The sequence below is a fragment of the Variovorax sucrosi genome, from assembly GCF_051216635.1.
Taxonomy (GTDB): domain Bacteria; phylum Pseudomonadota; class Gammaproteobacteria; order Burkholderiales; family Burkholderiaceae_C; genus Variovorax.
In genome coordinates this window covers 166,701-223,075 of sequence record NZ_JBPJZU010000002.1, presented here as the reverse complement: position 1 = coordinate 223,075, position 56,375 = coordinate 166,701, and the positions used below count along the sequence as shown (strand labels likewise).

Genomic DNA, 56,375 nt, shown 5'->3' with positions numbered 1-56,375 from the left:
CTGCTGTAGCGCTTGAGCGCCACGACGCTCTTGTCACCACGTGCGGCATCGTCGGCAGCGCCACGGGTGAAGTAGCCAAACCAGTTTTCCTCACCGGTCAGGAACGTGCCCCACGGCGTCTTGCCGGTGCCGCAATTGTTCAAGGTGCCGCGCGTGCGCGTGCCATCGGTCGAGTACTTGGTGACCAGCAGCGCGTTGCCACGTGCAGGACCAGCGATTTCGACATCGCTCAGAGCGGTCAGACGGTGGTTCAGGGTGGAGCCCGGCACGGTCGCCCACTTGCCGGCAGTCTTCACCACCTCGACGATGGAGATGCCGTGGATGGCAACTTCCTTGTCGACTTCAGCCGCGGGACGCGGCAAGGTGTTCGTGCCGCCGTTGGCATGCAGGAAGAACGAGGCCAGCGACTCGTTCGTAGTCGCTTCGTGATTGACCGCGAGCACGCCGCGGTCGGTCGCAGTGAGAGAGGCCTTACCGCTAGCGTCCAGACCGAACCATTCCATGCCGTCGTGGTGGTCGCCGGCGCGAGTTTCAAAGGACGTGTCGGTACCGTCGTTCTTGAATGCGGGCGTAGCTGTGGTGAGTGGATCGCCCAATGCGTAGAGGACGCTGAAGGTATAGCCAGCCGGCACGCTCACCACGTCGGCAAGGCTCTTCGGAACAGCTTGGAAGCCCAGGAGTTTTTCAGGTGCTGGAGCCGGTGGAGCTGGCGGAGGCGCGGGCGCTGGAGGCGGGACATCGTCATCGTTTCCGCCGCCGCAGGCGACGAGTGCCATGCTTCCGAGCAAGGCGGTGCCGGCAGTGCCAACGCCGCCGCGTAGCAGGCCGCGCCGGCTCAGGCGGGCCGTCAGGACGCTGTCAAAGGTCGGATTGGGGGATGTGTTCGAGTTCTCGTCGTTGAAGTCAACGGTCGAGATGTCGCGGGTCTTCGTCATGCATCGATCTTTCTAGATTCGTGGAAGTGAAGAATCTAGAGAGGCTGGATGACGATTTGGTGAAATGAGGCGGAAGTACTTAAAGCCACTACGTGCTTCTAACGGGAAAGGAGATGCGGCAAACCGGACGCTAGGTGCGGTGGAAATACCGAAGGTGGAGACGCGCGCGCAGGCGTGCGTCAGAAAGCCGAGTGTGGCTTTGCTTAGATCAGGCGCAGTTCGCCCGAGGCCTCAGGCGCTTTTGGGAGGGCGCCGGCGCCCGGCCAGGTACGGTGCCGCCCACCAGGCCTCCTCGCGGACGACCTCCAGCGGCCTTGGTGAAGGTTCAAGGCCGAGCGACGAGTTGCCGTGACTCAGTGCTCGTGGCGGTGATGTGCATCTGGCACATGGGGATGGGCATGCCGGATCGGCTCATGGACATGCGGGTGACTGTGCGAGCCGGTCGGCAGTTCACTGTGCGTGTGATCATGATGACCATCGTCATGCGTGTGAGCATGTTCATGGCCCAAGCGCTCGTGGTCATGCGTATGCCCATGCGACTCAGCCAGGTGCAGCGTCACGCCCAGGATCATCAGCGCACCGCCGGCTGCCATCAGCCACGTCCCACTGCGATCCCCCAGAGCAATCGCAAAGGCTGCACCGATGAACGGTGCAAAAGCGAACACCGAGCCCGTTCGTGCCGCTCCGAAGGCGCGCTGCGCCAGCAAGTAGAAGCGCAGGCTCAGCCCATAGCCGCTGGCCCCCACCGCGAGCAGCATGGCGACCGTGCTCCAGGCCGGCATAGGTTCCTTGAGGAGCACCGCCAGGACTGCGGTGGCGGCGGCTCCGATCGCTGCCTTGCCCAAAACAACCTGACCCGGATCGCGCTCGGCCAAGGCACGAGAAAGTGTGTTGTCGGCGCCCCAGGCAGCCGTCGCCACCAGAACGGCCAGCATGCCCCAGAGTTGCGTGCCGCCGGTTCGACCTTGATCGAGCACCAGTGCCACGCCGCCAGCGAGCAGGAGCAGCATGGCCGCCCAGACGCGGCCATCCATGGTTTCCTTGTAGAGCATGCGAGCGAGCAATGCCGTGAAGAGCGCCTCCAGCGTGAGCATCAGCGACGCGCTCGTGCCACTCGTGTGCTGCAGGCCCCAGGCCAGGGCCACGGGGCCGAGCACGGCACCGAAGGCCGCCATCAGGAGCACCCTTGGGATGTCGCCGCGGACCATTCGGGCCTCGCGCTCCACACCGCGGCACGATGCCACGCCGACGGCCGCCGCGCCCGCATAGAGCAAGGCGGCCGTCGTGAAGGCGCCAAGGCCGCGTCCGAAGTGTTGGACCAGCGGCGTGCTGACCCCGAACAGCGCTGCAGCCAGAAGTGCCAGAACGCCTCCGCGGAGGGCTGGCAGGGGTAGATGCAACGCGCTCATGAGGTCACTTCACGGTGAAGCGCACGGTGGTGGTCTTGCGGCCTTCCGTCAGGATGGCGACGACCTTGGCACCTTTGCCCAGCGAGACGCCCTTGGCTTCCAGCTTGTTGCCACCCGCCGCCTTGAGTTCGGCCTCGGATTTGTTCGCCCCGTTCAGCACGGTGAGCTTGCCGCTCATCTGCTTGGCGTCGTAGGCATCGTCATGGTCAACGACATAGATGACGGCACCGTCGGGGATGGCGACCAACTCGAACGACATGTCGTTGGCGCTCTGCACGACGCCGCCGTGTGATGCGGGCGCGGCGCCGTGCCCGAATGCGGAGGTCGCACCCAAGGTGGACAGGGACAGCAGGACTGCGCCCGTGAGCGCCTTGGCAGAAAAGATCTTTGTCATGGTTTTCCTTTGTTCAGTCGCGCGCTTTCAAGAGCAGGCAGCGCGCGAAGCCTGTGTGATCTTGGATGTCGGGGCTCGTTCAGTACGCCTCCTGCAGCTTCGATGGCAGGGCGCCGGCCGGTTCGTCCGCATGGAGAAGCCGTTCGGTGGCCTGCCGACCAAAAAGCCAGAACACAACCGGCGTGAGCAGCGTATCCAAAAGGGTCGAGCTGATCAGACCGCCGAAGATGACCACCGCGACCGGATGAAGTATTTCCTTGCCCGGCGCATCGGCAGCCAGCAGCAGCGGCGTCAGCGCGAATGCAGCCACCAGGGCGGTCATCAGCACAGGCGTGAGCCGCTCCAGCGAGCCGCGCACGATCATGGCCTGGCCGAAGGTCTCGCCCTCGAACTTGCACAGATTGATGTAGTGGCTGACCTTGAGGATGCCGTTGCGCGTCGAGATGCCGGCCAGGGTGATGAATCCGACCATTGACGCCACCGACAGGCTCACGTCTGCAATCCACATTGCCACCACGCTGCCGATCAGCGCGAGCGGGATATTGGCCATGATGATCGCAGCCAGCACGCTCGACTTGTAGCGCGCGTAGAGCACCAGAAAGATCAGACCCAGCGACACCAGGGACAGGCCAACGATCAGATTCATCGCCTGCTCCTGCGCCTGGAATTGGCCTTCGAGGCTGATGAAGGTGCCCGCCGGCAGGTTCGTCTTGGCGATGACCGCCCGGATGTCGCCGATGACGCGGCCCATGTCCGACCCATCGGTGTTTGCGTAGACCACGATGCGCCGCCGCCCGTTCTCGCGACCGATCTGGTTGGGGCCATCGGTCTCCTGCACGGTGGCAAAGCTCGACACGGGCAAGCGTCCTGCCGGCGTGTCGATCAGTGTGGCAGCCAAATCCTGTGGGCTGCGACGGTTATCGGGCAGGCGCAGCACCAACTCGTAGCGACGCAGGCCGTCGACGATGTCCGCACCGTGCGCGCCGTCGGTCAGCGCCTGTAGTACGCGCACTGCCTCGCCGGGTGAAAGTCCGGTCTGCGCGAGCCGGCGCTGATCGATGCGCACCGTGATCTGCGGGATCAGCACCTGCTTCTCGACGGTCAGGTCAACCAAGCCGGGTATCCCAGCAAGCCCCTGGCGCATCTGCTCACCCAGACCGCGCAGCGTGTCGGTGTCCTCGCCAAAGATCTTGAGCGCGATCTGTGCGCGAACGCCCGACAAAAGATGGTCTAGCCGGTGCGAAATCGGCTGGCCGATCGCGACCTGTGCGGGCAGCACGGACAGGCGCGCACGGATGTCGGCCGTGATGGTCTCCCGATCGCGCGCCGAGCGCTTTAGGTCGACGTCGATCTCGGCGGAGTGCACGCCTTCGGCATGCTCGTCGAGTTCGGCACGTCCTGTGCGCCGGCCGACCTGCGTGACCTCGGGCACTTCCGCGATCAGCGTCTCGGCCAGCGCCCCCATGCGGTTCGCCTCAGCGAGCGCGGTGCCCGGGTTGAACACCATCCCCAAGACCAGCGAACCTTCGTTGAAGGCCGGCAGGAAAGCGCGCGGGAAGAACGGCACGCTGGCGGCGGCTGCCGCGACCGCCAGGACGGCCAGCGCGATGAGCAGCTTCGCCCGCGAAAAGGACCAGCCCAGCACCTTCTCGTCCCAGCGCTTGAGCCGCGCCACCAGCGGGCTGTCGCCATGGTCGAGCCGCTTCATGCGGGGAAGAAGATAGTGGCAGAGCACTGGCGTGACCGTCATCGATACCAGCATCGACGCCAGGATGGAGACGATGTAGGCGATCCCCAGCGGCGAGAACAGGCGCCCCTCAATGCCCGGCAGAGCGAACAGCGGGATGAAGACAAGCACGACGATCGCCGTGGCGTACACGATGCCAGAGCGCACCTCGACGCTGGCCTGGCGTACCACCTCCAGCGTCGGCAACGGATTCTCAGCGGTTCGGTTTTGCTTGAGTCGTCGCACGATGTTCTCGACATCGACGACCGCGTCGTCCACCAGCTCGCCGATGGCAATGGCCAGACCGCCCAGCGTCATCACGTTGATCGACTGGCCCAGGAGCTTGAACATCAGCGCCGTCACCGCGAGCGAAAGCGGGATGGCCACCAGGGAGATCAGGGTCGTGCGCGCCGAGAGCAGGAAGGCGAAGAGGACGATAGCGACCATGATCGCGCCATCGCGCAGCGCCTCGCTCACATTGCCGATCGAGGCTTCGATGAAATCGGCTTGGCGGAACAGCACCTTCGGCGGCGCCAGACCGGCCGGCAGTCCTTGCTTGAGCTCCGAGAGTGCCGTTTCGATCGCACGCGTGAGTTGGACCGTGTCCGCGTCGGGCTGCTTCTGCACGCTGACGATCACGGCCGGCGCGCCGTTGTAGCCCGCGTCACCGCGCTTCATCGCCGCAGCGAAGCGCACGTTGGCCACCTGATCCAGCAGCACCGCACGCCCGTCCTTCCACGCCACGGCGATGCCCTGGAGGTCCTCGACGCGGTTGGTGCGCCCCAGGTGTCGGATCAGGAACTCGCGACTGTTGAGGTCGATGAAGCCACCACCCGCGTTGCTGGCGAAGCCGCGCAGCGCCTGCTCCACCTGCGTGAGCGACACGCCGAACTGCGCCATGCGGGCGGTGTCCGGCTCCACGCGCAGTTGCCGCACGTCACCGCCGATGGGGATGACCTGCGACACACCACCGATCGACAGCAAGCGGGGCCGCAACACGAAGTCCGCGTACTCGCGTGCCTGCATTGGGTCGGCGGATGTCTTGCCGTCGCCTGTGGAGAGTGGCAAGGCGATCAGCATCACCTCGCCCATGATGGACGACACCGGCCCCATCACCGGCGTGATGCCCGCCGGAAGCTGGGGGCCGATGACGGTCAGTCGCTCGGCCACGAGTTGCCGGTTGCGGTAGATATCCGTGCCCCAATCGAACTCGGCGTAGACGATGGAGAGGCCGACGCCGGAGGTCGACCGCACCCGTGTCACGCCCGGCATGCCGTTGAGTGCCGTCTCTAGCGGGAAGGTGACGAGTTGCTCGACCTCTTCGGGCGCCATGCCACCCGCCTCGGTCAGCACCGTGATCAACGGCTTGTTGAGGTCGGGGAACACATCCACCGGGGCACGCCAGGCGGTGACGGCGCCATAGACCAACAACAGTGCGGCAATTGCCAGCACGAAGAGCCGGTTGTGCAGGCTGCTTCTAACGATCCAATTGAACATCGCGTGGCTCCGTTCAGCGGATCTGGGCGATCAGGGATGCGCCCTGAACGACCACGCGGTTGTCCGCGCCGAGGCCTTGCGTGACCACGACGGTGGCCGCATCGAGCGCGCGGAACTGCACGGGCTGCGGGATGTAGCGCTCCGCACCGGACTTGATCCAGACGATCGGCTCGTTCGCACTGTTACGCACAACGGCCTGCGCCGGCAGCACATAGCCCTTCGTTCTTTCCTTGAGCGCGGCGACCAGGATTACCGGCTGGCCGATGGCAAGCGGCAGTGCACCGCCAGCCGATCCCGCCCGGACCTTGAAGGTTAGCGGCAAGACGCCGTCGCGCAGACTGCGTGCCGCGCCGACGAGTTCGAGTCTCGCGCCAGCGACCTCTTGCAGATGGGCCCCAGCCAGCTTGGCCGGCAGCGCCGGGTCGGCGGTTGTGGCCTCGACCAGGACGCGTCCTGGATCGACGACCTCGTACAGCACATCGCGTGCCTCGACGACCTGCCCAGCCACAGCGCTGGCCTTCGCGATCACGCCGGAGACGGGTGCAACGAGCGGTTCGCGCGCGCCTAGGCTGGCGCCAATGCTGCGCTCGCGCGCCGTGAGGCTTTGCAGTTCGGCGCGGGCCGCATCGATGTCCTTGCGCGGCACCGTGCCTTCGAGGGACTGGAGTCGCTGTACGCGCTGGGCTGCGAGTTCGCGGTTACTGCGAAGTTCCGCGAGCTGGGACTGCTGGTTTGCCTGCGCATACGGGTCGGCGCGGTAGACCACGTAGGCCAGCACTTCGCCGCGCCGCACGGCCTGCCCGGCCAGGGGGAGTCCCCGCGGACCTGGTTCGATGCGGCCTCCAGACATAGCTTGCACCTGCCCGCCCGCGTTCGGGTCCATCACGATGCGTCCAGACAGTTCGACCGTGGCGGCAGCGTCGCTCTCCGGAGTGATCAGGGTGCGGATACCCATGCGTCGCTGGGCCAACATGGGCACCTGAACGCTGCCGTCGGGTAGGCGAGCGAGGCCCGATGCATTCACGCTAGTGGGCGCATCCAGATGTTCGCCATTGGGGCCATGGGCGCCGGGTGCGCCGAGGACGGGCATGGACGCACCGGTGCCGAGCATCAGGACGATGGAGAGAAGGCTCGGCGCTTTCATCGTGCACCTCCCGTCACCGCGGCTTGGCGTCCTGCAGGGCGTCGGCCGAGAATCCAGGCCAGTGCCGCGAGCGCGGCCAGGGCTATGGCCAGCCAGGCCGTGAGCGACAGTCCGTGGCCGTGCCCGGCACCCTCGTCGTGCGCATGCCCATGTGCGTCGACCTGTGCATTGCCTGTCTTCAACGTGCCATCGAGCAGGTCGCTGTCGGCGCCGGCAAGGACCGTGATGACCACGGCGTGCTCGCCGGGCGCTTTCATCGCCTTGAGGAAGGCGGCATCGTCGACCGCGTAGTCACCCAGATCGGCATGAAACTTGGCCTGTGCTTTCAGGCCGCCCGCTTCCACCTCGACCTTCGCGTCGAGCACCGGCTCATTGGTCTCGAACCGGTTGATGAGCATCGACAGCTCGTCGTCGCGCAAGGTCGCGACCATCTCGAAGGTTTCCGACTTTGCTTCGAACCGGGGGGCGGTGCTGCCGGATCCTGCAACCGGTGCGGGGCCGTCGAGATGTTCGCCGTTGGGGCCATACGCTCCCGGTGCGGCGAGACTGGCGGTGCCAGCCATCATGAGCAGAGGAAGGAGCACGCGCACCAGGCGTTGCCATGAGAAGAGATGTGTCATGGAGAAATTCCGGAAGCTTGTTGGAGTTGAGCGTGTGCCAGGCCGAGTGCGGCCTGCTGGCGGGCGAGCGCGGCATCGGCCTGGGCGGCAGCATTCACCGCGCGCAGCAGGTCGGGCAGCGGCGTTTCGCCGGCCTTGAACGACGTGCCGATGAGTTGCGCGCGTTCGCGCAGGAGAGCGGTGCGTTCGCGCGCCCCCAGCAGTTGCTCGGCGCCGCGCTGCACGGCACTACGGGCCGCCTGCAGGTCCGCTTGTAGCTGGTCGCGCAAGCGCCGCTCGTTGGCGTCGGCGATGTCCAGATCGCCGATTGCGGCCGCCTGCAACGGCGCGTTGCGTCCGTCGGTGCCAAAGGGAATGCGAATGCCCACGCCGATCCCACGCTGGGTGCCTTCGCCGAATCCGGGCGCTTCTTCGCGGTACTTCACCGACAGCTCTGGTGCATCGCGCCGAGAGATGTTGACGGCATCGAGCCGTCGGCGTGCACGTTCGACCGCCTGGGTGGCCAAGCGCAGCTCTGGATGCGTGCTGATGTCCGTCGACAAGACATCGGGCAGGTGAGGTGTCTCGGGCAGTCGCATGACGGGCGCCACCTCGAAGCCGGTCAGCGACCGCCATTGCAGGCGCAGCGCCGCCAGGCGTTGTGCCGTCTCGCTCTCTGCCGCTTCGGCCTCCAATAGCTCGGCGCGTGCTGCCAGGGTGTCTGAGCGCGCGAGATCGCCCGCGCCGACACGCCGCCGTACATCGTCGGCGATTCCCTGCAGATATCGCTTCTGTGTACCGAACGCTTGCAATTCGGCATCGACCGCGGAGAGCTTCCAGGCGGCCTCGCGCACCTGGCCGCCCAGGCGCAGGCGCATGGCCGCGACGTTAAGGTCGGCCAGCTTCAGTTCGGCGTCCGCTGCGGCCAGGCGTGCGTCGCGCTGACCGGGCAGCCACAGTGGCCAGGCGATGCCGACCTCGGTTTCGCGACGCCCTGCATTCGAGTGCGCGCGGTCGTTGAGGTGCGTTATTTCGAAGGCGGGCGGACCCGCCGACAGGCTGCTTGCAGCGACCTGGTCGGCGCGAGCACGCGCAGTCTGGGCATCGGTCTCCCGAGCAGACACGGCACGCTGCCAAGCGGCTTCAACCGCCTGGACGAGGGTGATGTTGGCGGCTGGCGCCGCGTGGGGAATGGGGGGGCCTGGCTGCGCATTGGCAGGTAGGGCGATCCCCATGGCCGTGATGCCTGCGAGCATGCAGGACACGAACGATGGAACGGGCTTCACTGGACTCCTGACGGACCTGGAGACAGCCTGCACGGCGCGTAACCGCACGCAGGGGCGCACGGGCGAAAGCCATGGAAGGTGTCAGCATGAAAACGACCCGCCCGCGCGGACGCGGGGCGAGCAACGGCGTTTTCAGGCGGTCAGTCGAGGAGGCCGTCGAAGGCCGTCAGGCGTTGGGGCAGGCAAGGCTGCGTTGGTGCGAGTGTCGGGTCGCAGGACGCTGGCCGGAGCGAAACTGAACGATGCGGTCGTCCACACGGCAATCGAACTGAGGCATGCATCGGCGATAACGTGCTGGAGCGACTCGTCCGAGTCGTCCTGTGTCACCGACCCATCGTCATGGTGATGGTGGTTTTCTTCCTGCCAGTGCAGCAGTGCATGCGCTGCCTCGTCCGTGCTGCCGAAGGCCGTGGCCTGCCCGGCTATGGCAATCACCTGCCAGAAGGCAGAGATCATGAGAAGAACGAGGACCAGCCCGCGGCGCATCTCGTGAGTCTAGCCGAGCGATTTGACCGCAGAGCTTTTGCCCTGTGGGCGCAAGGGAATCGACGCCAAAGTGAGGCTGAGAGAGCCAAGAGCCGGAAGCCGCAAGGACCAAAGGGCAGGGCAATGATCTGAACTGCGAGACGGCACGATTTCTCCTCTCGAACCAAATGAGTGGCTGCTCTTAGGAGGTTTCAACAGCCCCTGTGGGCCAAAGAGCCGTAGTTTTTTGCGGCTTGAGGGGTTTGCCGCGGCGCATGGAAGGCCAGCGCCAGGTAAGTCCCTGCTCGATCAGAAATCTCCCTAACGGCGAGCACCCCCCCGTTCCAGCTCGATGACTAGGAAGTGCTGCTGGCAGGCTGACTCTGAGCATGGGCTATGTATCTGGCCGCGAGTAAAAGGAGGGCCCCCGCCTGTGAGCGGCCGTTGCCTCCCATGGTGGCGACGCAAGTGCAACGTGGCGCAGCCCATAGCGAACGGCACGCGGCAGAGCCCGCAGCCATGCGGGTCACGGTGCCTGCACGGCACACGCGAGCATCCTCGCGGTGCCGCGCCAAACCCGCGTGCAGACTGGCTTTCAGCGACACGGCGTGCCGTGCCTTTTATCTGGCCCAATGCCTCCGCCCCCCGCATCTGCTCCCGGCTCCGGCTTCCATACTGCCCATGCGCCAGCCGCGCACGGGGTGCGCAGCGCAGCCTGGAAGGCCGCGCGGGTGCAGCAGGCGCTGCACGCTGGCGCCGGGCTCCCTGCAGGTCGGAGTGCGGGCGAAACACCGTTACGGCCGTAGTTCGGCGGCATGGTGGGCACACGGTTGGACGCAGCATCGACGCGCGAACGGTGCAGGCTCGGGGCCTACGTGGACGCATGGTCGGCGACCGCTCGGATGTGGGCGCATCGCAGCAAGGGCATGCCGTCGGAGGAGCCAATGGGCACCACTTCATGGCTTGCTCCATGTCCACAGCGGAATCGCGATGCCGAGCACCGCAGATGCGTCGACAGGACCGAAGTAGCGGCTGTCGAACGACGCCGGATTCGTGTCGCTGAGCAGGAACGGTTCGTTCTTGGCGAGGCTGCGACATTGGGTCCAGACCGGTAACCAGCGATGTGCGCCATCGTGCAACCGAGCAGTCGCTACGGCTGCGCCGTCGATGCGCACAACCTGTTCTCGAACGCACACCGACTGCGGCGCCACCGCGCCGATACGCTTGAGGATTGGCACGCCTTCGGGCAGGTAGCCGCGCTGGGCCGCGAAGGCGGCCACGTCGGCGGAAAGCCGAGCGAGAACGATGCTGCCAACGTGTAGCGAGTCGGGTGCAACATCGGGAGTATTGCGGTACCAGCCGCGCGCGACGCTGTCGCTCGGGTTATAGACGATGCGTGTTCGAGGCTGGCAAATGGCAGGTGCGACGAGTGCCATCAGAGCGATGCCCGCGCAGACCAGCAACGCATTGCGGTGCCTATGCGGTGTCATCGCAGTGCCTCGCGCGCAAGATGCGCTGCATGGCGTTCGGCCGTGTACGCCGGCAACGGCTGCCGTGCAGCCAGTCGGTTGCCGGCTGTGCGCCAGTAAGTGGCCGCGGCATCGCAAGGCTCGATGCCCGTAGCCTCGATAGCGTCGATCGCTTCGAGCACCGCCTTGACCTGCGGCTCGCCATCGGCGCGCAGCAGGATGCGCGCGCCGGGCGACACGCCGGCCACGCGCTGCATGCCGTCGAACGGCATCGGCGCCTGCAGCACCATGAGCTGCCACAGCGCAGTGCCGTAGTCGTTGCCAATCCATTCGATGCGGCAGCAGACCGAGCCAGGCGCGAGCACCGCGATGCGACGCCAGCGGTCCAGCTTGATCTCGCGCACTGGCCCGCCGAAGCGGAAGTAGACGTTCACCCGATGCTCGACGAAGGCGGGCGAGACCTTCATGTGGATCGGCTGCGGCGCCAGGGCCGACAGCGGCCACGGTTGCGTTGAAGCCGACGTGTGGCTTGCATTCGGCGTGCTCATGCCTTGCCCTCCGCAAACTCTCGCTCCAGCAACTCGCGCAGCATGTCGGCCGCCGTGATGCCGCGTCCGAACGCGATCACCTTGATGCGCCCACGTAGCGCGGGTGTCACATCGATGGTGAGCCGCGCGGTGAACACCTCACCCTTCGCCGGCTCGACGGCTCGACCGCCCGCGTTCTCCCGATGCACCCAGGCCGTCGCAGGATCGGCTGCCGGCCTGCGCCCGATGGGCGCGCGGCGCGGCGTCTTCGATGGGATCGGCTCCGTCATCTCAACACCTCCACAACCGCTTGCACGAGCGCCGCGATCTCGCGCGCAGCCGCGCACTGCGGCGCCACTTCGCTCACCAGCCGGCCAGCGGCGACGCTGGCTGGAGGGAACCAGAGCGCGCATCGCGCCATCGGCAGGATGCACAAGCCGATCACGCGCAGCCTGTTCGGCGGACTTCCGGGGCGCCAAGTGCAACGCGGCGGGGTGGGCCGCAGGTCGACCCCTGGAGTCAAGACACGCGCGCAGCGCGCACGATGAAGAGAAACAAAAAGAGGGCCGAAGCCCTCGCTGCCTACATCAGTCCCTTCTCCGCCATCGACAGGACCGAGTCGCCCGCCACGATCAGGTGATCTAACACCCGCACGTCGACCAGCGCCGCCGCCGACTTCAATGTCTGCGTCAGATGTTCGTCCGCTCGCGACGGCTCCGGCGACCCGCTGGGATGGTTGTGTACCAGTAGCAGAGCGCTTAAATTCCGGCTCAGCGCATCCTTGATCACCTCCCTCGGATACACCGATGTCTGGCTCAACGTACCCCGGAACATCTCCACGTAGTCGAGCACCCGATGCTGTGCGTCCAGGTGCACCACCGCGAAGATCTCATGCGGCAGATTCCCCAGCCGAGTCCGCAGGAAGTCCTTGACCACCGCCGGCGACGTCAGCACGTCGCTGCCACGCATTCGACCCGCCAACACCCGCTGCGCGGCCTGCAGCACCTCGTCGGAATCGGCCGGACGGTACTCGCCCGCGACATCACGAACGAGCAGTGAAGAGGCAGCAGAGGAAACAGCAACGAAGGAATCGAGAGAAGAGAACAGATCGTGCGACATGGCGAACTCCAGTGATCGGGCGGGATTGCCCGAGACCGGAACTGGCACGCCGCAGCGCAGCTGTCACAGGTTAGCAGACGGCCGGCAGGACGCCAGCGTGCGCAGCACGCGCAGACCTTGACCGCGAGAACGGTGTGCAAGGATGAAGGGAACAGCAAGCCAGCCCCCACGCCACAGCGCGCGCCCGCATTTCACTGGCAAGCGCAGCGCGCAGTGGCATCGCCGCGAAGGCATCAGCGATGGGAGCCGAAGGGGCGAGATGCTGCAGGTGGCTCGATGCGCAGCACGTACAGCGCGGCCCGGCTCGCCGGGAGATGCCCGGCGCTATGCAAATCGACGAAGCCCCATCTCACGTCAGCGAGTCAACCATTGACATTGACTACTGCGCTTGGCGGGGTTCGATCTCCGCCCGTGGCGCCAGTCCGAGGCGGGTCCGTGAGTCGCCGTGACGCGCAAGGCTATTGAGCGGCAGATTCGGACCTTGGCAGGATCACTCTCACGTGGTCCTCGGTCGCTTCGAAGCTGGGTTCTTCGCCGCTGGCTTCCCGCACCAGCGGGACGATCTTGTTACGCACTCCCATGCCGCGCGCATCCACATATCCGTAGTCGCGCAATACTCCGACGATAGTTGTGTTGCGGGGCGAGCGTTGTCCCGCGAGCATCTTCTCGACGGTCATCGAATTCTGCAGCGCGCCCGGGCTGAGGACTTCGAGCCGATTCGAGTAGGCGACGATCTCGACTTCGAGCGTGCGGGTCCAATCGCGGTGCGCCAGCGCGTTGACGACCGCCTCTCGCAAGGCCTCGGGCGGGTAGTGCCAGATGCGCTCCCGGCGCAAGCCATCGCCCAGGTTCTCGCCCTCTGTGCTGACGAGAGGCTGGCCTTGCAGCCTGTCCATCAGGTCTTCGATTAGGCCGCGTTCGATCAGCTCGCGCGAGCTGCCATTCTGGCGTGCGAAGCGGCCAACAAGGGGGCCATCAAGGATCGTGTCGTCAAGCGCCTGGTAACTCTTGTCGATACCGCTGAACGCCATCCACCGGATGCCAGCTTGGCGCAGGAAGCGGCGCGGTGTGCGACCGAATAGCACCAGGCCGGCGATGGTGCAAACAGGCGCCGCGCCATGGATGTCGGTCATGAAGCCCAAGCCCATCATGCGATTCAGCCACGCATCCTCCGTCGCCGGCACCTCACGGTCGCCAGCGTAGCTCAGCAGATAGTCTTGCAGGCGTTCGCGGTCCAAGGCATCAAAAGCGGCTCCGGAGACGGGCATCGTTTCGCTGTGCAGCAAGCCTCCCGTTGCGAACAGTCGCGCTTGCTGGTCGCGGTCGGCAAATCGCACGGTGCTTCCGACGCGGATATAGATGTCTTCGCGGCCGTTGTGGCGAAGGACGTACGGCTTGCTGGTTCCCATCGTGACCGAGACCACCGCGACGCGTTTGCCGTCATCGAGCGCAACGACTTCGTAGAACGGCAGCAGCATGGGATGCACGTGCCCAAGGATGGCATTCATCACCCAGGTCTCGAGGTCCTCGCGCTGGATGCCGGAAATTGTGCCGTCGTCCTCGACGCCGAGCAGGACCATGCCGCCGCGCAGGTTGGCCATCGCGACGATTTCCCTGGCGAGCGCTTCGGCGCGGATGTCATCGCGTTTGAACTCGACGCCCGAGTTTTCGCCGTTCGCAATGATTTCCAGCAACTCAGTCTTAAGCATCAATCTTTTCTCTCTCTAGAACCCGTACTTTTCCTTGCGCTGGGAGAACGCCTCCCGGCCGCCTTCCAGGATTTCGGCGACGCGCTCACGGATCGCCGGCACGTCGATGGAGCCCTGTGCCTCGGCAGGCATTTGTGCATGGGAGCCATCGGACGAGAAGATACCGATCCACTCGGCATCGCCGAACACCGGGATGTTTGCGTTATGGGTGGCGAACAGGAACTGCCGTTCGGTTTTCGCACCCCGCAACTGGGTCACGATCCGTTCGGCGATAAAGGCATTGTCCAGATTGTCCTCGGGCTGGTCCATGATGAGCGGGTCGTCGTTCTCCAGCAGCAGCAGGTGCAGGATCGCCGTGCACTGCTGCCCCGTCGAAAGCTGATCCAATGGCTTGAAGAGTTCACCCTCGTGCGCGATGTTCAATTCGATCAGAATCCGGTCTTGAAGGTCGATTTCTTCGAGTTCAAGCACCAAGCTGCGGTCGAGGCGGGCCAGGGCCTCGACCACTGAGGGCTGCATCCCCCAGTCCCATGTCAGCGTCTTGATGGCGCTTTCCCCGTCACGAATCGCCTTGACCAATGCGGGCACGGTCAGGTCATCGCCGGATTGATCGATCCAGGCAAGCTTCTTTTCTCCGAGGCCGGGAACCTGAAGCAAAAACTCTTTCAGTGCCTTGCGCTGCGCCCCGACCTTCAGATTCAGCCTCAGCTTGCCGTCGAGCTTGTGATTGAGTTTCTTGGCTGCCTTGCGCAAATCGTCCGTGCGCTGGTCCCGCAGTTGAGAGAACTCGTCTAGCAGGTTGCGCCGTTGGCTCTCCAGTTCATGCAACAACTTGTCGATGGTGCTCACGCGCGCTTCGCTGGGGCGGATGGTTTCGATGTCGCGTAGCAGTTCTTGGTAGGCTCGGCCCACGTCGCGGCCCGGCTTGCCGGCGAAAGCGGGCAAGCTTGCGAAGACCTTCTCAAGGGCCACTGATTCGGCATCGAGCTTGATCTTCAGCTCGACTTGCTGTGCATTGGTCGCCGTCGCTGTTGCACCATGCAGCTTGCGCAGCCCCGCGAGTTGGGTAATGACTTTCTCGCTGAGCGCATCCAGGGCGGCGCGCATGCTGATCAAGATGTTGGCATGTGGTAGCCCGTCGAGCGCCTTATCGCTGAGGAACGCGGTATCGGGAAGGCTCTCGTCGAGCGAGGCCAATCCCTCGGCCACGCGGGTGAGTTCTTCGCTGACGCGCTTGGCGAGTTGCTTCTCGCGTTCCAATTGAGGCACCAAAGCCAGCTTGTCTTCAAGGCCCAGCGACTTGAACTGCTGCACCTGTTCGGTCAGCTTGGGCAGCCGTGCAACCTGAGCCTGCAACTCATCTCTCTGGCGCGCGGCGGTCAGCAGCTTGCTGCGGTTGTCGGTCAGTCGCTTGGCAACGGCGCCGAGTTCGCTAGTAAGGGTGCTGCCGCTCGGCAGGAAGCGATTCAGGATGGCTGTCTGGCTGGCGGGATCGCGGGCCAGTTCGAAGATTTCGTTCTGGCCGTAAATTTCGATACGCGGCATCAGATCGCGCGGCTGCAGGGTCGAAACCTGTCCCGAGTCGTCTTTAACGACAGGAGGTTCGCCATAGCGGCGCGACACCGAATAGTGCCGGCCGTTCTGCGCGCGCGAAATCACCGCGAGTTCGATGCGACCGCCGGCACCCAGGTTTGCCTTGACGATTTCATCGTGCTGCCGCCGCGCGGAGACCGCGCGCGGCGGCACGTCGAGCACGTAGCGCAGGCATTCGACCAGCGTCGACTTGCCGGTCCCGCGTCCGCCGATCACTGCATTTAAATGTGCCGACAGCTCGATGCCGATGCCGTCGAGGTAGCCGCCATGAAAGTGCAGATTTTCCACGCGTGAGTAGTGCGCTTCCGGCGGCAATCCGAGACGAATGCGCGAATCCGGGTCCTTGAATGCGGTAAGGAAGCTCTCGAAGCTCGGCCGCGTCATCTTGATCCAGCAACTCGCGCACGGATCGGCCAGGTCTTCGGGCTTGGCCACGTCCTTGGCGTTCAGCAGCGCGATGTGGTGCGCACGGTGATAGTTCGGGTCCTTGTTGACGACGATTTGCTTGTAGTTCTGCGGCAGGTCCTTGAGCGGTCCGGGAATCTGGCCAGCCTTGACCAGCGTCTCGTTCTTCCAGATGTGGGCAAGCCCGCCGCCGTCCTGGTTAAGGCGCAGCAGGCCGCTGGCGCCGGTCATGTGCGCCGCGTACCAGAAACCGCCGAGATCGAAAATGATCTGCGCGAGGTCGAGACAGGTCTTGCTGGAAGGCTGCACAGTATCTTGGGAATCCGTGAGAGACAGCTTGCCCAGATAGCGATTCAAGTGGTCCTTGGTCGTGCCTTCGGGAAAGAGGCAGACCATGTGGATCTTCTCGCTGGAGGCAATCTCAAAACCCGGAAAAACGATGATGCCGTGCGGTTCAAGGAACTGGCGCAGGCCATCCACTGCATCGACGCTGCCATGGTCCGCAACGCCAACCACCTTGATCCCAAGGGTCAGGCACCGGTCGAGCACCTGTTGGTTGTAGCTGGCTTCGTCCAGTCCATGCTCGGCGCCGCGATATTTGGATTGGTATCCGGACGGGTTGACCTGTAGGGCACACCGCCAGAAACGTGCGACGGTGTAGCTGGGCTCGAGAATGGGTTCGCTTTTCATGCGCGTCCCTTACGTTGGGCACTGTCTGCCACGGGAATTTCAGGGCCTTGCCGCAGCAGCTTGTCGACCGCTTTGCGCACCAGCCATGCCACGCTCACGTCTTCCCGCGTGGCGATCGTCTGCAGGGCGTCGAGCTGCCGCTTGGGCAACGTCACGGTCACGCGTTTGATTTCAGTGTCGACAGAACGGGTCATGGGTCAATCAGCAGCGACTTGCATCAAGTTGCTTCATCTTACTGCGTTTGCTTTTCGGGGGCTCTACCGAGAGTGCTCGGACACTGAAGGTGTCACCCGTGAATCAGGGCACGACGCCGCGCGCTCCGTCGGCCTAACAGGGGAGAGCATGTCGTGGAACTCGGTGACGGCGTCGCGGAAGTGAAGAAAAAGCGGCTTGCGAGTCTCTACGGCCATTGACAGCTGCTACTCGAAGGCAATGCACTGCGCTTGGGGAGTCGAAAGTTGCGGTTGCCGGCCCATTCTGGCTGCTGACCGAGATGGATTCCGATGACACGACCGCGCCTCTGGTTCTTGAGACCTGGGCCTGGGGATGCGCGAGCTGGGCGGGGTCAGCCTCGCAGTTGGCGTCCGTACGCGGGCAGTTGGGGCTGCCCGTCGAGCGTGCTCTGCATTTTCGCGCGGAGAGCGCCTGAGCGCTTGTGCGCAATATACGGCTGGCGGGCAGATCTTGTTTGATTCAGCCTTTGGCCGGCGCAGAACGCCCAAGGGCGCTGCGGCAGCTGTGTCAGTGACTCTGGCCTCATGCTGAGCATGACATCACGATGTTTTTTCAGCTGAGCCTGATTCTCGACCCGCTTCCCATTGATCAATCAATTTTCCCAAGCTGCTGTGGAGGGTCTTTAGGCTGACACCGACCAAGTCCTGCAGCTGACCCTCGTTCTTAAGATCGGCGAAAACCGCTTCAACAGGGTCAGGTTCTCTTGTAACTGACAGCGCTGCGCCACCATCATCGAGCATTTCCCATCCCACCTTGCTGCGGGGCGTACGGTTAACAAAAGGCTGCCATTCTTTGAATGCGTCCAGCAACGCCAACTCGCTGGGGTCGAGATGCGCCGCAGCCTCCGCAGTGAGCTCCTTGACTTGTTTGAGTTGAGTCAGCGCAAGGCCTGCGAGCGTAGCCCTGCTCATCGCATCGAACATCTCGCGTAGATGAGTCTCGTCAGGTCGCCTTCTTGAAAAGTGTGCCCATGGGTTCGCCTCCGGCTGAAGTCGTCTCAGTATGTCCAGGGCCTCGCGGCATCCTGAAAGTGGATCGATGGGTTCCGGGAGTGCGGCGCGATGCGACCACAGCTTCAGAATCAAGTTGACCGCATCGCGCTCCAGCTTGGCCTTCTTGGCGCCGGCTGCGAGCTCCGCAGCCTGAATCGTCTCGGCCAGATGATGTGCCATCCAGCGTTGAAGCAACTCTCCCCGTGTGTCTAGCCGCAGCTCATCGACGATCGCCGAGCCAAGTGCCAAGGTGTACTTCGGCAAGACTGAGCTCGTCATCTCCGGTAAGCCGGTAGATGCGGTCGAACTGCGCCCGGGATTCTTCTTTCTCGATAGCGAACTGCCGGTCTGATTTTTCACTTCGATCCACCTCCACTTCCACAATCAAATCGAACCCTACATCATTCAGGAACTGGCCGAGTTGCCGACGATGCGCAAGAAGCCGATGCCCTTCAGAGCTAAAGCCGGTGCTATACCTGTCGTCAGGTGGTTCCGCACCCCAGGACTCAAACAGGAACATGGGTGCCTGGTCTGCTGCATCTGACCGGGACCAGCGCATAAAGCTTCCAATCTCCCGAACCAGTGAGCAGTGCTGCGTGACGATGCGTCCAGGACGCATGGGAATGTAAGCGACCGTGCCTTTGAACTCGTCCTTGCTGTCCAAACCTCGGTCCGCTTGAACTGGATGCAGCCAGCCAGTTAGCCTGAAGGACCCACTGCTTTCCTCTGCATCCCCGTCCTCTTCGGCGGGAAGCCTATAGTCCCAAGCACTCTCCATGGTCTGAAGCGCGCGGATCAATGCAGGGGCCGTGCGGTGGTCAGCCAAAGCGCTTGATACCTCGATCGACTCCTCCTGCTTCTCCAAGCGACGTGTTACCCGCGCATAGACCACCGCATACTCGGCCCGATCATCCGGAAAAATCTCCTGCCGATGCTGACCTTCATCGACGGACTCGACCCACCCGCGTGCATCGCCGAGACTGAAGTACCAGTTTTGGGGGACCAGCGGCGTGGGGCAGACTAGGTCGATGGACCAGAGTGGAGGTTCGGCAGGGCGGTGGGCGCGGATGCGTTCGTGAAGGCTGCCCCAACCGCCGTCAGTTAGGTCGGGCTTTGGCTGCGGCTCCGTCTTGTGCAGTTCGCCGGCTGCGCACCACATGGCATGCCATTCGAGGTAAGTGCTGAAGCGCTCGACGGTCGGAAGTGAGCCATGGCTATGATTGGTCAGGTTGTAGTTGTATCGCTCCAACGACTTGCGCCGCGGCTCGCGATCCCAGCGGTTGGTATCCTCGTCTGCGCCCCACATGTCAACAATCCAACGATCGGCCTCCGCACAAAAGCTCTCGAGGTCGACATTGGAGAAGCCGCTGACGATGTTGCTGTACCAGTAGGGCTTCGTATCCATTTCATCGAAGTGAAAGCGGGTCGTGCGCTCGGCCGATACTCGACCGCGTGTCAGTCCACGCCGCCTGCTGTGAACTGCCTGTTTGGCATGAGGGACGCTGGACTTATTGACGCGTTCCAGCATCGCCCGCGCATCGGCCCGCTGGGGCATCCAGCCTGCAGTGATCAGCGCCAGGCACGCATCGCGCGCAACAGCCCGCACCAGCATGTGTGGAAGTTCCTCACTTAGCGCGATGCCGAGGAGCACGTCGCCAGCCTGGAGAGCTACTTCGGGTCGTTCGTGAGCGATGCGCTCCCAAGCAAGGACAAACCACAGACGGGCAGCAAGCCAGTAGAAGGGGAGTTCGACCGAACGAAATGCTGGCACTTGGCGTGCTTCATACATGGACGCCAGATTTAGAAGCGCGGCGACGCAGCCGGTCGCGGCGAGCCTGCGCGCAGCATGGGCCGCTCTCCAGCGCACACGGAGGTCTGGATCGCCAAGACATGCGAAGACCATTCCAGCCGCCGCCGTGTCCACATCTGTAGGGTAGACCGAGTCTGCTGGCAGCGTTACCCGATCAGCAACCGTGAGCCGGTCCACAAGCCGGCTCGCATACCACTGAGCAAGGTTTGCAGCGTCCCTAGCGCTGAGGTGCTGCGCAAGCATGCCGACGAGATGGTGGACACGCTCGGCGCTGAGGCGACTGACGTTGGCTCCGATGCCGGCAAGCATGAGGTCGGTAATCTCGGTCGGCTGCAGGTCTACCAGAGTCAGAACGGTCTCGAATCGATCGTCATCGCAGCCATGCGGCTTGGCATAGTGAACCAAGCTCGACCGGATGCGCTCGGGGAGATAGGACTTGCACCACTGAGCTACAGCAGGCGACGTCGCCTTCCATTCTTGGGCAGCGTCCACCAGAGCCCAGGAGGTGTCGTGCGAATTCCGGTCGGCCGTGAGCAGCCTGAGCGCATCCAGGTGCTTGATGCGGTCTCTGAGCGGTACTGCATGCCGAGCCTGCCGCAACAGACTTCGGACGCTGTCATAGCGCTTCTGAACCCGACGCTCGTTCAGCCTTGCATCGAGCGATCTGTGAAGCATGTCGGCATCAGTTACCTCCAGCAAGGTCCAGGGGCGGTCGACGAAGGTCTCCTGAGGTTTCGTCGACACATAGTCCGTGCTATTCCTGTCGCTATGCGGCTTGGGCATGCTTTCTACGAAAGCCTCCTGTGCCAGCAGAGCTGAACACCACTGCCCCGACAGGCCGGCTTGCTGGACCAACTGGCTGAGCTTGGGGTTGCGATCCCGTCGATGCCGAATCAAAGCGTCGAGGGCCGCCGCTTCGGCCAGCACCGTGGCTTCGTCCGATTCGGCGGCGATTGCCAGGGCCACGGCCTCGTTGACCGTATCTCCATCTGAGCTGGTAAGCAGAGCCAGCGAAGAAGCGTGTGCAGGCGGGAGCCAGCCTTGGGCCAAGCCTGCCTGCAGCAGGTCGGGCAAGGTACTTCGAAGCTCTACGACGTTCTCGTCGTCCCACCTGGTGACGTCCGCGAGCGCCCGTGGACCGTCCAGCCGTGCCAACGCCGACATCGCAGCGGACCATGGAAATCCATCGTATCCGTCCAATCGCAGGCTGGCATCAGCAACCACGATCGTGGCATTGCGCGACAGTTCCGCCTGAGCTGAGAACTGACCTGCCCCCCGGGTGATGAGCTTTTCAAGTAGCTCGATCTGCGACATGGCTTCGCGGTCTATATGTGCGGCGACCTGGACGGCGTTATTGAAGACAGCGTTCGCATCGTGTGGACTGATCGGACGTAGAAGCTTGGCCAGTTCCACCATGTTCGCGCATTTTTCGGAGGCGCCTGCGCGTCGCCGGAGTACGCTTTCAGCCGCGCGGACGAGTTCAGCTGCGAGCGCGGGGTGCAGTTCGGCGCACAACGACTGTCGCGCGACGAGTTCTTCCGAGGGCGAGAGACCGGAGTCCACCCACGACCAGTGCAGTGCATCTGAACTTTGTTTGGCGAGCGCAGGAGGAAGCCCCACCGCAACAAGATCCATGAGGCTGATCGCAGCTGCGACTTTCAGGTCTCGGCCTTGCTGAGAATGTCTGCGACGGTATTCACTCTCGCTTGCCTTGCTCGCGGACGCGGTGAGCTCTGCAGCCAGCACTGGCATCGGAGCCTCGCCCACGATTGCCCGTGCTCGCGCACGGTACACCGCAAAGACAAGGCCGACCAACTCTTTCAGGTCAGCGTCGTGTTCCTGCTCATGCTGGCGAGTGCCTCGCCGTGCGTACGCCGGGTCCGCCGGCTCGGCGGGCCTTGGTATGAAGAAGTCTTCAGGCGATGGCTCATGACCACTTCGAATGCGTTGTAAAGTGAAACTGCGCAGCAGCGTGTCTAGCCTTTCTGGCTCATAGCCGCTGCGCCGCTCGATGCGTCGCAGGTCGGGGGCGTTTAGTTCTTCCAGCAAGTGATCAGCGGCGGGGCAGGGTACCTTGCGGGCGATCAAGATCTCCGCGGCGGCGACAGCGGCACGCAGCAGTGCCCCGTGCCGGGACTCCGTGGAATGCCGCTGCTCGAAATACTTGCGAATGGCAGGAAGTCTCCGGCACACAACGGCAAGCCCGTCGGAAAGTGCTGAGTCAGGAACCATACGGCCGGCATTTGCCAGGGGAACCGAGCACAACAGCTTGCCAATCGGACCAAGGGCATCGCTGGCACACAGCGCTTCCACAGAATCGGCATATCCTGCGTTGATCAGCTTGGTCGGCAATCGAAGTCCAACAGCGAGTGCAATGGTCGTTGAAGGGCGCCAAGAGTCCAGCACCTCCAATGCTGAATCGACACCGCGCGTCAGCAGTGCCGATTCGACCAAGCAACCAATGTGCTCATACTCGATGGGCCAGGCATTTGTCCCATTTGGATTGCCGGCCTGGTGAGCACGTCTGGCATCCAGCCAGGCGCCCAGCATGCGCCTGCTCTCGCGGACCAAGGCGGCGTTTCCGCCTTGAGCATGAAACGCCATGCGATGGAACAGGAATGGCCCATGCCGATCCATCTGCTTCGGATCCGACAGCAGGAGCCGCCCGACGGTCTCGAAGGCGAAGGCCGCTGCCATCTCGGGATTGGCCAGCAACAAATCTCGAAGAGCTGCTTCCGTTTTCATGCCTTCGGCGCCACGGAGGACGAACTGCAGAGCGCGAGGCACATCGCTGATCGTGCGACACACCTGAATCGCCAATCTGAGTCTCGCGATTTCCGCTTCGCGCCGTATCACGGGGTCGGCGATGATCGCAGGCGACGGCTCGCGGTCCACGAGTTCGATCAGCTCGATGTGGCGATCGGTTGCAACCAGTGCTTGGGCGACATGCATCGCCGCATACGGGTTGACTGCGCATTGAGCCAGCATCCAGGACGCGGCAGCTTTTCGCGCTGCTGCCATCTCCACCGCATTGCGGCGCAAGAATTCCTCGAAGTCCTCGTCGGCGAAGCTTAGCAGGGCATCGCGCAGTTTGACGCCCGGCGCCATATCAGAGCAGATGTCGAGCACCTGGTTCGGCAGCAGGCTGGCGACGTGTGCCAGTGCGTCAACCGGTATTGGCCGCGGCATCGTGATCAATCCAGCGCAAAGACGTTCAACGTCGCCGCGGCCAGACTTCCTGGTTGCAGCGTCCAGACGGGTGCCGAAAACATCATCCAGGTTCTTGCCCGTTGGCCGCAAGCGGTTCAATACGGCCTCAGGATTCCCTTCGAGCTGGTCCAGCGCATAAGACTGCACGCGCGGGACACCACCCGATAAATCGTGAAAGTCAGAGATCCATTGTTCGGAAGCATGGGTCCGCCGGAGCACGAACTCCGTCGTCTGGGCCAGATCGAAGGGGAGCAGTTCGATGTGCTTGTAGCTGGGCGGCAAGTCGAGCTGCGACAGACGGCCCGTGCGTGCGCTGACAATGAAGCGAACGTTTTCCGGGATCGTCTCGATGCGAACGAAGTCCAGCACGAAGGCACGCTCCGCAGGCTCACGACCTTCGGCAGCAATGATGGCGTTGTCCGCAGCATCAATAGCCACCACAAGCAGGGCTCCGGGTTGCCGTGCACGCAGTGTGGCTGCAGCATGTTCTAGCCTCCGCACGAACAGACGCGGCAAGTCATCGCCGCCTGAACGTGCCAACAACAACGGCAGTCCAAGCTGGATGGCGGTCTGGTTGATGAGTTGCATGTAGGCATCGGTCGCGCGATGTCGAAACGCGCTGGGATCCTGGTAGGTGCCGCCTCCGTAGCAGTCGAAGACGACCATGGCTGACCCGTCGGGAAGGAGTGCACGGATCTCCTGCAGTACCGTGGTCTTGCCGATCCCCCCTTGGCCATGCAATGCAATGAGCTGAACATCCTCGGACATTGCCTGCATTGCCAGCTCGGCGGACTGGCGCTTGATGGGGCGGTCGACCTGCACCAATGCAGCAGGGCAGGGCAGCAGAACGTCGGAAGAATATGCTCCATAGTGGAGGAAAACCGCACGGCGCGTGATCACCTGACCCGCATGTTCGGGCCGCATCCGAGCGTTGACGTACTCCCGCAGACGGAGCACACCATGCAGTACATCACTTTCACTCCATCTTGAAATCTCGGCCAGGACGCGCTCCTCAGCAGCAAACCGGGAGCCGGCACCTGTCTCGAAATGCAATGCAGCCCAGAAGGCTGCCTGGTCTTGAAGCGGTAGGGCCACAGCTTTGGCTAGGCGTTCCTCATCCGAGCCGCTCGGCCAAGGCTCACCAATAGCTGCCTGAGCGAGCCGGTTGACGCATTCCACGAGCTGGACGGCAGCGGATTGATTGCTGACCAGCTTGACTTCTATGGGCGCTTGTGACGGAGCCCGAGAGCGCATCGCACTCCACGCCCTGGCGAGCTTTCCAAGGACCGACTGCCCCGGCTTCGAGGCATAGCTGAATCGGGCAATCGTCCAAAGGGTTGTCGGTGCCGCTGCGGAATATTTGAGCTGCTCAATCACGACCCGGGTCGCTTGCTCGCAATGCTCGCTACCGAAGTACAGGGCGCAGTCGACAGCATCCCATGTTCCGCTTGGTGCCCCGGCTTCGTCTTCAGCAGCAACACCCTCAAGAGTGATGGCCTGCAGGTCGTCCTCACCGGAAAGCAGGCGGATGGCGTGCCTCGCGGCCCAAAGTTCGTGGAAGTCGTCACCCGCGTTCGACGCCCGTGCGCCTAGGAACTCTGAGGTCATCGTGATTTGAAACCTGTCTTTTTGAATGCCGTACTGATCTACACGCAAGAAAATCTAAAGAGCTTAAGCGGGCGCAGCTTGCGTCGAAGTCCCGTGGACGTGCTCGGCTACCTGGGAGATGGCCGGTCGCGCTTCGTGCTGAGCCTCGAGCCCCCGCACCCTGCGGCCCCGGCGTGCCTGATCCGGGGCTGCGCACTTCGCTTGCCGTGCGGGTTGCCCGTGTTCCTTCTGGCGATGGTAGTCATGCTGTCAGCGGTCCTAGGTAGGTAGGCCGGGCCCTGAACGTTTGGATCAAGCTGTTCCGACTGAGAGAACGTATTGCAGCGCGTCCTCGGGAGTGGACACGACGGTGCAGTCGTACAGCCTGTCCAAGGCAAGGTCGCTACGGGTCAAAGCGCTGCAGAGAGGGTGTTCGGTGAAGAACGCGTCGCAGTAGCCGACGGCGGCGGCCGCGTGTTGGTAGTCGAAGAAGTCATTTGCCTTGAACCTCTGCCCTTTGTTCCAACGCACCGCGGCATGCATGCAGGTGGTTATGTGGAGCGTTCGCAGGGTGGCTTTTCCGCGCTCGGTTTTCATGGCCGCGACCAGCAATCCGAGGCAGTGCCGTTCGATCTTCTTGTATTCGTCGGTGTCCTTCGTTGGCCGTGGCCCCAGGGAGGGCGGGGCCATGTCGCACAGTATGTCGGTGGCACGGCCAGCATAGAGGTCCAGCACACCGATGAGTTCGTGGTCATAGGTCTGCTTGAAGCTCTTGAGTTCTGCAGCGTGTTCTTCGATGCCCTGGGTCAGGGTGCGTGCCAGCCGCTCATGGTGACCAGGGTCCGCGGTGGACATGGCATCGCCGATAAGTCGCTCCATCTCGACCAGAGGGATGGTCCACATGTGGTCGAAGAAGGCTTTCTCAATTGCCCGGCCGGTGTGTTCGTCGAACATGCCGACTGGCGGGGTGTTGTGCCCCAGCACGTTGCTGAGCTTGGTCCAGACGAGCTGATCCAGCGGGAAAACCTGTTCTGGGGTGCGTGCGGCGTGCAACAGGTGCGCAATCTCGGTACCAATTCGAAGATCGGAAGGAACGATGGTGACGCCGAGGCTCAGTTCATCGATCAGTTCTGCGGTCTTCCGGCGCGTGGTTGGGTCGGATTGTTTGAAGACTTCCAGAAAACAGCTGTCGGAAATCGGGCAAAACACGTGGCCGTCGGAAACGGTCTGTCGAAGTGCGATCAAGAGGTCACCGTATGGATGCGCTGCGTGGCCGGCGGCCTCGGCGCTTCTCAGCCCAATCCAGAACTTGAGGTCAAGGTAGATCGACCGACGATCATGAAAACTGGTCGCCAGTTCGATCTGCTTGTCGCGGGCATGGCGCCTGATGTCTATCTCGGGTGAAGCACGGTGAGCCTCGATAGAGCCTGCAATCACAGAAGCATCGGGACGGGCGGGAGCCGCACTGCTTGAGGGGGCGTTGCTCATCGTTGGGCAATCTTCACGAGTCATTCCGTCCTATTGGCGAGGCATCACGATGAGTGCCGTGGCCGCGATGCAGTTGAGGGTAGCCCAGAATCCTGCGAAGGCGGCGGCTCGACACAGCGTCCCACCGTCCTGCCACGCTGCAGGGCCACTCTGTGCGGGTTTCCGGCCCTCGGAAACCATGGAGCGGGTCAGATATGCGACACGATGGGCTCTGCGGGGGCAACGGATAGTCGCATGCCGACCGCATGCAGTACGGCAAGCAACGTCCTTAACGTCGGATTGCCAGTCGGCGAAAGTGCCCGATAGAGCGCTTCACGGGTGATGCCTGCTTCCTGGGCGACCATTGCCAGTCCGCCATGGGCTTCGGCGACGTCGCGCAGCGCGAGCAAGCCGACCGCGCGGTGCTCCGGGTTGTCCAGCTCTTCCAGCGCGGCTTTCAGGTACTCGACCGCAAAGCCTCGATCGGCCCGTAGTTCTGAGATGGTGGCCGCGCTATGGGAGACCGAGGCGGCATGTTTGCGATGGCTCATGTATTTCTCCGTTTCCAGTCCAGCCAATATTCCTTGGCCCGTTGGATGTCCGCGTCCTGCGAGCGCTTGTCGCCGCCACACAGCAGGATGACCAGCGCCGCGCCGTGTTGGCCGATGTAAACGCGGTAGCCGGGGCCGATGTCCTCGCGCAGTTCCAGGACACCTTCGCCGACCGGCTTGATGTCGCCGAAGATGCTCAGAGACACCCGTCGGAAACGAATTTCCAGTTTGGCCCGAGCCCGCGCGTCCCGCAGTCCCGCCAACCAGTCGGTCAGCGGCACCGTACCGTCCACACGTTGGTAGCGCCAGACTTCAGTCATGGCTTTGGGTGCCATTGTAACTTATAAATTACAATCATCACGGCAGCCAATGTCATGACGCAAGCTCGACCGGCGCATCGGTCGTGCGCTTGCTGCCGAGCGGGACTGCGCGCGCGCTGTCCTTGCGATGCCGAAACGGCCTGTAGACCGCGACCGCGCTTTTTGGCTCCTGTGTCGCCGGAGGTGGAGGCGGAACGTCAGGGGCTGGCGATGGCCGGGCTTCAATCACGACCTTGCGCCGGCTCGCCACCAGTTCGGCGGCTGCGCGAACGGGATCGTCCTCGGTGTGCACGTATCGCATGAACATAGTGACCGTCTTGTGCGCAGTCAGGGCCATCCCGACCTTTACCGGGACGCCTGAGTTGGCGATCTCCGTCGCCGCGCGATGCCTGATGCCATGAGTTCCCACATGGGGGACGCCGGCACGACTTAGGATGCGTCGCCACGCTTGGTAGTAGGAGTTCGCGGTTAGCGACTTCTTGGGATCGAGGATTGATGGACATACGAAGGGGGAGTCTTCGTAGCGCGCTGTGGTTGACAAAAGCCGGCGCGCCTCCTCACTCATGGGTTTGGACATGTCGCCGGTCTTGCTATCCGGCCAGACCACACGTTTGTTGGTGAAGTCGATCCAGTCCCATTCGAGCGACACGATCTCCGAGCGTCGTGCGGCGAACTCGAACTGCAGCCGGATCGCCAAGGTTAGCGTCGGATGTTCCAGCTGCTCGGCTTCAGCCTTCTGAAGATAGGCGAACAGCTGAGCCATTTGCGTATCGGTGATGAGGCGTGTCTTTCCTTTCTCTGGGTATTTCGGAACGTGCCGGCAGGGATTGGAGCCATCGAGCCGGTAGCCCCAGAGTTCGGCGAGGTTGAACATCTTGCGAATGCAACCGAGTACCCGATTGGCCTGGATGGGTGAGTTCTCCTTGCGCTTCATCAGCGCCGTCACATCCAGCCGGGTGACGTCCGCCACCTTCATATTGCCGAAGGCCGGAATGATCGTACGGTCGATTTGATGCTGGTAGGAGCGCTGAGTGCTCGGCTTGTTGCGGGTTTTGGAGTGATCCTCCATAAACCGGGTGCACAGTTGCGCAACGGTAGGTGCTTTGCGCGCCTCCGCCTTCCGGCCTCCCGGATCGCCGCCTCGGCGGACTTCGGCAAGCCAATCTTGTGCGAGCGTGCGGGCTTGCTCGACGGTCAACTCACCGAACAGCCCAAGCGACGGCTTGCGGCGCTCGCCAGCGTTGGTGCGATACTGAATCATGAAAACTTTCCGGCCGCTGGGGGTTACCTTGCACAGGAAGCCCGGAACCAGCGTGTCGCGCAGTTCCACGTCGGTAGATTGAGGTTGCGCCGCATCGATCACCTTTTTCGTCAGCTTCATCTTGGCCATGATTGCTCCTTGGAATGACCCGATTTCCAGGAGCCAAGCAGGAGCCAAGCGAAAGCGAACCGGGTCGATCTGCATCAAACGCCCGGGGTATCATCAAGCCCAGATGCCCCTATGAAAACCTGCCTCAGGGGGCTTGATCTAAGCCTGGAGTGCCTCGGTGCACGGTCGATTCTTAAGCTTAAAATCCGCCGCTTCCTGCATAAGGGGCATACCGGTTCGACCCCGGTTCCGGGCACCACACCATGACAAGGGAGCAAGACATGCCTCGCTATAACGCTCCATTCGAGATCCATGTGCACGGTGACGTGCCGCTGCGCTCGGACGTGACCTTCGCGCAGATCCAGGAGGCACTCCAGCCCCTGTGGAAATACGCTGGCGCCAAGTCGCTGGCCGACGGCGCGACCAGCGCCTACGAGGAAGAACCCGGCATTCGCTTCGAGCAGAAGGAGCACATGCTGCAGATGTGCTGGACGGTTCCCGGCGACGAGGACTTTCGCCAGGAACTCGACGAGATGTGCATGGCGCTGAACGAGCTCGCCGAGCAGGGCGCAGCCATCGAAGTCACCTTCTACGACACCGATTACGACGAGGACGAGGGTGAAGGCGACGACGAGTCGCGCGACGACTTCATCATGCTCTTCGTCGGCCCCAACCCCGCGGCCATCATGCAGGTGCAGCGCGACCTGCTGGTCGAAGACGTCGTGAACTTGATGGAGCGCCACTTCGACGGCGCCGAACTCGGCGGCGTGGTTGCCGAGATCGACAAGCTCTTCGGCGACCGCTTCGATGCGTTGGTGAACTCGCTGGAGATCGGCAAGCGTCCGCGCGGCGGCGGTCCGGGTGGGCCGGGCGCCGGTGGCCACGGTGGCGGTCGCCGCCCGCGTCACCTGCACTAGGCGGGCGATGTCCGCGCTGCGTCCTGGCGTGCGCAAGCGCGAGGTGTTCGGTTGGGCGATGTACGACTTCGCCAATTCGGGCTACACCACCGTGGTCATCACCGCGGTGTTCGCGGCGTACTTCGTCGGTGGCATTGCACAAGGCGCGGCATGGGCCACCTTCGCCTGGACGGCGGCGCTCAGCCTGTCGTATGCCCTGGTGATGCTCTCGATGCCGGCGATCGGCGCCTGGGCCGACCGCCACGCAGCGAAGAAGCGGGTGCTCATGATCGCAACCGCAGGCTGCGTCGTCGGCACGGCGCTGCTGGCGCTCACGCCGGGCTTCTCGGGCGCCGGGGCGGTCGCGCTGGCGATGGCGCTCGTCGTGCTTTCCAACACCTTCTATTCGTACGGCGAGTCGCTCACCGGGGCATTCCTCCCCGAGCTTGCGACCGCCGAGGGCATGGGCAAGGTCAGCGGCTGGGGCTGGGGTTTCGGTTATATCGGCGGCATGCTGGTACTCGGCATCTGTCTGGCCTATGTCCTGTGGGCGCAATCCAAAGGCTTGTCCGCGGCGCACTTCGTGCCGGTCACGATGTTGATCACGGCGGCGATCTACGGGCTTGCGGCCTGCGTCACCTTCGTGCTGCTGCCCGAGCGCGCACGGCCCACGCAACGCTCTGCCGGTGGGGCCTGGGCCGAACTGCGCCAGACCTTCCGCCAGGCGCGCGCCCATGGCGACTTCATGTGGCTGCTGGCCTGCACCGTCTGCTACCAGGGCGGCGTCGCGGTGGCGATCACGCTGGCCGCCATCTATGCCGAGCAGGTGATCGGCTTCGTCCCACAGGAGACGATGGTGCTGATCTTCGTGCTCAACCTGGCCGCGTCGCTGGGCGCCTTCGGCTTCGGCTATCTGCAGGACGCGCTGGGCCACAAGCGGGCGCTCTCGGGTGTGCTGGTCGCCTGGGTCGGCGTGTGCGTCATCGCTGCGGCGGCGACCACCAAGGGTGGCTTCTGGTGGGCGGCGGCCATCGCCGGCCTGGCGATGGGCTCCAGCCAGTCGGCAGGCCGCGCCATGACCGGCGTGCTGTCCCCGCCCGATCGCGCCGGTGAATTCTTCGGGCTGTGGACCTTCGCCACGCGGCTGGCCAGCATCGTCGGGCCGCTTGGCTATGGCGCGATCACCTGGGTGACCGGCGGCAACCAGCGCATCGCGATCTTGGCGACGGCCGTGCTGTTCATCGCAGGCCTGTTGTTGCTCCTCCCGATCGACATGCAGCGCGGACGCGCTGCGGCGCTGGCCCGGCGAGCCCCTTCGGCCTCTTAGTCGACCGCGCTCAGTCGGCGGTGATGCCCTTGGGCACGCGGTAGCGGTTGCCCTCGAAATGCAGGGTGGTGGTGCGGAAGGTTGCCGGGCGCTCGTGCGTCAGGCAGTTCTCGCCGTCGGGCGTCGACACGCTTTCGGAGCGGGTCTGGCGAAGCACGAGGTCGGCGTAGCCGCCGCCCGCGGGGCGCGCCGGGGACAGCGTGCCGCGAACGGTCTCGAAGGCGCCGGGACAATTGGTGTCCCACTCGCCGCGTTCGAGTGCGACTTCCAGTCCATGAAGCACCTTGGTGAGCCTCGGGCCTTCGGGCACATAAAGCGTCAGCCGCTCGCTTTCGTACGGATTGGCGCGCGACGAGCCGCGGTAGATCACGCGCAACCCGAAAGCCCGCGCGTCGGGGGTGAGGGTGTAGCGCGCGGTGTCGATCTTGAGCGCGGCGATGCGCAGTGCGTCTTCGGCCAGAGCGCTGCGTTCGAGCAGGCGGCTCACGATGGTGGCGCGCTCGGTGTTGCCGTTGTCGGCCTGCTGCACGACCAGGATGTCGAGGTCGAAGGTGGTGTTGTCGGGTTCCGAGCCGGGTTGCGGCACGGGCAGGACGACGATGAAGCGGCCCGGGAAGGCGCGCCAGGGCTCGCACAGCGCGCGTTCGTGGTCGAGCGGCTGCTTGGGATGCAGCTTGGCGTGCATGCGTTCGGCCAGGCCGCTATCGCAGGCCGCCTGCGCGCCGCCGCAGAGCATGGCCAGGGTGACAGCGAGGAGGGCGCGCCTCATGCCGATGCACCGGGAACAGCCGACATCGCGGGCACCAGCAACCAGCGCGCCGCCGCACGTTCGAGCGGCGCCAGCGGACCGCTGGCCTCGAACTGCAAGCGACCGGCCGTCCGGACCGCCAACCCCGCGCCGGCTTCGAGCAGCCGGCGCGTCTGCCGCGCCACCGGCGCCCCGGTCTCGAGAAAGTGCACGGCGTCGCCCGTGCTTGCACGCAGCACCGTGGCGGCAAAGGGATAGTGGGTGCAGCCGAGCACCAGGGTGTCGATCTGACCGGGCGCGGTGCCGAAATCTCCGGCGGCGTGCACATAGCGCGCGCCGAGTTCGGCCAGCAGCGGCGCGTCGTCGTCTTCGATGGCCCGCGCCAGGCCGTCGCAGGCGACGACCCGGACGTCGACGCTGGCGTCGATCGATTCCCGCAGCGTCGCGAACTTGCTGCTCTGGACTGTGCCGCGGGTGGCCAGCACCGCAATGCGCCGGGTCCGGCTGAGCGCCGCGGCAGGGCGCAGCGCGGGCTCCACGCCGACCAGCGGGAGCGACGGAAGCTCGCTGCGCAAGACGTGGATGGCTGCGGCCGTGGCGGTGTTGCATGCCACGACCAGGGCCTTGATGCGATGGTGCGCAAGGAGCTCCCGGGCCACGGTGCGGGTTCGGTCGACCACATGGGCGTCGTCCCGTTCGCCGTAGGGCGCATGCGCGGTGTCGGCGAAATAGACGAAGTCCTCCCCCGGCATCTCGCGGCGCAGGGCGTTCAGTACGCTCAGGCCGCCGATGCCGCTGTCGAACACGCCGATGGCGCGGTCACCCGGTGCCACGGCCGCCGAGCCGCTCATCGCAAAACGCCCCGCGCGAGCACCATCAGACGGCGGCGACCGCGATGGTCTTGAACTCGCCGCTGGCGATGCGCTTTTGCCACTCGGCCGGGCCGGTGATGTGCGCGCTGGTTCCGCCGGCGTCGACCGCCACCGTCACGGGCATGTCGACCACGTCGAACTCATAGATGGCTTCCATGCCGAGGTCGGCGAAGCCCACGACCTTGGCGGTCTTGATCGCCTTGCTCACCAGGTAGGCGGCGCCGCCCACGGCCATCAGGTACGCGCTCTGGTGCTTCTTGATGGCCTCGATGGCGACCGGGCCGCGCTCGGCCTTGCCGATCATGGCGATCAGGCCGGTCTGCGCCAGCATCATCTCGGTGAAGCCGTCCATGCGGGTGGCGGTGGTCGGGCCGGCCGGGCCCACGGCCTCGTCGCCGACCGGGTCAACCGGGCCGACGTAATAGATGACGCGGTTGGTGAAGTCCACCGGCAGCTTCTCGCCCTTGGCGAGCATGTCGGCGATGCGCTTGTGCGCGGCATCGCGGCCGGTCAGCATCTTGCCGTTGAGCAGCAGGGTGTCGCCCGGCTTCCAGCTGGCGACCTCGGCGGGCGTGAGCGTATCGAGATCGACCTTCTTGCTCTTGTTGTAGTCGGGCTTCCAGTCGACGTCCGGCCACAGGTCGAGCGAGGGCGGGGTCAGGTAGACCGCGCCGCTGCCGTCCATCGTGAAGTGCGCGTGCCGCGTGGCCGCGCAGTTGGGGATCATCGCGACCGGCTTGCTGGCCGCGTGCGTCGGGTACATCTGGATCTTCACGTCGAGCACGGTGGCCAGGCCGCCCAGGCCCTGCGCGCCGATACCCAGCGCATTCACCTTCTCGTACAGCTCGATGCGCAGCGCCTCGACCTTGGTGAGTTCCGCGCCGGATTGCTTCTTGGCCTGCAGCTCATGCATGTCGAGGTCGTCCATCAGGCTTTCCTTGGCCATCAGCGCGGCCTTCTCGGCCGTGCCGCCGATGCCGATGCCCAGCATGCCCGGCGGGCACCAGCCCGCGCCCATGGTCGGCACGGTCTTCAGCACCCAGTCGACGATGCTATCGCCAGGGTTGAGCATGGCCAGCTTGCTCTTGTTCTCGCTGCCGCCGCCCTTGGCCGCGACCGTCACTTCCAGCTTATCGCCCGGCACGATCTCGGTGAAGATCACCGCGGGCGTGTTGTCCTTGGTGTTCTTGCGGTCGAACTGCGGGTCGGCCACGACCGAGGCGCGCAGCGTGTTGTCGGGGTGGTTGTAGCCGCGGCGCACGCCTTCGTTGATGGCGTCGTCCAGGCTGCCCGTAAAGCCGCCCCAGCGCACGTCCATGCCCACCTTGAGGAACACGTTGACGATGCCGGTGTCCTGGCAGATCGGCCGATGGCCGGTCGCGCTCATCTTGCTGTTGGTGAGGATCTGCGCGATCGCATCCTTGGCGGCCGGGCTCTGCTCGCGCTCATAGGCCTTGGCCAAATGGGCGATGTAATCGGCGGGGTGGTAGTAGCTGATGTATTGCAGCGCGGCGCTGATCGACTCGATCAGGTCGGCCTGCTGGATCGTGGTGGTCATGACGTTCTCGTGGGTTCGACGCTCGATCAAATGCGAGTCGTTCTCGTTCGGGCTATGCTGGAGGACTTTTCGGTGCTTCCTTCCGGCGAGCACGCCCTCCATTTTGACAGCGGAGCTTTTCTCTCATGACGACCCCCCAGAACATCCGAGTCGAACGCGACACCTTCGGCCCCATCGAGGTCCCGGCCGACAAGCTGTGGGGGGCGCAGACGCAGCGTTCGCTGCAGAACTTCGACATCTCCGGCGAGACGCAGCCCAAGGAGATCATCAAGGCGCTGGCGCAGGTCAAGCGCGCCTCGGCGGTGGTGAACCACGCCCTCGGCCTGCAGGACGAGAAGAAGACGCAGGCCATCGTCGCAGCCGCCGACGAGGTGATCGCCGGCCAGCATCCGGACGAGTTCCCCCTGGTCGTGTGGCAGACGGGCTCCGGCACGCAGACCAACATGAACGTCAACGAGGTGCTGGCCAACCGCGCCAGCGAACTGCTCGGCGGCGAGCGCGGGGAAGGGCGCCTGGTGCACCCGAACGACGACGTGAACCGCAGCCAGTCGAGCAACGACGTGTTCCCGACTGCCATGCACGTCGCCGCGGTCGAGGCACTGACGCACAAGCTGCTGCCGGCCATCGCGAAGCTGCGCGGGACGCTGCAACAGAAGTCGATCGACTTCATGGACATCGTGAAGATCGGCCGAACCCATCTGCAGGACGCCACGCCGCTCACGCTGGGCCAGGAGTTCTCGGGCTACGTCGCGCAGCTCGCGCATGGCGAGGCGCACGTGCGCGCTGCGCTGCCGCACCTGGGCGAACTGGCGCTGGGCGGCACGGCGGTCGGTACCGGCCTGAATGCGCCGAAGGGCTACGCCGAGCAGGTCGCGGCCGAGCTCGCCAGTCTCACGGGCCTGCCCTTCGTCACGGCGCCGAACAAGTTCGAAGCGATGGCTTCGGTCGATGCGCTGGTGCATGCGCACGGCGCGCTGAAGACGCTGGCCGCCAGCCTGATGAAGATCGCCAACGACGTGCGCTGGCTCGCGAGCGGCCCGCGCAGCGGCATCGGCGAGCTGAGCATTCCCGAGAACGAACCCGGCTCGTCGATCATGCCGGGCAAGGTGAACCCGACGCAGAGCGAAGCGGTCACGATGCTGGCCGCGCAGGTCTTCGGCAACGACGTCGCCATCAACTTCGGCGGCGCCTCGGGGAACTTCGAGCTGAACGTGTTCCGCCCGATGGTGGCGCACAACTTTCTTCAGAGCGTGCGCCTGCTGGCCGATGGCATGGTCAGCTTCAACGACCACTGCGCCGTGGGCATCGAGCCCAACCGCGAACGCATCACCGAACTCGTGCAGCGCTCGCTGATGCTGGTGACCGCGCTCAACACCCACATCGGCTATGACAAGGCCGCGTACATCGCGAAGAAGGCGCACAAGGAAGGCACGAGCCTGCGCGAAGCGGCCGTCGCGTCGGGCCATCTCACCGGCGAGCAGTTCGATCAGTGGGTGGTGCCCGAGAACATGACCGGGCGCTGAGCGGGCGCGGCCCAGGCCGGCCGGGTTACCGCTGCCCGGCGGCCAGTTCCTGTGTGATCCGCAGGAAGCGGTCGACATCGGCCATCGTGTGACAGTGCAGCGGTGAGATGCGCACCGCGCCCTCGAGGCCGAAGGACTCAAGCATCCGCTTCGAGTAGATGCTGCTCACCACCCGCTCGTAGACGGTGACGCCGCGCTGCGCGTAGGCATGCACCGCCTGCGTGTAGTCGAGCGTGTCGAAGCCGATGCCGATGATCAAGTCGCGCTTCGTCAGGTCGTCGTGGTCGAGAAACACCTGCACACCGTTCATCCGGCGCAGGCCCGGCACAGCCTCGCTGCCGTCGAGCAACCGTGCCAGCAGGGCGCGCTCGTGCAGCTCGATGCGCTCGATGCCTGCGGCGAACAGTGCGCGGCGATCGGTCTCTGCTAAGGAGTGCTCGCCGATCCAGCAGACGTAGTCGACGATCTCGGTGATCACGGCGAACTGCCAGGGCGCCGAGCTGCCCAGGTCCCAGAAGGCGGGCGGTTTGCCGCCGAGCTTGTGGTGCGGCAGCACGGCCGCGCGATCGGACACCCAGGCGATGCCCGAGCCGCGGCAGCCGAAGAACTTGTATGGCGCGATGTTGATGCCGTCGACCAGCGTCTTCTGCAGGTCGATCAGGCCGTGCGGCGCGTGCTGCACGGCGTCGACCACGATGTACAGGTCCGGCTTCACGGCACGCGCGCGCCGCACGATCTCCTCGATGTCCAGCTTGGCGCCCGAGATGTTCGACGCATAGATCACGTTGAGCAGCACCGTGTCGGCATCGATCAGCCGGACGATCTGGTCGACATCGACGCCACCGGTCACCGGGTTGCTTCGGGCGACCCGCAGTTCGCGGCCGAGCCGCTGTGCGTACATCGACATCGCGTCGAAGGAGGAGGGGTGCTCCAGCGCGGTCGTGACCATGTTGGTCCCGGGCACGTTCTCGGCGATGGCGCGCACCATGTCGAACATCGCGCCCGAGGCGGTCAGCGACGCGTAAACGCTGCCGCCCTGTGCATTCAAGATCACGCGCACATCGTCGATGGCCTTTGCCTGGATCGTCTTCAGTTCCTCCGCGACATCGTGGATGCGTTCCGCGTTGTCGGGGATGGCGTCGATCTGCGCGAAGCGCTCGACTGCGGCCTTCAGACGAAACGAGCCGCCCGCGTTGTCGAAGTAGAGGCGCTCGCGGCCGCGGTGGTCATGGTCGACGTTCAAGAAGCGCTGCCGGATCTGCTGCTGCAACGTATCGGGGAACGGAAGGCCTTGGGGGTGGTGGGTGGACATGCGGGGGACCAGCGGTGTGTGGACGCGTCAGACGCCCTTGTTGTTCGGGTTCTGGAACGCTTCGCGTACCGCGTCGGACATCGGGAAGTTCAGGTTCACGTTGCTCGGCGGGATTGGGCTGGTGAACCACTTGGCGTAGAGCTTGGCCATGTCGCCCGACTTCATCAGGCCCCCGACGGTTTGGTCGACCAACGCCTTGAACTGCGGATCGTTCTTGCGCAGCATGATGCCGTAGGGTTCCTGGCGCAGCACCACGTCCTTGAGGATCGTGTATTCGCCCGGGTTTGGCGCGATGGCGATCAGGCCGGCGAGTTGCACGTCGTCGAGCACATAGGCCACGGCGCGGTCGCTAGCAAGCAGCAGGAACGCGTCGGCCGTGTCCTTGCCCGAGACTTCCTGTACGTCGATGTTTTCGGCCTTGCGGTAGCTGCGCAGCAGCTGGATCGAGGTGCTGCCCGTGACCGTCGCGACGGGCTTGCCACCGAGGTCTGAAAGCGACTTGATGCCCGAACTCTTCTTGATCGCGACGGTGATGTTCGTGACGAAGTGGCTCGGCGCGAAGTCGACCTGCTGCTGTCGCGCGACCGAGTTCGTGGTCGTGGCGCAGTCGAGGTCAACGGTGCCGTTCTGCATCAGCGGGATGCGGTTGGTCGAGGTCAGCGTGGTGTACTGCACGCGCAGGCTGGGCAGGCCGAGCTTGGCTTTCACGGCGTCGACGATCTTCAGGCAGATGTCGTTGGAGAAGCCGATGGGTTCGTTGGCGCTGCCCAGCTTGTACGAGAAGGGGATGGAACTGTCGCGGTTGCCGATCTGGATCACGCCGCTCTCCTTGATCTTTCGCAGCGTGTCGGAATCCTGAGCTGCGGCGTTCGAGACGACGAGTGCGGTGAGCGTGGAGCCGAGGGCGATGGCGAGGGGCAAGCGGAAGTTCATGGGCATCTTTCGGTGAAGCATTGGACTGGGGGTAAGCCAAATTTTGAAAGTGCCTAAAGATTTAAAAAAGCGATTTTTTGTGCTGGAATCAGATCGCTAAAAGCGTTTTATTCAACGCCGCCTGCACCGGAAACGCACCGCGATGACCTTCAAGCAACTCGAAGCCCTGTTCTGGATCGCTCAACTCGGCGGCTTCGGGCCTGCGGCGCACAAGCTGAACACCTCCCAGTCGGCCGTGTCCAAACGCGTGCACGAGCTGGAGCGGCTGTTCGATACCGAACTCTTCGACCGCAGCCTGCGCACCGCCCGGCTGACCGAGAAAGGCGAGGAGATGTTTGTGCTCGCGAAGAAGCTGCTGCAGCAGCGCGACGCCGCGATCGAGCAGTTCGGCAAGCCGGAGGTCATCGAACGCCGTGTGCGCATCGGCGTGACCGAGCTGACCGCGATGACCTGGCTGCCGCGGCTGGTCGGGCTGATCCAGCAGCACTACCCGAAGGTCACGATCGAGCCCGACGTGGACGACAGCCTGTCGTTGAGAGACAAGCTCCTCGCGGACGAACTGGACCTGATCATCGTGCCCGATGCCTTTGCCGACGCACGCATTCCGGGCAAGACGATCGGCAAGGTGGAAAGCGCGTGGATGTGCAAACCCGGGCTGGTGCCTTCGGCCGGACCGGTGCGGCTGCACGAGCTGGCGCGCTACCGGATGCTGGTGCAGGGCAATGCGTCGGGGACCGGCCGCGTGTACGACGCGTGGATGAAGGAACGCGGGGTCGAGCCCTCCAACGTCATCGTGGTGAGCAACCTGGTGGCGCTGACCGGGCTCACCGTGTCGGGCCTGGGGGTGAGCTACCTGCCGCGGCGGTGCCTCGAGCCGCTGGTGGCGGCCGGCATGCTGTCGGTGCTGGAGGTGGTGCCGGCCCTGCCGCCCGTGCCCTATGTGGCCATGCACAAGGGCGAGCATCGCAGCGCGCTGACCGCCTCTATCATCATGCTCGCGCAGTCCTGCTGCGACTTCACGCGGATCTTCCAGGCGGAGCCGGAAGAAGCGATGTCTTAATCGCCGGGTCAGTGTTCCTTCGACATCAGTTTGTCGGTGTATGCGATGGCCATGGCCGAGAACAGGAACGCGATGTGGATCACCGTCTGCGCGATGAGCACGCGGTCGGTGTAGTTGTCGGCGTTGATGAAGGTCTTGAGCAGGTGGATCGAGCTGATGCCGATGATGGCGGTGGCGAGCTTCACCTTCAGTACCGACGCGTTCACGTGGCTCAGCCACTCCGGCTGGTCGCGGTGTCCTTCGAGGTCCATGCGGCTCACGAAGGTCTCGTAACCACCGACGATCACCATGATCAGCAGGTTGGAGATCATCACCACATCGATGAGCGCCAGCACCACCAGCATGATCACCGTCTCGTTGAGTGCGGTGATCGGGGCGGTGGTCTTGTAGCCGATGCTGCTGATCAGTGCCTGCAGTGCGGTCTGGCTGCCGAAGGCGGCTTCGACCAGGTGCAGCAGTTCGACCAGGAAGTGCACCACGTACACACCCTGCGCGACGATCAGGCCGAGGTAGAGCGGTAGCTGCAGCCAGCGGCTGGCGAAGATGAGCCTGGGCAGTGGGCGCATCGGGGAGCTCCGGCGCACGGCGGGCGGGTTCTTGGGATCGAAAGGGTCGGGGGAGGCCATCGGGGAGATGAGGTCGGAGGACGAGAGCAGAGGGACGAGCACGGGAACAGGTCGGATTCTAGGGTCGACCCGCTTCCACTCGGTGAAGCCCCTGCGCCGTCGCTACCATGTCCGTCAGTCATCCGTAAGTGCCGCGGCCGACATTACGCCCGCATTCCACCCTGGCAGGAGACAACAATGAGCCAAACATCGAACATCGAATCCGTCCTGGTCGAGAACCGGGTGTTCCCGCCTTCCGCAGACGCCGAGCGCGGCGCCCGCATCAGCGGCATGGCGGCCTACGAGGCGCTGTGCGCCGAGGCGGAGAAGACGCCCGATGCCTTCTGGCGCCGTCTGGCCACCGAGAACCTGGCCTGGACGAAGCCCTTCACCCGCACCCTCGACGAGTCGAACGCGCCGTTCTACCGGTGGTTCGACGATGGCGAGCTCAACGCGTCGGCCAACTGCCTGGACAAGCACATGGGCACGCCGGTGGAGCACAAGACCGCGATCGTGTTCGAGGCCGACGACGGTGCCGTCACCACCATCAGCTACCGCGATTTGCTCACACGTGTGAGCCGCTTCGCCAACGCGCTCAAGGCCGAAGGCATCCAGAAGGGCGATCGCGTCATCATCTACATGCCGATGACCATTGAAGGCGTGATCGCGATGCAGGCCTGTGCCCGCATCGGGGCGACGCACAGCGTGGTGTTCGGCGGCTTCTCGGCCAAGGCCTTGCAGGAACGCATCATCGACGCGGGAGCGGTGGCCGTCATCACCGCCAACTACCAACTTCGTGGCGGCAAGGAGTTGCCGTTGAAGGCGATCGTCGACGACGGCATCGCGATGGGTGGCTGCGAATCGATCAAGAGTGTGCTGGTCTACGAGCGCACGCTGAGCGAATGGAAGCGCGTCGAGGGCCGCGACAAGAGCTTCACCGAGGTGCTCAGCGCCATCGAGGGGCAGGACGAATGCGTGCCCGAGCCCGTGGGTGCCGAGCATCCGCTCTTCATCCTCTACACCTCGGGCTCGACCGGCAAGCCCAAGGGCGTGCAGCATGCCACCGGCGGCTACCTGTTGTGGGCCAAGCTCACGATGGACTGGACCTTCGACCTGCGGCCCGACGACGTCTTCTGGTGCACGGCAGACATCGGCTGGATCACCGGCCACACCTATGTCGCCTACGGCCCGCTCGCGGCCGGTGCCACGCAGGTGATCTTCGAGGGCGTGCCGACCTTCCCGCATGCGGGCCGCTTCTGGCAGATGATCGAGAAGCACAGGGTGTCGATCTTCTACACGGCGCCGACGGCGATCCGTTCGCTCATCAAGGCGGCCGACTCCGACGAGAAGGTACACCCGAAGAACTGGGATCTGTCGAGCCTGCGCATCCTCGGCTCGGTCGGCGAGCCGATCAATCCGGAAGCGTGGATGTGGTACCACCGGAACATCGGCCACGAGCAGTGTCCGATCGTCGACACCTTCTGGCAGACCGAAACCGGCGGCCACGTCATCACGCCGCTGCCAGGGGCCACGCCGCTGGTGCCGGGCTCCTGCACGCTGCCGCTGCCGGGCATCGCCGCGGCCATCGTCGACGAGACCGGCAAGGACCTGCCCAATGGCGCAGGCGGCATGCTGGTCATCAAGCGGCCGTGGCCCTCGATGATCCGCACCATCTGGAACGACCCCGAGCGCTTCAAGAAAAGCTACTTCCCCGAGGAGATGGGCGGCACGATCTACTTGGCCGGCGACGGCGCGGTGCGCAGCGAAGACCGCGGCTACTTTCGCATCACCGGGCGCATTGACGACGTGCTGAACGTGTCGGGCCACCGCCTGGGCACGATGGAAATCGAATCCGCGCTGGTGTCCAAGACCGACCTGGTGGCCGAAGCCGCGGTGGTGGGGCGGCCCGACGACGTGACCGGCGAGGCGGTCTGCGCCTTCGTCGTGCTCAAGCGGGGCCGCCCGACCAGCGACGAGGAAGCCAAGAAGCTCGCGGCCGAGTTGCGCAACTGGGTCGCCAAGGAGATCGGACCGATTGCCAAGCCCAAGGACATCCGCTTCGGCGAGAACCTGCCCAAGACGCGCAGCGGCAAGATCATGCGACGGCTGTTGCGCTCGATCGCCAAAGGCGAGGCGATCACGCAGGACACCTCGACGCTCGAGAACCCGGCCATCCTCGATCAGCTCGGCAAGGCTTTCTGAAGAAGGCCGTCCGCGCGCGGCGTCGGTGTCCGACAGGGGCGCCCGCGCCGATGCGCTACAAACTCTCCTTCGACACAACGGTCTTCGGGAGAATCACATGGGTATAAGAACAGGCATCCTGCTTTTCGTGGTGCTGGTCATCGCGGCACTCGCCGCGCTCAACTGGGGCACGCTCGCGACGCCGACACTGATGTCCTTGGGCTTCATGCAAGTGACTGCGCCGCTGGGCGTGATCATGCTGGGGCTGACCGTGCTGCTGAGCATCCTCTTCGTCGCCTATGTGATTTACCTGCAGGGCTCGGTGCTGCTGGAAACGCGCCGGCACACGAAGGAAATGCAGGTGCAGCGCGACCTCGCCGACAAGGCCGAGGCGTCGCGCTTCACCGAACTGCGCAATTTCCTGGAGGCCCAGGAGAACACCCACATGAGCCGCAACGCCGAACGTCATGCGGCCCTGATCGCGCGCGTCGAGCAGTTGGAAAACACCTTGGCCGCACATGTCGGCCAACTGGAAGACCGGCTCGAGCGTCGCGCGCCGGTCGCGGGGGCGACGGTGACGCCCGTCACGCCTGTCACATCGACGGTCGTCACGCCTCCGCCACGCTTCTGAGCGGCAGGTCGGCTGCTACTTGGTGGAAAGCACCCAGGCGGCCAGCTTCTTCGCGTCGGCTTCGCTGACCTGGGTGTTTGCCGGCATGGGCACCGGCCCCCAGACGCCCGAGCCACCCTTCATGATCTTGGTCGCCAGCATGTCGGCGGCGCCCTTGTTGTCCTTGTAGCGCGCTGCGATGTCCTTGAACGACGGTCCGAGCACCTTGCGCTCGACGGCGTGGCAGCTCATGCAGTTCTTGGAGGTGGCCAGCGCCAGGTCGGCGAGGGCGGGTGCAGCGGCGCCGAGGCTCAGCGCAACTAGCACAAATGCTCTTTTCATGGCGGCAGTTCGTGGAACAGTGGGTTACATTCTTCCGACGCATTGTAGGCAGGGCCAACCAGGCCCCACGGCCCTTGCGGAGAACACACCGGAGGGTTGCGCAATGTGGTTCCTGATGCTGGGCGTGCTGGGCGCGGTTTTGAAATACCTCGAAATCGAACCGGTGGCGCAATGGTCCTGGTGGGTCGTGCTGATCCCCTTCGCACTGGCGCTGGCCTGGTGGGCCTGGGCCGACTGGTCGGGCTACACCAAGCGCAAGGTCATCGAGCGCGAAAACGCCCGCAAGCAGGCGCGCATCGACCGCCAGCGCAGCAACCTCGGACTCCTCAGCAGCAAGTCGAACCGCACCAAGCGGCGCTGATCAGTACTTCTCGAGCACGGCGCCCGAGCTGGCGCTCGACGCGTTGAACGCGAACTTCGCGCTCAAAGGCGCCTCACCAGCGTCGTGCCTGTCTCCGCGCTGCTGCCTTCGTCGTAGCGCTGGCGGGCCGCCCGGATCGCCTGATGATTCTGGTCCGCCCAACGCACCAGTTCGCCCAGTGGCGTCATCAATGACTCGCCCATGGCAGACAGCCGGTAGGACACCGTCGGCGGCTTGGTGGAAAAGACCTGGCGCAGCACCATCCCATCACGCTCCAGGTCGCGCAAGGCCTGGGTCAGCATGCGTTTCGAAATGTCGGGCACCTCGCGCTGCAACTGGTTGAAGCGCGTCGGTGCGGCTTGCAAGGTCAGCAGGATCAGCGCGGGCCACTTGGCGCCGATATGGTCCAGCACGTCACGCACCGGGCAGTGCGAGACATCCAGCTCGGCCGGCGGATCCCCGACGAGGTTACCTAACGCTTCCTTGGACATGAAAAACTGCCTCCTTCACAAAAAAATGAACGGTCTCGAAAATAGACCTGCTCTCTGATTTGCACCGAAGGATACGTCATACCATGAACAAGCCGTCTAGATTTTCCCTTTCCAGCCGGCTTCCGGCTTTCGCGTTCGTCACCCGCAGGGCCCGGCGCGGCCTGGCCGTCTCGCTGCTGCTGCAGGCCGTTCTCCTGGGGGCCGCTGCATCGGGCAGCCAGGCACAGGCGCAGGTTGCGGTGCGCGCTCAGGCCGATGCCGAAAGCCTGTTCACCAGCACCGATCCCCGCTTGCATGCGAACAAACAGGTGGCCTACCGCATCATCCGTGACCTGCTCGAAGCGGGGCAGTGGCAATCCGCCGACCGGTACCTGAGCGAGCGCTACATCCAGCACAACCCGAATGCCGTATCCGGGCGCGAAGCGGTGGTCAACTATTTCGTCAAGGTGCTCGGGGTCAAGCCGAAGCCGATCCCGGAGCGCCTGGCGACGCCGATTGCCGCCGTGGTCGCGGAAGGTGATCTGGTCACGGTGATGTACCCGCGCACGGAGCGCACCGCCGAAGGCGCCTACACCACCACCTGGTATGACACCTGGCGCATCGTCGACGGCAAGGCCGACGAACATTGGGACCCGGCGCTCAAGGGTGAGTCGCCGACGCTGTCGACCCGCTGAGCCTTCTCGAAGACACGCGAGATCACCATGCTGAGCAAGAACCCCCTGGTGTTCCTCCACCTTCTCGCCATGGCCGTGGCGGTTGGCAAGATGCTGGAGTACGACGCCCGCTTTCTGCGCCTCGTCGCGATTCCCCCCACGCCGGAGCGGCAGTTGGCGCTGGTGCACACCAAGGCCGTCATGAACTGGTCGCTGCTGGTGCTGTGGCTCACCGGTTTGGCGCTGGTGGCATGGGGCCGGTTCGAGTCCGCTGGCTACCTGGACAACCAGAAGCTGTGGATCAAAGTCGCCACCGTCTGCTGTCTGACGCTCAATGGCTGGCTGATGCACCGCCTGGCTTTTCCGCTGCTGCAGCGTGGCAATGCTTTTCTGGACCTGCCCCTGCGCCAGGCCGTGGGCTTGACTTGGTTGGCCGCCATATCGTCCGTGTCATGGCTTTATGCATCGTTTTTGGGGATCGCCCGCTCCTGGAATCACAGCGCGCGCCTGTCGGACATGCTGACGATCTATCTGGCGCTGCTGATTGCCGCGGCTGCGGGCGGCGGCCTGCTGATTGCCGCGCTGCACGCACGACACCGCCGCAACAAGGAGGCCGACGGACAGAGCGGCGAGTACCACCTGCACGCGGGCTAGCAGTTGCCGTCAGCGGATCAGCGGATCAGTAGTCGTCCAGCACCGCGCCCTTGCTCGCCGTCGATGCGTTGAACGCGAACTTGGCCTGCACGCCGCGGATGTAGCGCGGCTTCGGCGCGGTCCAGGCGGCACGGCGCTTTTCGATCTCAGCCTCGTCCACGTTCAGTTCGAGCAGCAGTTGGCGTGCGTCGATGGTGATCGAGTCGCCTTCCTCGATGAAGGCGATGGTGCCGCCGACTGCCGCCTCGGGCGCCACGTGGCCGACGACCATGCCCCAGGTGCCGCCGGAGAAGCGGCCGTCGGTGATCAGGCCGACGCTTTCGCCCAGGCCGGCACCGATCAGCGCGCCGGTCGGCGCCAGCATCTCGGGCATGCCGGGCCCGCCCTTGGGGCCGAGGTAGCGCAGCACCATCACGTCGCCGGCCTGGATCTTGCCGGCCAGGATGGCCGCCAGCGCCGACTGCTCGTCGTCGAACACACGCGCCGGGCCGGTGATCACCGGGTTCTTCAAACCGGTGATCTTCGCGACCGCGCCTTCGGGCGACAGGTTGCCCTTGAGGATGGCCAGGTGGCCTTCGGCGTACATCGGCTTGTCGATCGGGCGGATCACGTCCTGGTCGGCGCGCGGCACGTCGGGCACGTCTTTCAGCACTTCCTCGATGGTCTGGCCGGTGATGGTGATCGCGTCGCCGTGCAGCAGGCCGGCCTTGAGCAGCACCTTCATCACCTGCGGAATGCCACCGGCTTTGTGCAGGTCGACCGCGAGGTACTTGCCGCTGGGCTTCAGGTCGCAGATGACCGGCACCTTCTTGCGCATGCGCTCGAAGTCGTCGATGGTCCAGTCGACCTCGGCCGTGTGGGCGATGGCCAGGAAGTGCAGCACCGCATTGGTCGAGCCGCCGGTGGCCATGATCACGGCCACCGCGTTCTCGATCGCCTTCTTGGTCACGATGTCGCGCGGCTTCAGGTCCTTCTTGATCGCCTCGATCAGCACCTTGGCCGATTCCTTGGCTGAGTTCTGCTTCTCGTCGTGCGGGTTCGCCATGGTCGACGAGTAGGGCAGCGACATGCCCAGCGCCTCGAAGGCGCTCGACATGGTGTTGGCGGTGTACATGCCGCCGCAGGAGCCGGTGCCGGGGATGGCGCGCTTCTCGATCTGCAGCAGGTCTTCGTCGCTCAGGTTGCCGGCGGCGTTCTGGCCGACGGCCTCGAACACGCTCACGATGTTCAGGTCCTGGCCCTTGTAGCGGCCCGGCAGGATGGTGCCGCCGTAGACATAGATGGCCGGCACGTTGGCGCGCAGCATGCCCATCATGCCGCCGGGCATGTTCTTGTCGCAGCCACCGACCACCAGCACGCCGTCCATCCACTGGCCGCCGACGCAGGTCTCGATGCAGTCTGAAATGACCTCGCGGCTGACCAGCGAGTACTTCATGCCCTCGGTGCCCATCGCCATGCCGTCGGAGATGGTGGGCGTGCCGAAGACCTGCGCGTTGCCGCCGGCTTCCTCGATGCCTTCGATGGCCGCGTCGGCCAGCTTCTGCAGGCCCGAGTTGCAGGGCGTGATGGTGCTGTGGCCGTTGGCCACGCCGACCATGGGCTTCTTGAAGTCGGATTCTTCGTAGCCCATCGCGTAGTACATCGAGCGGTTGGGCGCGCGCGACTTGCCTTCGACGATGTTGGCGCTGCGGCGGTTGATCTGGAGGGGTGGGGTGGCCATGGCGGTCTCTTTTCGTGGGGTTGTCTTGGCTTCGATGAGCGGCGCCCAGTATCCGCCCTTTGATTGATTGCTTCCAATCCATTTTGAAGGGGCGATTGATATGCTCAGCCTATGAAGGAAACCCTCATCGACCTGCGGGCCTGGCGCCAGTTCGTCGCCGTGGCCGAAGAGCTGCACTTCGGCCGTGCGGCCCAGCGCCTGCACATGACGCAGCCACCGGTCACCCAGGCCATCGCCCAGTTGGAGAAGACCCTCGACATCGTGCTGTTCGACCGCACCCGTCGGCGCGTGTCGCTCACGCCGGCCGGCGAGGCGCTGCTGCCCGACGTGCGCGACATGCTCGAGCGCGCCCAGGCGCTGCCGGCGCGGGCCCGCGCGGCGGCAGCGGGGGAGGTCGGCCGCGTGCGCCTGGCCTTCGTTTCGACCATCGGCTTCGAGCAGTTGCCCGTCTGGGTGCGCGAGTTCCGCGCGCTGTGTCCCGAGGTGGCGCTTGAGCTGGTCGAGGCCACCGGCGACGTGCAGATCGAAGCGTTCGCGCGCGGCGAGATCGATGCTGGCCTGATGCTGCACTCGCCCGGCTTCGCACCGCCCGGCCTGGAGCGCCTGGCAGTGGCCGACGAGCCGCTGGTGTTGGCGCTCCCGGCCGCGCATCCGCTGGCGCGCGCGGAGCGGCTGGTGCTGGCCGATGTGCTGGCCGAGCCGCTGGTGATGTTCCCGCGCCGCATCGTGCCTTCGCTGCACGATGCCATCGTCGGGCTGTACCACGCGGCGGGACGGTCGCCGGAAGTCGCCCAAGAAGCGATCCAGATGCAGACCATCGTGAACCTGGTCTGGGGCGGCCTGGGCGTCGCGTGGGTGCCCGAGAGCGTGACGCAGTTTCGACGGGCCGGCGTGGTCTACCGGGCGGCCGATGCCTTCGCGCCGCCGCGCCGCCGTGCCAAGTCCGCTGCCTTGCCGCGCTGCGAGACCAGCCTGGTCTGGCCCGCCTCGGCCGACAACGCCGCGCTGGCGCGCTTCGTCGGTTTCGTGGCCGAGCGCAAGACCGCCCCGGTGTCGCCGACGCGGCACACGGCATAGGCACAATCGCCGGATGCTCATGTATCCGCACATCGACCCGATCGCCCTCCAGATCGGTCCATTGGCCATCCACTGGTACGGCCTGACCTACCTCGCCGCCTTCGGGCTGTTCTTCTTCCTCGGCACGCGCCGCCTCGGCCACCAGCCGTACCGCGCGCTCGCCGCGCAGGGCCTCTGGAGCCGCAAGGATGTGGAGGACATCCTCTTCCTCGGCGTGCTCGGCGTCATCGTGGGCGGGCGGCTGGGCTACTGCCTGTTCTACAAGCCGGGCTACTACCTGACGCACCCGCTGGAGATCTTCATGGTCTGGCAGGGCGGCATGAGCTTCCACGGCGGCTTGCTGGGCGTGATCGCGTCGATGGTGTGGTTCGCGAAGTCGCGGACGCGCCCGTTCTGGCAGGTGATGGACTTCGTCGCGCCCTGCGTGCCGACCGGCCTGGCCGCCGGGCGCGTGGGCAACTTCATCAACGGCGAACTGTGGGGACGCTTCTCGAGCCCCGATCTGCCGTGGGGCATGGTGTTTCCGCAGAGCGGTTCGATGCTGCCGCGGCATCCGTCGCAGGTCTACCAGTTCCTGCTCGAAGGCCTGCTGCTCTTCGTCATCCTGTGGCTCTACGCCCGCAAGGAACGGCGCGAGCGCCGGGTGTCGGCCGTGTTCCTGATCGGCTACGGCGCGATGCGCTTCATCGCCGAGTACTTCCGTGAGCCGGACGACTTCCTCGGCCTGCTGGCGCTGAACATGAGCATGGGACAGTGGCTGTGCGTCCCGATGATCGCCTTCGGGCTCTGGCTCTACGCCACCGCGCCGCAGCGCCGCCACACGGCCTGAGGCCGCGCCGACCGCCTCAGAGGCAGCGGAACAGCACGCCCGTCTCGGCGCCCGCCTTCCCCACGATCCGCGCCGTCAGACCCTTCTGTGCGCAATAGCCGACCGCATCGGCCGAGGTCGGCGCGCGTGTCGTGCCGTTGGGATAGGTGACGACTTCGTAGGACGGCGTGCCGCAGCCGGCGAGCGCACAGGCGAATGGGAGGAGGGCGAGGGGGCGGAGCCAGTTCATCATGCGGCCGATTCTGGCTCAACTCGTCGATCGAGGCAGTCCCTCAGGCCTTGCGCGACCGTTCAGCCCGCAAGCTTCAGCGTCGATGCAAAGCGGCGCGCCTCGCCGCTGCACGGGTCGATGAAAGCCAGCGTTTTCGCCAGCAATTGCAGCGGCTGTGCGTGGTCCTCCTCGCCTTCGGGCCGCAGCACCGGGTAGATCGGGTCGTTGACGATCGGCATGCCGAGCGCTGCACAGTGCACGCGCAACTGGTGCTTGCGGCCGGTGACCGGCGACAGTCGCAGCCGGGCCCGGTCGTCGCCGATGCGCTCCAGCAACTCGAAGTGCGTGGTCGAATTCGGCTCGCCCGCGATCTCGGCCGTGCGCATGAACGATGCATCGGGCGCCAGCCGGCTGTGCCGCACCGCCGGTAGCACCATGCCGGCCGGCCAGTGCACCACGGCTTCGTAGGTCTTGACCACGCGTCGCTCGGCGAACAGCTTCTGGTAGGCGGCCCGGCCGGCCGGATCGACGCAGAACAGCACCAGGCCGGCGGTGCCGCGGTCGATGCGATGGATCGGCGCCAGCGTCTCGATGCCCAGCTTGCGCTTGAGCCGCACCAGCAGGCTTTCCTGCAGGTACCGGCCGCCCGGCGTGACCGGCAGGAAATGCGGCTTGTCGGCGACCAGCAGGTGCGCATCCTGGAACAGCACCCGTTCCTCGAAGGGCACGCGGGGCTCGTCCGGAATCTCGCGGTAGTAGTAGAGGCGCTGATGGCCACGGTACCGGTCGTCCGCGCGGACCGGGCGGCCGCCTTCGTCGACGACGTCGCCCGCCTGCATCCGGCCGCGCCAGGTGGCTGGCGTCACGCCGGGGAAGCGCTCGAGCAGAAAGTCGAGCATCGTCGGCCAGGCACCGGCGGGCAGGCCGACCGTGCTCGGACCGACGCCATCGCGCGTCGGCAGCGGGGCGTCGGAAGGGGGCGGAGGGGGTGAAGAGGAGGGGGCAGGCCGGCTCACGATGCCCCGAATGTAGCGGCCCCGCCGGGTCCCATCGGGCCATGCGTCAGGGTTTGTCCCGGCCATCACCCGCTTGCAGCGTCACGCAGCACAGCCATAATTACGCGTAATTACCTGAAATTACGGTGCACACCCTGGCGACCGTCTTCAGGATCCTGGTCCCACCGGAACTGCCATGCGCCTCGTCCCGAATTCGCTGCACGATCAGGTCGCCGCCACCTTGCGGGAGGAGATCTTCGCGGGCTCGTTGACGCCGGGGAGCTTCCTCGACGAATCGGCCCTGTGCGCGCGGCTCGAAATCTCCCGCACACCTTTGCGCGAGGCACTCAAGGTGCTCACCGCCGAAGGGCTGCTGCGCCATGAGCCGCGGCGGGGTTGCTTCGTCGCGGAGGTTACCCAGCGCGACCTCGACGAAATTTTTCCGGTCATCGCGCTGCTCGAAGGCCGCTGCGCCTGGGAGGCCGCGCGCAATGCGAGCGACGCCGACATCGAGGCGCTGGCCACGCTGCACGCCCAGCTCGAGGCGCATGCGAAGGCGCATCGCATCAACGCCTACTACGCCACCAACTTCAGCATCCACGAGGCGATCATCACGCTGGCCGACAACCGCTGGCTGGCGCAGGTGATCGGTGACCTGCGCAAGATCTTGAAGCTCGCCCGCCTGCAGCAACTGAGGGCGCCCGGCCGGCTGGAGCAGAGCCTGGCCGAGCACCTGGCCGTGTTCGCCGCGTTGAAGGCGCACGACAGCGACGGCGCCGAGGCCGCCATGCGCACCCATCTCCACCGCCAGCGCGAAGCCTTGCGCGCCGTGGCGCTTCAACAGAAATCGAGGCTCGTTTCATGAATGCATCCACCTGGATCTCGCGCAGCGTGTCGCGCCTGCGCGCCCCCGCCGCCGTCAAAGACACCGAGGCCGCCGTCGAGACCGCATCGAAGAAGAAGGACAAGCCCGCGCTGCCGCCGCGCTCCCTGAGCGAACGGCTCGACGCCACCTTGCGGCGCCACGGCGAAGCCATGGCGCCGCGGGCGTTGCGGCGTGCACTGACCGACCTGCAGGCGGTGGTCGACGCTCGCGTCAGCGAGGTCGAGGCCGGCCGCCGCGCCTGCGAGGTGATGCACTGGTATGCCGAGCTCGACGCGGCCGAGCGGCGCGACGTCTGGTTGCTGATCAGCGAGCGTTTCGCGCCCGACGGCAAGAAGCTCAGCAGCGCGCGGGCGCGTCACGAGGCCGCCGTCGGCACCGCCGACGAAGGCCAGGCCGAGGTGCACCTGCGTCGCGCATTGGCGTCGCCGCGGGCGCGCCTGCTGCAGCGCTTCACCATCGATCCGCAGGGCATGCGCTTCCTGGTCGACCTGCGCGCCGAACTGCTGCCGCAGGTGAAGGGCGAACGGCGCCTCGTGCCGCTCGACGCCGAGCTGGAGCACCTGTTTTCCACCTGGTTCGACGTCGCCTTCCTCGATCTGCGGCGCATCAGCTGGGATTCACCGGCCTCGCTGATCGAGAAGCTGATCCAGTTCGAGGCGGTGCACGACATCAAGAGCTGGGCCGACGTGAAGAACCGGCTCGACAGCGACCGGCGCTGCTACGGCTTCTTCCATCCGCGGCTGCCCGACGTGCCGCTGATCTTCGTGGAAGTGGCACTGGTCGACCACATCAGCGACGGCATCGTGCCGCTGCTCGACGAGGCCGCGGCCCTGGCCACCGCCGACAAGGCGACCACCGCCATCTTCTATTCCATCAGCAACACGCAGACCGGGCTGCGCGGCGTGAGCTTCGGCGATTCGCTGATCAAGCGGGTGGTCGAGACGCTGCAGGCCGAATTTCCCAAGCTGAAGGTCTTCGCGACGCTGTCGCCCATCCCGGGCTTCCGGCAGTGGCTGGGCAAGCACGCGGCCGAGATGCTGCTGCGCCTGGACGACAAGCGCGCCGCCGAGCTGGGCCGGGCGCTGGGGTCTCTGCCGCCGACGCCCGAGCGGCTGATCGCGGCCGCCGAGCAGGCACTGACGCTGGAGCCCAAGTCGCCGGTGCGCAGCGCGCTGATGCAGTGTGCGGCCGAGTACCTCGGCCGAGCGACCCTCGATGGCCAGCCGATCGACCCGGTCGCGCGCTTCCACCTGGGCAACGGCGCCCGCGTCGAGCGGCTCAACTGGGCCGGAGACCCCTCGCCGAAGGGGCTGAAGCAGTCCTACGGCCTCATGGTCAACTATCTCTACGATCTGAAGCGGCTCGACAAGCACCGCGCCTTGCTCGCACAGGGCAAAGTGGCGGTGTCGGGCGATGTCGACGGGTTGTTCCTCAAGGGCTGAGCCGAGCGGCCGCAACATTTTTCAGGGCCGATTTCCCCCGCGCCGAGGGCCCCGGTGCATGGCGATGACGATACAAAGACAGGAGACAAATCCATGATTCAGAGCTTTCAGCGGCGCGACATGTTGCGCCTGGCCGCGGCGGCGGCCACCGTTCTCGGTGGTGTCGCACGCGCGCAGTCCGGCTGGCCAAGCAAGCCGGTCACGCTCGTCGTGCCGTTCCCGGCCGGCGGCGGCACCGACGCCTTCGCACGCCCGCTGTCGGCCCAGTTCTCGAAGACGACGGGACAGACGCTGGTGATCGACAACCGCGGCGGTGCTGGTGGCACGCTGGGCGCGAGCATTGCCGCGAAGCTGCCGGCCGACGGCTACGGCCTGTTCATGGGCGCGGTGCACCATGCGATCGCGCCCTCGGTCTACCCGCGGCTGGACTACGACATCGAGAAGGACTTCGTGCCGCTGATGCTGCTGGCCAATGCGCCGCAGGTGGTGGTGGTGAACCCGAAGCGGGTGACACAGCCGACCATCCAGGAATTCATCGCCTACGCCAAGCGCAACCCCGCCAAGATGAACTACGGCTCGGCCGGCGCAGGCACCTCGCACCACCTGGCGGGCGAGCTCTTCAAGCAGCAGACCGGCACCTTCATCACCCACATCCCCTACCGCGGCGCCGGCCCGATGCTGCAGGATCTGATCTCCGGCAACGTCGACGTCTGCTTCGACGGGCTGGGTTCCTCGTCGCAGCACATCAAGGGCGGCCGCATCAAGGCGCTGATGATGGCGGGCGCCAAGCGCAACCCGGCTTTCCCGGACGTGCCCTGCGCCGCCGAGGTCGGGCTGCCCGACTACACCGTGACCACCTGGTACGGCCTCTGGGCACCCAAGGGCACGCCGGCGGACGTGCAGGCCAAGATCATCGAGGAGATGAAGAAAGCGCTGGCCAGCGACGAGCTCAAGACCATCTGGGCCGCCAACGGCTCGGAGGTCCCCACTGTCACGACCGCGGCTTACGGCAGCTTCGTGGCGTCCGAAGTCAAGCGTTGGGCGGCCGTGGTGAAAGCCTCGGGCGCCAAGCTGGAGTGATGCACGCACATGCCGGGTGAGATCCGAATCGAACGCGAAGGACCGATCGCCTTCGCCACGCTGTCGCACCCCGGGCGGCTGAATGCGATGTCGCGCGCCATGTGGACGGCGCTGCGCACTGCGTTCGAGCGCTTCGCGGGCGAGGCCACCCTGCGCTGCATCGTGCTGCGCGGGGAGGGCGCAGCCTTCTGCGCCGGCGGCGACATTTCCGAGTACCCGGGCTTTCGCTTCGACCCGGTGCAATTGCGCGCCTTCCACGAGGACGAGGTGGGCGCCGCCCTGCAGGCGATGCTCGACTGCGAGGTGCCGGTGGTGGCGCAGATCGAAGGCGCCTGCATGGGTGCCGGACTCGAGATCGCGAGCTGCTGCGACCTGCGTCTGGCTGGCACGTCCGCGAAGTTCGGTGCGCCGATCGCGAAGCTGGGCTTTCCGATGGCACCGCGCGAGGCGGCGATCGTCCACCGCGCCGTCGGCGACCTGCTGGCGCGCGACATGCTGCTGGCGGCCGGCGTGCACGACGCGCAGCGTCTGCGCGAGGCCGGCTTCCTGCTGCGGGTGCTTGCCGATGCCGAGGTGGCCGACGAGGCCGCCGCACTGGCTCGCCGCGTCGCCGCACTCGCACCCGAGGCCGCGCGCGCCAACAAGCGGGTGCTCGCAGCACTCGCGCGCAGCGCCGCGTCCCCGCTCGCGGCGCTGCTGCCGAGCGCCTACGATTACGCCGATTCTCCCGAACACCGCGAAGGCATCGCCGCCTTCCTGGCCAAACGAACGCCCGATTTCCGAGACCCCCGATGACCGCCAACGCCAACCTCTTCGCCGCGCTGCGTGCCGCATTCCCCGCCGACCTCGACGCCGTGGCGGTCGAGACCGATGAAGGTCTGACTTATTCCTGGCGCGACCTCGACCGCGCCAGCGCCATGATCGCCAATCTTTTCGCCGCGCTCGACCTCGCGCCGGGCGCACGCGTCGCCGTGCAGGTGGAGAAATCGGTCGAGGCGATGATGCTGTACCTGGCGACGCTGCGCGCCGGCTATGTGTTCCTGCCGCTGAACACCGCCTACCGCGGCGCCGAGATCGAGTACTTCATCGGCAACGCCGAGCCCTCGGTGGTGGTGTGCAGCAGCGCCAATGCCGACTGGGTCGGCCCGATCGCGCAGGCCGCCGGCACGCGCCACGTCTTCACGCTGAACGACGATCGCACCGGCACGCTGCTCGACGTGGCTGTGCAGTGCAGCGACCGGCACACCGTCGCGCAGTGCGGCGAGGACGACCTCGCCGCCATCCTCTACACCAGCGGCACCACCGGCCGCAGCAAGGGCGCCATGCTGACGCACCGCAACCTGCGCTCGAACGCCGAGGTGCTGAAGGACTACTGGGGCTGGGCCGAGGGCGACGTGCTGATCCATGCGCTGCCCATCTTCCATGTGCATGGGCTCTTCGTCGCCATCCACGGCGCGCTGATCAACGGCAGCAAGATGATCTGGCTGAACAAGTTCGATCCGAAGCGCGTGGTGGCCCGGCTGCCCGAGGCCACAGTCTTCATGGGCGTGCCGACGCTCTATGTGCGCATGCTGGCCGAGCCCGGCCTCACCAAGAAGGCCTGCGCCCGCATGCGGCTGTTCATCGCCGGCTCGGCGCCGCTTCTGATCGAGACCTTCAACGAATGGCGAGAGCGCACCGGCCACACCATCCTGGAGCGCTACGGCATGAGCGAGACCGCCATGCTCACCTCCAACCCGTACCGCCCGGTCCAGGGCGAGCGGCGCGGTGGCACGGTCGGCTTTCCGCTGCCGGGCGTGCAACTGCGGGTGCGCGTGGCCGACGACGGCGGCGAGAGCCGTGAGGCGGGCACCGACGAGATCGGCAACATCGAGGTGGCCGGCCCCAATGTCTTTGCTGGCTACTGGCGCATGCCCGAGAAGACCAAGGAGGAGTTCACCGCCGACGGCTTTTTCAAGACCGGCGACGTGGGCCAGATCGACGGCCTCGGCTACGTCACCATCGTCGGGCGCAGCAAGGACCTGATCATCAGCGGCGGCTACAACGTTTATCCGGCAGAGATCGAGGGCTTCATCAACGAGCTGCCGGGCGTCGCGGAAAGCGCCGTGGTGGGCGTGCCGCATCCCGACTTCGGCGAAGTGGGCGTGGCGGTGGTCACGGCCCGGCCGGGCGACACCGTCGATCCGGACGCGGTGGTCGCCGCCCTCAAGGCGAAGCTCGCCAACTTCAAGATCCCGAAGCGCTGCTTCGTGGTGCCGGAGCTGCCGCGCAACACCATGGGCAAGGTGCAGAAGGCACTGCTGCGGGACGCGCACAAGGGCTTGTTCGCGCCGCGCTGAGGCCGGTGCAGTGCGGGCGGCCCGCATGCGCGCGGGGCGGCCCTCAAGTTTTGGCCGGGGACGCCGATATCTGGTGATGTGAACTTCTCACATCAACCGGATCCTCTGTGAAACTCAGCAATCTCAACATCGGTACACGGCTCGGCGTGGGCTTCGCCTGCGTGCTTGCACTGCTGGTCGGCACCTCCGCGGTCGGCCTGTACACGCTTCGCCAGATGGCGAACATCGTGCCTCTCATGGACGAGGCGGCCCTGAACGAAAGCCTGTCGCAGCAATGGATCGCCGGCATCGTGGCGAACAGCGTGCGCACCATCGCGCTCATCAAGGCTTCCACACCGGAAGACGAGGCCTATTTCGCGGACGGGATGAGCCGGCAAAGCCTGGCGGTGACCCAGCTGCAAGGCGAACTCGACAAGCGCATCGTGTCGGCCGAAGGGCGGGCCGCGCTCGCCAAGGTGGCGAAGGCGCGGACCGCCTACAACGACACCCGCATGGCAGTGATCAAGCTGAAAAAGGAAGGAGGCGAGGGGGCCTCGCCGGCAGAGCTGCGTCGGCTCACACAGGACAAGGTCCTGCCCGCTCGGGAAAGCTACATCCAGACGGTGCAGGAAGTGGTCGACCTCCAGAAGGCGGTGCTGGCGAAAGTCCTGTCCGAGGCGGAGCAGAGGGAGCGCCGGGCCCAGCAGCTCGTGATCGGCATGGGGCTCGCGGCGCTGGTGCTGGGCGCCGTCCTCGCCTGGCGCCTGTCGCGCGGGATCACGGCGCCGCTGTCGCAGGCGGTGCAACTGGCGCAGATGGTCGCGGCGGGCGACCTGAGCAGCCACATCGACGTGCGAAGCGGCGACGAGACCGGCCGCCTCATGCAGGCGCTGAAGACCATGAACGACAGCCTGGCCGAGGTGGTGGGCACGGTGCGGCATGGCACCGACACCATCGCCACGGCGTCCGGGCAGATCGCCGCCGGCAACCAGGATCTGTCGTCACGCACCGAAGCGCAGGCCAGTTCGCTGGAGGAGACGGCGGCCTCGATGGAGCAGCTGACAGCCACGGTCAAGCAGAACGCCGACAACGCGCGCCAGGCCAACCTGCTGGCCGCCTCGGCCTCGGCGGTGGCATTGCGCGGCGGCACGGTCGTGCAGCAGGTGGTCGACACCATGGGCTCG

General features: G+C 65.2%; 50 protein-coding genes and 1 tRNA gene (2 of these 51 cut by a window edge). 19 read left to right on the top strand and 32 right to left on the bottom strand.

All coding sequences use genetic code 11. The features are described 5' to 3' along the window. The 15 genes from ACSFBE_RS04130 to ACSFBE_RS04060 all read right to left on the bottom strand — a co-directional run. Positions 1–935: the 5' end (the start) of a PhoX family protein gene (locus ACSFBE_RS04130; RefSeq protein ID WP_435489111.1), read on the bottom strand. The gene continues 1,324 nt to the left of window position 1, outside the view; only the first 935 of its 2,259 coding nucleotides appear in the window; its start codon is at positions 933–935; its stop codon lies off the left edge, out of view. 353 nt (positions 936–1,288) lie between these two features. Continuing rightward, positions 1,289–2,344: a DMT family transporter gene (locus ACSFBE_RS04125; RefSeq protein WP_435489110.1), complete on the bottom strand. Its 1,056-nt coding sequence runs from the start codon at positions 2,342–2,344 to the stop codon at positions 1,289–1,291. Positions 2,345–2,348: 4 nt separating this feature from the next. Then, a complete protein-coding gene (locus ACSFBE_RS04120; protein WP_435489109.1) occupies positions 2,349–2,738 on the bottom strand; it encodes a hypothetical protein in 390 nt (129 codons plus the stop codon). A 79-nt stretch (positions 2,739–2,817) separates the two neighbouring features. Next, positions 2,818–5,961 carry an efflux RND transporter permease subunit gene (locus ACSFBE_RS04115; RefSeq protein WP_435489108.1) on the bottom strand — a complete coding sequence of 1,048 codons (3,144 nt, stop codon included), beginning with the start codon at positions 5,959–5,961 and terminating at the stop codon, positions 2,818–2,820. 13 nt (positions 5,962–5,974) lie between these two features. Then, entirely contained in the window at positions 5,975–7,105 is a 1,131-nt protein-coding gene (locus tag ACSFBE_RS04110) for an efflux RND transporter periplasmic adaptor subunit (protein ID WP_435489107.1), read from the bottom strand. Beyond that, on the bottom strand, positions 7,102–7,695 hold the full coding sequence (locus ACSFBE_RS04105) for a hypothetical protein (protein ID WP_435489106.1): 594 nt from the start codon (positions 7,693–7,695) through the stop codon (positions 7,102–7,104). Before ACSFBE_RS04105 ends, ACSFBE_RS04110 begins: the two co-directional genes overlap by 4 nt. A gap of 26 nt (positions 7,696–7,721) precedes the next feature. Continuing rightward, entirely contained in the window at positions 7,722–8,960 is a 1,239-nt protein-coding gene (locus ACSFBE_RS04100; RefSeq protein WP_435489105.1) for a TolC family protein, read from the bottom strand. A 162-nt stretch (positions 8,961–9,122) separates the two neighbouring features. Continuing rightward, positions 9,123–9,446: a hypothetical protein gene (locus ACSFBE_RS04095; protein WP_435489104.1), complete on the bottom strand. Its 324-nt coding sequence runs from the start codon at positions 9,444–9,446 to the stop codon at positions 9,123–9,125. Between the two features lie 965 nt (positions 9,447–10,411). Continuing rightward, entirely contained in the window at positions 10,412–10,945 is a 534-nt protein-coding gene (locus ACSFBE_RS04090) for a S26 family signal peptidase (RefSeq protein WP_435489103.1), read from the bottom strand. After that, the gene (locus tag ACSFBE_RS04085) at positions 10,942–11,472 is read right to left on the bottom strand and encodes a DUF2840 domain-containing protein (protein ID WP_435489102.1); all 531 of its coding nucleotides are present in this window, start codon (positions 11,470–11,472) and stop codon (positions 10,942–10,944) included. Before ACSFBE_RS04085 ends, ACSFBE_RS04090 begins: the two co-directional genes overlap by 4 nt. After that, the gene (locus tag ACSFBE_RS04080) at positions 11,469–11,741 is read right to left on the bottom strand and encodes a chromosome partitioning protein ParB (RefSeq protein WP_435489101.1); all 273 of its coding nucleotides are present in this window, start codon (positions 11,739–11,741) and stop codon (positions 11,469–11,471) included. Before ACSFBE_RS04080 ends, ACSFBE_RS04085 begins: the two co-directional genes overlap by 4 nt. Positions 11,742–12,033: 292 nt before the next feature. Beyond that, a complete protein-coding gene (gene radC, locus ACSFBE_RS04075; protein ID WP_435489100.1) occupies positions 12,034–12,570 on the bottom strand; it encodes a RadC family protein in 537 nt (178 codons plus the stop codon). A gap of 458 nt (positions 12,571–13,028) precedes the next feature. Next, the gene (locus ACSFBE_RS04070; protein WP_435489099.1) at positions 13,029–14,279 is read right to left on the bottom strand and encodes an RNA-binding domain-containing protein; all 1,251 of its coding nucleotides are present in this window, start codon (positions 14,277–14,279) and stop codon (positions 13,029–13,031) included. A gap of 15 nt (positions 14,280–14,294) precedes the next feature. Then, complete coding sequence (locus tag ACSFBE_RS04065) at positions 14,295–16,967, bottom strand: TrlF family AAA-like ATPase (RefSeq protein ID WP_435489098.1); 2,673 nt, start codon at positions 16,965–16,967, stop codon at positions 14,295–14,297. After that, a complete protein-coding gene (locus ACSFBE_RS04060) occupies positions 16,964–17,161 on the bottom strand; it encodes a ribbon-helix-helix domain-containing protein (protein ID WP_435489097.1) in 198 nt (65 codons plus the stop codon). Before ACSFBE_RS04060 ends, ACSFBE_RS04065 begins: the two co-directional genes overlap by 4 nt. Positions 17,162–17,460: 299 nt before the next feature. Here ACSFBE_RS04060 and ACSFBE_RS04055 point away from each other — a divergent pair, with 299 nt between their 5' ends. Next, a complete protein-coding gene (locus ACSFBE_RS04055) occupies positions 17,461–17,616 on the top strand; it encodes a hypothetical protein (RefSeq protein WP_435489096.1) in 156 nt (51 codons plus the stop codon). A gap of 124 nt (positions 17,617–17,740) precedes the next feature. Here ACSFBE_RS04055 and ACSFBE_RS04050 read toward each other — a convergent pair whose 3' ends face one another. The 6 genes from ACSFBE_RS04050 to ACSFBE_RS04025 all read right to left on the bottom strand — a co-directional run bounded on the left by ACSFBE_RS04050 (position 17,741) and on the right by ACSFBE_RS04025 (position 28,528). After that, positions 17,741–18,457: a hypothetical protein gene (locus ACSFBE_RS04050; protein ID WP_435489095.1), complete on the bottom strand. Its 717-nt coding sequence runs from the start codon at positions 18,455–18,457 to the stop codon at positions 17,741–17,743. Continuing rightward, on the bottom strand, positions 18,414–24,869 hold the full coding sequence (locus tag ACSFBE_RS04045) for a hypothetical protein (RefSeq protein WP_435489094.1): 6,456 nt from the start codon (positions 24,867–24,869) through the stop codon (positions 18,414–18,416). Before ACSFBE_RS04045 ends, ACSFBE_RS04050 begins: the two co-directional genes overlap by 44 nt. Positions 24,870–25,112: 243 nt before the next feature. Beyond that, positions 25,113–26,288 (bottom strand): hypothetical protein, encoded by a 1,176-nt coding sequence (locus ACSFBE_RS04040; protein WP_435489093.1) that lies wholly within the window; start codon positions 26,286–26,288, stop codon positions 25,113–25,115. 188 nt (positions 26,289–26,476) lie between these two features. Further along, positions 26,477–26,818: an addiction module antidote protein gene (locus tag ACSFBE_RS04035; protein ID WP_435489092.1), complete on the bottom strand. Its 342-nt coding sequence runs from the start codon at positions 26,816–26,818 to the stop codon at positions 26,477–26,479. Beyond that, positions 26,815–27,138, bottom strand: coding sequence for a type II toxin-antitoxin system RelE/ParE family toxin (locus tag ACSFBE_RS04030; protein ID WP_435489091.1), 324 nt, complete (start codon positions 27,136–27,138; stop codon positions 26,815–26,817). The genes ACSFBE_RS04035 and ACSFBE_RS04030 overlap by 4 nt, the downstream gene beginning before the upstream one ends. 52 nt (positions 27,139–27,190) lie before the next feature. Beyond that, positions 27,191–28,528, bottom strand: coding sequence for a tyrosine-type recombinase/integrase (locus ACSFBE_RS04025; RefSeq protein WP_435489090.1), 1,338 nt, complete (start codon positions 28,526–28,528; stop codon positions 27,191–27,193). Positions 28,529–28,670: 142 nt separating this feature from the next. Here ACSFBE_RS04025 and ACSFBE_RS04020 point away from each other — a divergent pair. The 3 genes from ACSFBE_RS04020 to ACSFBE_RS04010 all read left to right on the top strand — a co-directional run bounded on the left by ACSFBE_RS04020 (position 28,671) and on the right by ACSFBE_RS04010 (position 30,730). Then, positions 28,671–28,766 (top strand) — tRNA-OTHER (locus ACSFBE_RS04020). Between the two features lie 22 nt (positions 28,767–28,788). Further along, complete coding sequence (locus tag ACSFBE_RS04015; RefSeq protein ID WP_435489089.1) at positions 28,789–29,424, top strand: DUF6806 family protein; 636 nt, start codon at positions 28,789–28,791, stop codon at positions 29,422–29,424. 7 nt (positions 29,425–29,431) lie between these two features. Next, complete coding sequence (locus tag ACSFBE_RS04010) at positions 29,432–30,730, top strand: MFS transporter (RefSeq protein WP_435489088.1); 1,299 nt, start codon at positions 29,432–29,434, stop codon at positions 30,728–30,730. Positions 30,731–30,740: 10 nt separating this feature from the next. On the opposite strand, the gene ACSFBE_RS04005 is transcribed toward ACSFBE_RS04010, so the two are convergent. From ACSFBE_RS04005 to ACSFBE_RS03995, 3 genes are read right to left on the bottom strand one after another with little or no spacing between them, the layout of a single operon-like run. After that, positions 30,741–31,499, bottom strand: a complete 759-nt coding sequence (locus tag ACSFBE_RS04005) for a PA3715 family protein (RefSeq protein WP_435489087.1) — start codon at positions 31,497–31,499, stop codon at positions 30,741–30,743. Beyond that, complete coding sequence (gene murI, locus ACSFBE_RS04000) at positions 31,496–32,329, bottom strand: glutamate racemase (RefSeq protein WP_435489086.1); 834 nt, start codon at positions 32,327–32,329, stop codon at positions 31,496–31,498. Before murI ends, ACSFBE_RS04005 begins: the two co-directional genes overlap by 4 nt. Before the next feature lie 25 nt (positions 32,330–32,354). Continuing rightward, on the bottom strand, positions 32,355–33,908 hold the full coding sequence (locus tag ACSFBE_RS03995; RefSeq protein ID WP_435489085.1) for a fumarate hydratase: 1,554 nt from the start codon (positions 33,906–33,908) through the stop codon (positions 32,355–32,357). 125 nt (positions 33,909–34,033) lie between these two features. Here ACSFBE_RS03995 and fumC point away from each other — a divergent pair, with 125 nt between their 5' ends. Continuing rightward, the gene (fumC, locus tag ACSFBE_RS03990) at positions 34,034–35,431 is read left to right on the top strand and encodes a class II fumarate hydratase (RefSeq protein WP_435489084.1); all 1,398 of its coding nucleotides are present in this window, start codon (positions 34,034–34,036) and stop codon (positions 35,429–35,431) included. A 25-nt stretch (positions 35,432–35,456) separates the two neighbouring features. Here fumC and ACSFBE_RS03985 read toward each other — a convergent pair whose 3' ends face one another. Together ACSFBE_RS03985 and ACSFBE_RS03980 are read right to left on the bottom strand one after the other, a co-directional pair. Next, positions 35,457–36,743, bottom strand: a complete 1,287-nt coding sequence (locus ACSFBE_RS03985; RefSeq protein ID WP_435489083.1) for an aminotransferase class V-fold PLP-dependent enzyme — start codon at positions 36,741–36,743, stop codon at positions 35,457–35,459. 27 nt (positions 36,744–36,770) lie between these two features. Further along, positions 36,771–37,676, bottom strand: coding sequence for a transporter substrate-binding domain-containing protein (locus ACSFBE_RS03980; protein WP_435489082.1), 906 nt, complete (start codon positions 37,674–37,676; stop codon positions 36,771–36,773). A 142-nt stretch (positions 37,677–37,818) separates the two neighbouring features. Here ACSFBE_RS03980 and ACSFBE_RS03975 point away from each other — a divergent pair, with 142 nt between their 5' ends. Continuing rightward, entirely contained in the window at positions 37,819–38,736 is a 918-nt protein-coding gene (locus tag ACSFBE_RS03975; protein ID WP_435489081.1) for a LysR family transcriptional regulator, read from the top strand. Positions 38,737–38,744: 8 nt separating this feature from the next. Here ACSFBE_RS03975 and ACSFBE_RS03970 read toward each other — a convergent pair whose 3' ends face one another. After that, complete coding sequence (locus ACSFBE_RS03970; RefSeq protein WP_435489080.1) at positions 38,745–39,362, bottom strand: YqhA family protein; 618 nt, start codon at positions 39,360–39,362, stop codon at positions 38,745–38,747. A gap of 177 nt (positions 39,363–39,539) precedes the next feature. On the opposite strand from ACSFBE_RS03970, the gene acs reads away from it, so the two are divergent. After that, complete coding sequence (gene acs, locus ACSFBE_RS03965; protein WP_435489079.1) at positions 39,540–41,543, top strand: acetate--CoA ligase; 2,004 nt, start codon at positions 39,540–39,542, stop codon at positions 41,541–41,543. 97 nt (positions 41,544–41,640) lie between these two features. Then, positions 41,641–42,153, top strand: a complete 513-nt coding sequence (locus ACSFBE_RS03960; RefSeq protein WP_435489078.1) for a LapA family protein — start codon at positions 41,641–41,643, stop codon at positions 42,151–42,153. Between the two features lie 15 nt (positions 42,154–42,168). Here the strand turns inward: ACSFBE_RS03960 and ACSFBE_RS03955 are convergent, their stop codons facing one another. Then, on the bottom strand, positions 42,169–42,474 hold the full coding sequence (locus tag ACSFBE_RS03955) for a c-type cytochrome (RefSeq protein ID WP_435489077.1): 306 nt from the start codon (positions 42,472–42,474) through the stop codon (positions 42,169–42,171). Between the two features lie 103 nt (positions 42,475–42,577). Here ACSFBE_RS03955 and ACSFBE_RS03950 point away from each other — a divergent pair, with 103 nt between their 5' ends. Next, positions 42,578–42,835 carry a TIGR04438 family Trp-rich protein gene (locus ACSFBE_RS03950; RefSeq protein WP_435489076.1) on the top strand — a complete coding sequence of 86 codons (258 nt, stop codon included), beginning with the start codon at positions 42,578–42,580 and terminating at the stop codon, positions 42,833–42,835. A gap of 62 nt (positions 42,836–42,897) precedes the next feature. Here ACSFBE_RS03950 and ACSFBE_RS03945 read toward each other — a convergent pair whose 3' ends face one another. Next, on the bottom strand, positions 42,898–43,326 hold the full coding sequence (locus ACSFBE_RS03945; protein WP_435489075.1) for a winged helix-turn-helix transcriptional regulator: 429 nt from the start codon (positions 43,324–43,326) through the stop codon (positions 42,898–42,900). A gap of 83 nt (positions 43,327–43,409) precedes the next feature. On the opposite strand from ACSFBE_RS03945, the gene ACSFBE_RS03940 reads away from it, so the two are divergent. Then, the gene (locus ACSFBE_RS03940) at positions 43,410–44,000 is read left to right on the top strand and encodes a nuclear transport factor 2 family protein (protein WP_435489074.1); all 591 of its coding nucleotides are present in this window, start codon (positions 43,410–43,412) and stop codon (positions 43,998–44,000) included. A 27-nt stretch (positions 44,001–44,027) separates the two neighbouring features. Continuing rightward, positions 44,028–44,633: a hypothetical protein gene (locus ACSFBE_RS03935; RefSeq protein WP_435489073.1), complete on the top strand. Its 606-nt coding sequence runs from the start codon at positions 44,028–44,030 to the stop codon at positions 44,631–44,633. Positions 44,634–44,658: 25 nt separating this feature from the next. On the opposite strand, the gene ilvD is transcribed toward ACSFBE_RS03935, so the two are convergent. Further along, the gene (ilvD, locus tag ACSFBE_RS03930; protein ID WP_435489072.1) at positions 44,659–46,353 is read right to left on the bottom strand and encodes a dihydroxy-acid dehydratase; all 1,695 of its coding nucleotides are present in this window, start codon (positions 46,351–46,353) and stop codon (positions 44,659–44,661) included. A 111-nt stretch (positions 46,354–46,464) separates the two neighbouring features. Here ilvD and ACSFBE_RS03925 point away from each other — a divergent pair, with 111 nt between their 5' ends. Both ACSFBE_RS03925 and lgt read left to right on the top strand, forming a co-directional pair. Continuing rightward, positions 46,465–47,430 (top strand): LysR family transcriptional regulator, encoded by a 966-nt coding sequence (locus tag ACSFBE_RS03925; RefSeq protein ID WP_435489071.1) that lies wholly within the window; start codon positions 46,465–46,467, stop codon positions 47,428–47,430. A gap of 13 nt (positions 47,431–47,443) precedes the next feature. Further along, a complete protein-coding gene (gene lgt, locus ACSFBE_RS03920) occupies positions 47,444–48,259 on the top strand; it encodes a prolipoprotein diacylglyceryl transferase (RefSeq protein ID WP_435489070.1) in 816 nt (271 codons plus the stop codon). A gap of 16 nt (positions 48,260–48,275) precedes the next feature. Here lgt and ACSFBE_RS03915 read toward each other — a convergent pair whose 3' ends face one another. Continuing rightward, complete coding sequence (locus ACSFBE_RS03915) at positions 48,276–48,491, bottom strand: hypothetical protein (RefSeq protein ID WP_435489069.1); 216 nt, start codon at positions 48,489–48,491, stop codon at positions 48,276–48,278. 59 nt (positions 48,492–48,550) lie between these two features. Continuing rightward, positions 48,551–49,486: a pseudouridine synthase gene (locus tag ACSFBE_RS03910; protein WP_435489068.1), complete on the bottom strand. Its 936-nt coding sequence runs from the start codon at positions 49,484–49,486 to the stop codon at positions 48,551–48,553. Positions 49,487–49,661: 175 nt separating this feature from the next. Between ACSFBE_RS03910 and ACSFBE_RS03905 the strand changes: the two genes are divergently transcribed. The 6 genes from ACSFBE_RS03905 to ACSFBE_RS03880 all read left to right on the top strand — a co-directional run. Further along, on the top strand, positions 49,662–50,330 hold the full coding sequence (locus tag ACSFBE_RS03905; RefSeq protein WP_435489067.1) for a GntR family transcriptional regulator: 669 nt from the start codon (positions 49,662–49,664) through the stop codon (positions 50,328–50,330). Then, the gene (locus tag ACSFBE_RS03900; protein WP_435489066.1) at positions 50,327–51,793 is read left to right on the top strand and encodes a malonyl-CoA decarboxylase; all 1,467 of its coding nucleotides are present in this window, start codon (positions 50,327–50,329) and stop codon (positions 51,791–51,793) included. Before ACSFBE_RS03905 ends, ACSFBE_RS03900 begins: the two co-directional genes overlap by 4 nt. Before the next feature lie 93 nt (positions 51,794–51,886). After that, the gene (locus ACSFBE_RS03895; RefSeq protein ID WP_435489065.1) at positions 51,887–52,873 is read left to right on the top strand and encodes a Bug family tripartite tricarboxylate transporter substrate binding protein; all 987 of its coding nucleotides are present in this window, start codon (positions 51,887–51,889) and stop codon (positions 52,871–52,873) included. Positions 52,874–52,882: 9 nt separating this feature from the next. Continuing rightward, positions 52,883–53,668 (top strand): enoyl-CoA hydratase/isomerase family protein, encoded by a 786-nt coding sequence (locus tag ACSFBE_RS03890; protein WP_435489064.1) that lies wholly within the window; start codon positions 52,883–52,885, stop codon positions 53,666–53,668. Next, positions 53,665–55,212, top strand: a complete 1,548-nt coding sequence (locus ACSFBE_RS03885) for a malonate--CoA ligase (RefSeq protein ID WP_435489063.1) — start codon at positions 53,665–53,667, stop codon at positions 55,210–55,212. Before ACSFBE_RS03890 ends, ACSFBE_RS03885 begins: the two co-directional genes overlap by 4 nt. A gap of 107 nt (positions 55,213–55,319) precedes the next feature. Further along, positions 55,320–56,375 carry the 5' portion of a methyl-accepting chemotaxis protein gene (locus tag ACSFBE_RS03880; RefSeq protein ID WP_435489062.1) on the top strand. The gene runs 507 nt beyond the window's last position, so the window shows 1,056 of its 1,563 coding nt (coding positions 1–1,056); the start codon lies at positions 55,320–55,322; its stop codon lies beyond the right edge, outside the window.

Excerpts from the sequence above, each read along its gene's own strand:
- ACSFBE_RS04070 (WP_435489099.1), bottom strand. The coding sequence starts at position 14,279 with ATGCTTAAGACTGAGTTGCTGGAAATCATTGCGAACGGCGAAAACTCG.
- ACSFBE_RS04005 (WP_435489087.1), bottom strand. The coding sequence starts at position 31,499 with ATGAGGCGCGCCCTCCTCGCTGTCACCCTGGCCATGCTCTGCGGCGGC.
- ACSFBE_RS03980 (WP_435489082.1), bottom strand. The coding sequence starts at position 37,676 with ATGAACTTCCGCTTGCCCCTCGCCATCGCCCTCGGCTCCACGCTCACC.
- lgt (WP_435489070.1), top strand. The coding sequence starts at position 47,444 with ATGCTCATGTATCCGCACATCGACCCGATCGCCCTCCAGATCGGTCCA.
- ACSFBE_RS04080 (WP_435489101.1), bottom strand. The coding sequence starts at position 11,741 with ATGACGGAGCCGATCCCATCGAAGACGCCGCGCCGCGCGCCCATCGGG.
- fumC (WP_435489084.1), top strand. The coding sequence starts at position 34,034 with ATGACGACCCCCCAGAACATCCGAGTCGAACGCGACACCTTCGGCCCC.
- ACSFBE_RS03975 (WP_435489081.1), top strand. The coding sequence starts at position 37,819 with ATGACCTTCAAGCAACTCGAAGCCCTGTTCTGGATCGCTCAACTCGGC.
- ACSFBE_RS03950 (WP_435489076.1), top strand. The coding sequence starts at position 42,578 with ATGTGGTTCCTGATGCTGGGCGTGCTGGGCGCGGTTTTGAAATACCTC.
- ACSFBE_RS04060 (WP_435489097.1), bottom strand. The coding sequence starts at position 17,161 with ATGACCCGTTCTGTCGACACTGAAATCAAACGCGTGACCGTGACGTTG.
- ACSFBE_RS04015 (WP_435489089.1), top strand. The coding sequence starts at position 28,789 with ATGCCTCGCTATAACGCTCCATTCGAGATCCATGTGCACGGTGACGTG.
- ACSFBE_RS03995 (WP_435489085.1), bottom strand. The coding sequence starts at position 33,908 with ATGACCACCACGATCCAGCAGGCCGACCTGATCGAGTCGATCAGCGCC.
- ACSFBE_RS04085 (WP_435489102.1), bottom strand. The coding sequence starts at position 11,472 with ATGAGCACGCCGAATGCAAGCCACACGTCGGCTTCAACGCAACCGTGG.
- ACSFBE_RS03970 (WP_435489080.1), bottom strand. The coding sequence starts at position 39,362 with ATGGCCTCCCCCGACCCTTTCGATCCCAAGAACCCGCCCGCCGTGCGC.
- ACSFBE_RS03925 (WP_435489071.1), top strand. The coding sequence starts at position 46,465 with ATGAAGGAAACCCTCATCGACCTGCGGGCCTGGCGCCAGTTCGTCGCC.
- ACSFBE_RS04040 (WP_435489093.1), bottom strand. The coding sequence starts at position 26,288 with ATGAGCAACGCCCCCTCAAGCAGTGCGGCTCCCGCCCGTCCCGATGCT.
- ACSFBE_RS04110 (WP_435489107.1), bottom strand. The coding sequence starts at position 7,105 with ATGAAAGCGCCGAGCCTTCTCTCCATCGTCCTGATGCTCGGCACCGGT.
- ACSFBE_RS03940 (WP_435489074.1), top strand. The coding sequence starts at position 43,410 with ATGAACAAGCCGTCTAGATTTTCCCTTTCCAGCCGGCTTCCGGCTTTC.
- ACSFBE_RS04115 (WP_435489108.1), bottom strand. The coding sequence starts at position 5,961 with ATGTTCAATTGGATCGTTAGAAGCAGCCTGCACAACCGGCTCTTCGTG.
- ACSFBE_RS04125 (WP_435489110.1), bottom strand. The coding sequence starts at position 2,344 with ATGAGCGCGTTGCATCTACCCCTGCCAGCCCTCCGCGGAGGCGTTCTG.
- ACSFBE_RS04010 (WP_435489088.1), top strand. The coding sequence starts at position 29,432 with ATGTCCGCGCTGCGTCCTGGCGTGCGCAAGCGCGAGGTGTTCGGTTGG.
- ACSFBE_RS04100 (WP_435489105.1), bottom strand. The coding sequence starts at position 8,960 with ATGCTCGCAGGCATCACGGCCATGGGGATCGCCCTACCTGCCAATGCG.
- ACSFBE_RS03955 (WP_435489077.1), bottom strand. The coding sequence starts at position 42,474 with ATGAAAAGAGCATTTGTGCTAGTTGCGCTGAGCCTCGGCGCCGCTGCA.
- ACSFBE_RS04055 (WP_435489096.1), top strand. The coding sequence starts at position 17,461 with ATGGATTCCGATGACACGACCGCGCCTCTGGTTCTTGAGACCTGGGCC.
- ACSFBE_RS03895 (WP_435489065.1), top strand. The coding sequence starts at position 51,887 with ATGATTCAGAGCTTTCAGCGGCGCGACATGTTGCGCCTGGCCGCGGCG.
- ACSFBE_RS04095 (WP_435489104.1), bottom strand. The coding sequence starts at position 9,446 with ATGATCTCTGCCTTCTGGCAGGTGATTGCCATAGCCGGGCAGGCCACG.
- ACSFBE_RS04035 (WP_435489092.1), bottom strand. The coding sequence starts at position 26,818 with ATGAGCCATCGCAAACATGCCGCCTCGGTCTCCCATAGCGCGGCCACC.
- ACSFBE_RS03960 (WP_435489078.1), top strand. The coding sequence starts at position 41,641 with ATGGGTATAAGAACAGGCATCCTGCTTTTCGTGGTGCTGGTCATCGCG.
- ACSFBE_RS03985 (WP_435489083.1), bottom strand. The coding sequence starts at position 36,743 with ATGTCCACCCACCACCCCCAAGGCCTTCCGTTCCCCGATACGTTGCAG.
- ACSFBE_RS03945 (WP_435489075.1), bottom strand. The coding sequence starts at position 43,326 with ATGTCCAAGGAAGCGTTAGGTAACCTCGTCGGGGATCCGCCGGCCGAG.
- ACSFBE_RS04120 (WP_435489109.1), bottom strand. The coding sequence starts at position 2,738 with ATGACAAAGATCTTTTCTGCCAAGGCGCTCACGGGCGCAGTCCTGCTG.
- radC (WP_435489100.1), bottom strand. The coding sequence starts at position 12,570 with ATGTCGCACGATCTGTTCTCTTCTCTCGATTCCTTCGTTGCTGTTTCC.
- ACSFBE_RS03935 (WP_435489073.1), top strand. The coding sequence starts at position 44,028 with ATGCTGAGCAAGAACCCCCTGGTGTTCCTCCACCTTCTCGCCATGGCC.
- ACSFBE_RS03900 (WP_435489066.1), top strand. The coding sequence starts at position 50,327 with ATGAATGCATCCACCTGGATCTCGCGCAGCGTGTCGCGCCTGCGCGCC.
- ACSFBE_RS03885 (WP_435489063.1), top strand. The coding sequence starts at position 53,665 with ATGACCGCCAACGCCAACCTCTTCGCCGCGCTGCGTGCCGCATTCCCC.
- murI (WP_435489086.1), bottom strand. The coding sequence starts at position 32,329 with ATGAGCGGCTCGGCGGCCGTGGCACCGGGTGACCGCGCCATCGGCGTG.
- ACSFBE_RS04090 (WP_435489103.1), bottom strand. The coding sequence starts at position 10,945 with ATGACACCGCATAGGCACCGCAATGCGTTGCTGGTCTGCGCGGGCATC.
- ACSFBE_RS04065 (WP_435489098.1), bottom strand. The coding sequence starts at position 16,967 with ATGAAAAGCGAACCCATTCTCGAGCCCAGCTACACCGTCGCACGTTTC.
- ACSFBE_RS04030 (WP_435489091.1), bottom strand. The coding sequence starts at position 27,138 with ATGACTGAAGTCTGGCGCTACCAACGTGTGGACGGTACGGTGCCGCTG.
- ACSFBE_RS03905 (WP_435489067.1), top strand. The coding sequence starts at position 49,662 with ATGCGCCTCGTCCCGAATTCGCTGCACGATCAGGTCGCCGCCACCTTG.
- ACSFBE_RS03915 (WP_435489069.1), bottom strand. The coding sequence starts at position 48,491 with ATGATGAACTGGCTCCGCCCCCTCGCCCTCCTCCCATTCGCCTGTGCG.
- ACSFBE_RS04025 (WP_435489090.1), bottom strand. The coding sequence starts at position 28,528 with ATGGCCAAGATGAAGCTGACGAAAAAGGTGATCGATGCGGCGCAACCT.
- ACSFBE_RS03890 (WP_435489064.1), top strand. The coding sequence starts at position 52,883 with ATGCCGGGTGAGATCCGAATCGAACGCGAAGGACCGATCGCCTTCGCC.
- ilvD (WP_435489072.1), bottom strand. The coding sequence starts at position 46,353 with ATGGCCACCCCACCCCTCCAGATCAACCGCCGCAGCGCCAACATCGTC.
- acs (WP_435489079.1), top strand. The coding sequence starts at position 39,540 with ATGAGCCAAACATCGAACATCGAATCCGTCCTGGTCGAGAACCGGGTG.